Raw genomic sequence first — 56315 nt, 5'->3', positions numbered from 1 at the left:
ATCGGGATGTTCTCCTCCGCCAGCAACGTCACGCCGGAGCAGGTGGCCAGCTCCTTCTTGATCAGCTCGGATTTGTTCCTGGCGAACGGGATCGAGTCATCGGTGAACACGACGACCCCGGCGTGGCCGTGGGAGTGCACGATGATCCAGTCCGCGCTGCTCCTCGCGACGTCCTGGACCCGGGTGGTGACGTTGCTGAAGAGGGCGGGGTTCCTGCTCGGGCCGGGGGAGTCGACGGCGTGCCAGCCGACGAGCGGGATGTGCGCCGCGCCGGCCTTCGCCACCTGCTGCGACGTCAGATGCGGGTCGAAGCCGCCGATGACGATGCCCGAGGGCCGCAGGGCGAGGGCCTGACTGAAGGCCGCCTGGATCCCCGCGGGGGTGCCCTGGCCGTCGATCACCCGGACCTGCCAGCCGATGGCCCGCGCGGCCTCCTGCACGCCGTTGGCGGCGCCCGCGACACCGGGGTTGTTCATGGTCTGCGCGACATAGACGATCCGTTTGCCGGCCACCGCCCGGGGGCCGGTGGTGGGGCCGTCCCACGTGGAGCGGGTCGTCATGGCCCGCTCCACGGTCGTCCGGGCCCTGGCCAGGACGGCAGGGCAACCGGTCCGTGCCGGCCCCGGCGAGAAGGACCCGGCGCCGGTCGAGGTGCCGCGCTCGCAGCCGGCGAGGACGGTGGCCACCACGGCCAGAACGACGGCGCTGCCGAGGGCGGTGGTGCGGTGCGAGGACACGGGCGCTCCCGGCGGAAGGGCACGGTGGTGACGGCCGGCGGTCACGGGGCGGTGTGTGGCACGTCATGGCGGGGCCGGGCGGGTTCCGTCCGTCGCCGACGCAGCTGACGGCGCGCGGCATACCCGGCCATGCCGACGGCGAGGAGCAGCGTCGCGCCGTTGAACAGCGGGGTGACCCAGAACTGGGCGCCGAGCTGACCGATGCCGGCCAGACCGATGGCGAGGATGACGACGGCGACCAGGGTGCCCAGGGCGTTGGGGCGGCCTGGTCTGATCGCGGTGGAGCCGAGCAGCGCACCGACGAAGGCGGGCAGCAGGTAGTCCAGGCCGACGCTGGGGTTGCCGATCCGCTGCTGTGCGGCCAGCAGCACACCGGCGACGCCCACGACCAGGCCCGATCCGGCGAAGGCGGAGATGACATAGCGCCGGATGGGGATGCCCACGAGTTCGGCGGCGCGGGGGTTGGAGCCGATGACGTACAGGTACCGGCCGAGGGGCAGTCGCTCCAGGAGCAGCCACAGCGCGGCGGTGAGGGCGAGGACGTAGAAGGCGGAGACCGGCAGGCCGAGGAACCGGGAGTCGTAGAGGTCGGTGAAGCCGGCCGGCAGGCCCTGCGGGCCGGGGACGATCCGGGCCCCGTTGGTGAGCCATCCGGTGACGGCGTAGAGGATGCTGCCGGTGCCGAGGGTGGCGATAAAGGAGTCGATCTTCGCGAATTCGACGACGACACCGTTGAAGGTGCCGATGACCGCCCCGCCGAGCACCACCACGAGGCAGGCGAGCGGCCAGGGCCACCCTTCTTCGGCGATCAGCCGCATCGTCATGACGTGTGCCAGGCCCAGTCCGTAGCCGATGGACAGGTCGAACTTCGCGGTGACGATGGGGATTGTCGCGCCGAGCGCGAGGATGGCGGGGATCGATTCGTTGGACAGCACCTCGGAGATGTTGTCCAGGGTGGGAAAGGTGTCCGGCAGCGCCAGCGAGAAGGCCAGGAACAGCAGCGCGGTGAGGGCCAGGAGACCGTAGGCGCCGAGGAGATGACCCCACCGGCGGCCCAGCGGGGGACGGGAGAAGGGCGTCATCGTCTCCTCGTCCCGGTGAGCGCGGTCATGGCCGAGGAGGCGCGGGCGAGTCCGGCGGCCGTCAGCGCCTCGCCGCTCAGCTGCACGGTCACCGCCCCGCGGACGAAGACCAGGGCCCGGTGGCACACCTGGGCGACCTCCTCGAAGTCGGTGGACAGGAGCAGCACCGCGAGGCCGTCGGCCAGCGCCTCCTGGAGCAGGCGGTAGAGCGCCGCCTTGGCGCCGATGTCCACTCCGGCGGTCGGCTCTTCGAGGATCAGCAGCCGCCGGTTGCGCCCCAGCCACCGGCCGACCATGACCTTCTGCTGGTTCCCTCCGGAGAGGGTGGCGATCGGTGCCTCGGTGTCCCCGGGCGACACCGAGAACCGCTTGATCAGGGCGGCCGCTTCGGCGCGCTCGCGGCGGGGGCCGATCCAGTGCACGGCCGGTCCGCCGCCCGCCCGGGGGTTGGCCAGGAAGTTCTCCCGCACCGTCAGTTCGGCGGCGCAGCCCTCTTCCTGTCGGTTGCTGGTCACCAGGCCGACGCCGGCGGCGACGGCGGCGGCGACCGTGTCCGGCGCGTAGGGCCGTCCGTCGAGCAGGGCCCGCCCGCCGAGGAGGTGGCCGGCGCCGGCGAGGGCGCGGCCCAGTTCCATGTGCCCGGCGCCGGTGAGGCCCACCATGCCGAGGATCTCGCCCGCGCGCAGTTCCAGGCTGACCGGTGCGGTGTTCGCGGTCCCTACCCGGTCGAGGCAGAGGACGGCCGGGCCCGCGGCGGGTGCGATCCGGTGGCCGGCCGGTGTGTGGCCCACGATGTCGTGCACGAGGCGGCCCGGGTCGTAGCCGGCCAGCGGACCTTCGCTGATCAGGCGGCCGTCGCGCAGCACGGCGAAGTCGTCGGCGACCTTGTACACCTCGTCGATCCGGTGGGTGACGTGGACGATGGCGTGGCCCTGGTCGCGCAGGGTGTGCAGCACGTCGAAGAGCCGGGCGCAGTCCGCTGCCGGGAGGCTGGCGGTCGGCTCGTCGAGGACGAGGAGCGCGGCCTGGCTGGACAGCGCGCGGGCGAGGGCCACCAGGGAGCGTTCGGCGCGCGGGAGGTCGGCCAGGGGCGTGTCCGGGTCCAGATGCGCGGCGACGATGTCCAGCGCCGCGGTGGCCTGCCGGCGGGTTCTCCGCCACGACAGCAGGCCCGCGCGGCGCGGGTACCCGGCGCCCAGGGCGATGTTCTCGGCGACCGTCATCCACTCGACCAGACCCAGGTCCTGATGGATGAAGGACAGGGCGCGGGAGGCCGCTTCGGTGCCGAGCGGGTGCCCGGCGACCGTCACCGTGCCGGCGTCGGCGTGGTGGACGCCCGCGAGCACCTTGATGAGGGTGGATTTCCCCGCGCCGTTGGGCCCGAGCAGGGCGAGGACGCGGCCGGGCCGGATGTCGAGGTCGACGGCGTCCAGGGCGAGCGTGCCGCCGAACCGCTTGCCGATACCGCGGATGCGGACGAGGGGCTCCGGGGCACGGCGCGGGGGAGGGCTGCGGTCAGGAGCGTCATGCACGGACTTCTCCGGGGGTCGGCCTCGTGGTTCTTCCTGGCGGCCCGACGGGCCGGGCCGCGCCGCGGGGTGTTCCGCGGCGGTGCGGGCGGCGCACGGGGCGGTTCCGTGGTGCGCCCTTCATGCCGTTATGTGCACGTTCCGTCATGGTACGGCCCGCTGTGGTGTTGCTGCCGCAGGGGCCGCTAGAGGGCGGGGATGTCGTCGAAAAGGCTCTCGGCGGCGTCGGACTTTCCGCCGGGGGGCTCCAGCGCGCACTCGGCCCAGATGACCTTGCCGCCGACGGTGTAGCGGGTGCCCCACGCCTGGGCGAGCTGGGCGACGAGGAACAGCCCGCGGCCGCCCTCGTCGGTGCTGGCCGCATGGCGCAGATGTGGAGCGGTGCTGCTGGCGTCGGAGACCTCGCAGATCAGCGTGCGGTCGTGGAGCAGCCGGACCTGGATTGGGGCGGTGCCGTAGCGGATGGCATTGGTGACCAGCTCGCTGAGCAGGAGTTCGGTGGCGAAGACGGCCTCCTCCAGTCCCCATGCGGCCAGTTGGCGGGTCACGGCGGCACGGATGCCGGAGACCAGCGACGGGTCGGCGGGCAGGTCCCAGGTGGCGATCCGCCGGGGGTCCAGGGCGTGGGTGCGGGCGACGAGCAGGGCGATGTCGTCGTCGGGGTGCGGCGGCACCACGGTCCGGACCACCGCCTCACAGGTGTCCTCGGGGGAACGGGCCGGGTGGGACAGGGCCCGGCGCAGCCGGTCGAGGGCCGTGTCGACATCGCGGTGGCGGTCGGTGAGGAGCCCGTCGGTGTAGAGGACGAGCGAAGAGCCTTCGGGGAGCGGGAAGGCGGCGGTCTCGAAGGGCAGCCCGCCCAGGCCCAGCGGCGGGCCGGCGGGCAGGTCGGGGAACGTGACGGCGCCGTCGGGGCGGACCAGCGCGGGCGGGGGGTGGCCGGACCGGGCCATCACGCACACCTGCGAGGTGGGGTCGTAAATGGCGTACAGGCAGGTGGCGCCGATGATGCCGGGGCTGTCGGCGGCGGGGTCCTCGGTGCCCTCGTCCCGGTCGAGGCGCCCCACGAGATTGTCGAGCTGGGTGAGGACTTCGTCGGGGGGCAGGTCGAGTTCGGCGAAGTTGCGCGCGGCGGTGCGCAGCCGGCCCATGGTGGCGGCGGCGTGCAGCCCGTGGCCGACGACGTCCCCGACGACGAGGGCGACGCGGGTGCCCGAAAGGGGGATCACGTCGAACCAGTCGCCGCCGACCCCGGATTCGGCCGGCAGGTAGCGGTGGGCGACCTCGACGGCGCTCTGCTCGGGGAAGCGCTGCGGCAGCAGGCTGTGCTGCAGGGCGAGGACCATGGTGTGTTCGCGGGTGAAGCGGCGGGCGTTGTCGATGCAGATGGCGGCGCGGGTGGCGAGCTCCTGGGCCAGCGAACGGTCGTCGTCGCCGAACGGGGCGGGGTCCTGCGAGCGGTAGAAGCTGGCGATGCCCAGCGCGATGCCGCGGGCGAGGAGCGGGACGGCGATCAGGGAGTGGATGCCGTGAGCGAGGATGTGCCGGGCGTGCGCGGCGTCCTGGGCGATCCAGTCCGTGGCGGCCGTCAGATCGGGTTCGAGGACGGACTGACGGCTGGTCAGGCAACGGACCTGAGGCGTCGTCGGCCGGAGGGCGACCGGTTCACCGGCCGGGTAGAAGGGGCAGTCCGCGTGAATGCCGTGGACGACCGTGCGGTGCAGACCGGTCCGCAGGTCGGTCGGCTCCTCGCCGCGCAGCACCGCTTCGGGGAGGTCGATGGTGACGTAGTCGGCCAGCCGCGGGACGGCCATCTCGGCGAGCTCCCGGGCAGTGCGGCTCACGTCCAGGGTGGTGCCGATCCGGGTGCTGGCCTCGGAGAGCAGCTCCAGCCGACGCCGGGCCGCCACGGCGTAGGAGCCCACCCCCGGCTCACCGATCAGCACCACCGGGCCGGCCGCACCGCCGGGGGCCGGTCCGGCGGCGCCGGCCCGGCCCGGCGGGCGGGCCGTCGCGACCGGCCGGCCGGCTGCGGCGTCGTCACCGTGTCCGGGCGGCGGACGGGTGAGGGCGAGGGTCTGCGGCGCCGGGCCGCCGGGCGGGGCGCCCACGCCGGTGAGGACGGCGAGGTGCTCATGCGGTGCGGGCAGGACCGCCTCGATGACGACGCCGTCCACCCCGGCGGGGCTGGTCACCGGGCGGCTCAGCAGGGTGACCCGCCGGCCGCCGGGGAGCAGGACCTCGACGGCGGCGCGCTGGGCCGCGGCGATCAGATCGGCGGCCCGCTCCTTGAGCATCATCTCGTCACGCCAGTCCAGCCCGGTCCCGGCCGGCTCGCCGGGCCGGCCGTTGCCCGTCGTGTCGTCGGCCGCCGCGCGGTGTCTGACATCCAAGTATGCCTGCAGCAGGGCCTGTTCGCGCATTGAACTCTGTGCGAGCAGTCGTCGTTCGATGGCGCCAGCCGCCCGGCTGATCACGGTGTTCAGGCCCGCGTCCGCGTCGGTGGGCGGATAGCCGAAGCACAGCACGCCTTCGATGCGTCCGCTGAGCGGGTCCCGGACGGGAATGGCCGCACAGGCGTTGGTCTGTGAGCGTTCGGCGAAGTGCTCGGCGCCGTAGACAGTGATCAGCTGCCGTTCCGCCAGCGCCAGCCCGATGCCGTTGGTCCCGGCGAACTGCTCGGCGAACACGAAGCCCGGCACGCTCTGGATCGCGGCCAGCTGCCTGACCAGCGAGGCCTCGCCGAAGCGGCGTTGCAGCACCGCCCCGTGTCCGTCGGCAAGGCACACATTCATGTTCCTGCCCGCGAACCTGGCCTGGAGCCGGTCCAGCACCGGCCCGGCGGCACGGACCAGCCGGCCGTCCAGATCGATGTCCTGGCGGAAGGGGAGCTCGCAGCCCTCCGGGGTGAGCCCCAGGGAACGCGAACGCTGCCAGGAATCCAGGATCGGGCCGCGTACCTCCCCCTCGACCCGGCCGCCGTGCAGGAACTGCTCACGGGCGCGTGCGGGGCCGAGGTCGTCTGCCACGAGCCCCATCCCGATCACCTGCCAGATCGATACGTGCCGCCATGGCCACCCGTACGCCGGAGCAGCGGTACCACCGACCCAATTGTAGAGCTTTGTACAGTTATCGGTCACGAGTGCGAGAGGGGGGGAGGGGCCCAGGGGGCGGAGGTCATCGCGGCCGTCACAGCACCGCGAGGGGTGTGACGGGCGAGCCCGTGCCGCCCGGGATGTGCAGCGGAGCCACCACGAAGAGGAACGCGTATCGGCCCTCCGCGGCGCCGGCGGCGGAGAGCGCTTCGAGGTCGAGGTTGTCCAGGAGCGGCACTCCCATCGCGGCGAGGGCGAGCGCGTGCACCGGCGAGTGCAGGCCGTCGACGGGCGAGGGCCGCACATCGCTGTCGCCGTCGCCGCCGAGCAGCGCGATACCGCGCTCGGCCAGCAGCGGCATGGCGTCCACATGCAGCCCCGCGCTCGCCGTGCCGGGGTCCCAGGCGCCCTCCTCCCGGCGGCGGCGCAGGCTGCCGGACCGCAGCAACACCGCGTCACCCTCACCGAGGGTCACCCCGAGTGCCCGCTCGGCGGACGTCAGGTCCTCGGCGTGCACCGCCCGTCCCGGTGCCAGCCACCGGCACCCCAGAACGGCGGGCAGGTCGAGCAGCACGCCCCGGGTCACCAGGGCACCCAGCGCCGACACCGCACCGAAGCGGGCCCCCGCCGCGTCGACGCACTCCCGCGCCGTGCGGCCGTCATAGAGCTGCCCGCGATAGGCCACGTGGGACAGCGCGTCCAGATGGCTGACGGCCTTGCCGTGGTAGTCGACGGCGATGAAGTCCTTGAAGGTGGAGGGCTCGCCGGCCTCCAGGTCGCCGAGGTCGGACATGTAGTGCAAGGCGGGCCGGCTGTTGTCCGGGCCGGGGGAGGTGTCCCACGGGCGCGCCATCGGGATGACCGTTCCGGAGCGGACGAGGGCGGTGGCCCGACGCACCAGCTCCGGGGTCACCCGGCTCCAGGCGCCGCGGTCGGCGGGGGACCAGCGGCCCCACGCACGGACCGCCGCGAACAGCGCGTCGAACTCCGCGCGCGAGACGGCGGGCCCGTTGTCCGCACCGCCGGGCGGGGGCGTCGGCGCATCGCTGGGGTGGCGGGTCATCTGATCGGCGCTCCAAGAGGGACGGGCCGCTCGACGGCGCTACGAGCCGGGGCCGAAGGGCTGGACGCGGGCGATGAGCAGGGCCACGTCATCGGGATCGTCCGGCCGCCGGAGCGCGGCCAGCAGCCGGTCGCAGGTCTCCTCCAGGGAGCGGTCGGGCGCGTCCAGCAGGCGGCGCAGGGTTTCGAGGCGCTCGTCGATGGGGTGGTGGCGGGTCTCGACCAGCCCGTCGGTGTACAGGACCAACTGGTCGCCGGGGGCGAGGCCGAAGGTGACGGTCTCGAAGGGGACGCCGCCGACACCGAGCGGGGTGCCGGTGGGCAGGTCGAGGAGCACGGGGTGGCCGCCACGGCGTACCAGGACCGGCGGCAGATGACCGGCGGTGGCGATGTGGCATTCGGCGCGGTGGGGATCGTAGACCGCGTGGACGCAGGTGGCGATGTAGTGCTCCAGCCCCGAGGTGATCTTGTCGAGGTGCTGGAGGACCTCGGCCGGGTCGAGATCGAGATCGGAGAAGGCACTGGTGGCGGTGCGCAGCCGGCCCATCGTGGCGGCTGCGTCGATACCGCTGCCCATCACGTCACCCACCACGAGCGCCGTCTTGTCGCCCTCCAGCGGGAGGACGTCGTACCAGTCGCCGCCGATCTCGTAGGTGGCCTGCGCGGGCCGGTACCGGGAGGCGATCTGCAGACCGGGAAGGTGCGGCGGATGGTCGGGGAGCAGGCTGCGCTGGAGGGTCTCGGCGGCGTTGCGCACGCTCTGGTGCGAGCGGGCGTTGTCGATGCACACCGCGGCGCGGGAGGCCAGCTCGGCGGCGAGGGCGAGGTCGTCCGCGTCGAAGGGCTGCGGGTTGCCGGCGCGGCTGAGCCCCAGGCAGCCGAGGATGTGGCCGCGGGCGATGAGCGGGGCCAGCAGGTAGGAGTGCACTCCGGCGCCGGCCAGCAAGGTCGCGGCGTGGTCGTCGCGGGCGATGCGCGCCAGGTCGTCGCGGTTCGCGTGGGGGACCAGGATCGGGCGGCCGGTGCGCACACACTGGGTGGCCAGCCGGCCGGCCTCGTAGGCGGCGGTCTGGCCGGGCGGGTCGACCGCCTGGAGGGCCTCGGTGGGGTAGGCGGCCTTCACGGCGAGGGCGCGGAAGAGCGCGGGGCCCTCGCCACGGCTGGGGCGGTGTTCCCCCAGTACGGAGTCGAGCACATCGACCGTGCCCAGGTCGGCGAGCTCGGGAACGGTGACCTCGGCCAGCTCCCGGGCGGTCTGCTCCACCTCCAGGGTGGTGCCGATGCGCGCCGAGCCGTCCGCGATCAGGGCCAGGCGCCGCCGGGCCTCGGCGGCCTCCATGGCCGACTGATAGCGGTCGGTCACATCCACCACCAGGTCGGCCACCCCGAGCACGCGCCCCTGGGGGTCCTCCAGCCGGTACAACGAGATCGACCAGGCGTGCTTGTGCTCCGGGTCGGAGGGTGTGCGGCCGACGACGGTGGCCTCGTCGACCATGGGGACCCCGGTCTCCAGGACCTGCTGCATCGCGGCCTCGGGCACCTCGAACTTCGCGGCGGTCATGATCTCGCGGTAGTGCCGGCCGAGGTGGTCCTTCGCGGGGATGCCGTGCATCCGCTCCATGGCGGGGTTGACGGCCACATAGCGCAGCTCGGTGTCGAGAATCGCCAGCCCGATGGGGGACTGGGAGATCAGCCGGGTGGACAGCGCGACATCGCGCTCCACCTCGCGAAGTGTCGGGGAGTCGGTGGCGAGCCCGAGTGCGTAGAACTCGCCGTGGTCGTCCGTCAGCCGCATGGTGCGCAGCTCCACCAGCCGTGCGGCGCCGTCCTTGTGCCGGACGGGGAAGGTGCCGCCCCAGCTCCTGCCGGTCTCCATGACGTCGGCGAACTTCTTGATCACCAGGTCCCAGTGCTCCGGGTGGATGAGCAGCGGCGCCGCGTACTCCCCGAGCGCCTCCTCGGGGGAGTAGCCGTACAGCTCCTCGGCCTGCGGGCTCCACAGCACGATCCGCCCCTCGCCGTCCACCAGCACCGCGGCGACGGCGAGGAGGTCCATCAGCCCGCTCGGCTGCGACGACCCGCCCTCCGGTCCACCGACGTCAGCGGGAGGCACCTCGGCTGCGCTCACCCCGGCACTCCTTCCGTCTGCCGGACCACGGGGCCCTTCCCGTCCACCGGACCACGGGGCCTTCGTGTCTGCCGGACCACGGGCCCTTCCTCGCTCCGTTCGGTGGCCGGTCCGCGTGTCCGGCTCGTGGCCGGCCCCTGCCCGGTGGCTGCCCCGGCCTCCATGGTCCCCTGGATCGCCCGACCGCACCTCCGTCCGGCCGGGACCAGCGCTTTCGACCCCCGGCGAGTGCCCCGGCCGGCGCCCGGCCGCGACGCGAGGCTTTCCCCGCCGAAAATGCCGCACGATTTCCGGCTGTGCCCCGCGATGCCGCCGGAAATCAAGTTCCTGAACCCTCGGACGCGAAGCCCGGAAAACCCTCGGCGAGCTATCGGCCGGGCGGTAAATGAAAGGCAAATGGTTAATTGGGCAATCTTTGGGCCCGTGGAAACTCCGCCGAGGGGAACCCATGGTCAGACGCCTACTTGTGGTGCCTAGCCTCCCTGTGGGCCTCGGCCCGCGGGACGCCCGGGTGCGTCACCTCAACGGGCGTGCGGATGGATACCGACACGCCTGGAGGCATTTCACGTAACACCCAACGGGGAGGGTCCTTCATGTCGGGATTTCAGGCGCCATCACAGGACGAATTTCATCAGTACGCCGGTCTGACGGCCAAGCAGGGTGGCCATCTCAGCGCCATACAGAGCTACGGCGGCCACCACTGCCACAAGGACGACGACCTGGACGGCCTCCTGCTGCCCCTGCGGCTGCTCGTGCCGGCGACCGCGGAGTTCTTCTCCGGCAAGCTCGCCCAGTGTCACCGGGGCATGGGACGGCCGAACGCCGGGCGGGCCGGGGGCGGTCGGCTGTGATCGAGTCACTCCAGTCCTTCACCGTGAGCGTCGAGTACGCCCGCGCCCACACCACCTTCCTGGTACGGACGGACGGGCAGCGGGAGCCGGTGGCGCGGATGCACAGGGAGGTGCACTACGAGGGCCTGCGCCCCTACACCGTCACCGCCGGACCGGGCCTGACGGAGTGTGCCGGCCAGGTCGACGAGTGGAAGGCGTGGCTGCCCGACCGCACCCTGCTGGGGACCGTCGAGCGCAGCCGCCGCACGAACGGCGCGGACCGCTGGACGTTCGCCCAGCACGACCTGGGGGAACTGGCCGGCGCACCGGCGGGCGCCGGCAGCCGGCTGCGCCACGCCTCACCCTTGCGGATGGCCTTCGACGCCGCGCAGGTCAACAACGTCCTCTCGCACCGCCTGCGGTTCCGCTCGAACGGGTCCGAGGGCTTCGAGCTCTCCCGCCCCACCGGCATCCGTTCCGCCTACGAGGTCACGGTGCACGACCCCCGGGTCAGCCGTCTCCTGGTGCTCTCCTGCGTCGCGCACTTCAACCGGTATGTCGCGTCCGACCCGCGCAAGAACCTCGTCGACCTGGTCTCCAACCCCCTCAAGGAGTAAGCGTGACGGTCGTTCTGACGGCCGGTGAGCCCTCGATGCCACAATCAAGGCAGATGCCCCATACGGTGTATCTGCCGTATCCGGCCGCTGAGGGAGAGGCGCTGAGCCATGGCGACATTCGTCCTCGTGCACGGAGCGATGCACGGTGGCTGGGCCTGGCGTGAGGTGCGTGCGAGACTCCACCGGGCGGGGCACCACGTGTTCACCCCGACCCTCACCGGGCAGGGAGAGCGCCGCCGGTCGCTCACCCCTGACGTCGGAGTCGAGACGCACCTCGCCGATCTCACGGAGCTGCTCTGGTTCGAGGACCTGCGCGAGGTGCATCTCGTGCTGCACAGCTACTCCGGGATCCTCGCCGGCCCACTGGCGCAGCGGGCCGGTGACCGGCTGGCCGGTGTGGTGTTCCTCGGCAGCTTCCTCGCCGGCCCCGGCCAGTCGCTGCTGGACGTCGAACCCGCCGCGACCGCCGCCCGCTATCGCCGGGAGGTGGCCGCCGGGGACGGCTGGCGGCTCCCGGCGAGCCCGGCCTTCCTCGACCTGTGGGGTGTCACCGACCCCGGCCTGCGGGCATGGGCCGGGCCGCGCCTGACCGACTTCCCCTTCCGCTGCCAGACGGACCGGGTCGCCTACGACCCCGGGGCCCTCGACCGGATCCGCAAGGTCTATGTGCGGCACACCGATCCGCCCCTGGCGAGCCTGACGCGCTTCCACGAGCAGGCGCTGGCCGCCGGCTGGGAGACGTACGACCTGCACTGCGGCCACGACATGATGCTCGCCGCACCGGAGGCCACGGCGGACGTTCTGGTGCGCATCGCCGAGGACCGGCCGTCCGGACCCCGCAGTGCCGAGCGGTCGGCCACGTAGGGGCGAAGCCCTCGGGGGAGGGGCTCGGGGGAGGTGCGAGAGCCCGCGGGGACGGGTCGAAGTACCCCAGGGAGGGGTACATGGTCCTGCTCCGCGACCGGGACCGGTCGCCCCCAGGTCAGGCCGATCGGACGTGGTCCTGGACGGCTGGGTGCGTTCTACTGAAAGTGACGAGGAGCACAGCGGCGGCGCGGAGCAGCGGCGAGACCGTGCACCGCGCAGCCGGGGCCCGCGAGGAAGCGGGCAGCCCTCCTCGCCACGTTCAGGCCGTCGTTTCTCGGCGTGAGGGTGCACCGCGCTCCGTCCCCGATGGGGCCGGCGCGCGGCGCCCTCCGGCTCCGGTGCACATGGCTCACCGCCCCTGTGCGCCGACACCGCGGCACGTCCGAGGAGGGGAGAGAGACAGCACGGCCGACACACCGGCGATGCCAGGAGAACCGTCCGGGCACGCCCTGATGCGGAGGTGACCATGAACAGCAGGACCGAAGGGAACGAGTGCATCGTCGTCGGGGTCGACGGCTCGGAATCGTCCAAGGAAGCCCTGCACTGGGCGGTACGCCAGGCGGAGCGGGGACACGCCACGGTCAATGCGGTGATGGCCTGGGAGTACCCGCTGATGTACGGCTCGATCGGCTGGATCGATGCACCCCAGCACCTCGCGACCGACATGAAGGTATGGGCGGGGGAGACGCTGGACGGTGCCGTCAGCGAGGTCGCGAGCGCGTATGACGCCCCGCCGGTCGCCGCCACGGTGGCGTACGGCACGCCGTCCGGAGTGCTCCAAGAGGCGGCGCGGGGCGCGTCGTTGCTGGTGGTGGGCAGCCGGCGGCGCGGAGTCCTCGGCGGGCTCCGCAGCTCCCTGAGTCGGCGCTTCGCCCGGCACGCACCGTGTCCGGTCGTCGTCGTGAGCAAGGAGAGCCGGCGCGGGTGAGGGAGCGGCAGGTGGCCGCCGCGTGCCCCGCCGTCGGCAACCACTGCCCACGGACCGCGGGGTTCCGGATCCGTGGACGGCGGAGCGATAATCGCCGATATGTCTTTCTCGTACCTCTCCGCCGCGTTGTTCGACGTCGATGGTGGGCAGGGGCTGCGCCAATTCACCGAGCTGGCCCTGGCCCTGCTGCTGTCCTCACTGATCGGTCTGGAACGCCAGGCCCGGCAGCAGAGCGCAGGACTGCGGACCCATACGCTCGTGGGGGTGGGCAGCGCGCTGTTCATGGAGGTGTCGATCCATGGCTTCGGATCGGTGCTGGGCACGGACGGTGTGGTGCTCGACCCGTCCCGGGTGGCCGCGCAGGTCGTCTCGGGCATCGGCTTCATCGGCGGCGGCCTGATCTTCGTCAGAAAGGACGCGGTCCGGGGCCTGACGACGGCCGCGACCGTCTGGCTGACCTGTGCCATCGGCATGGCCTGCGGAGGCGGACTGCCGTTGTTGGCGATCGGCGCGACGGCCGTGCACTTCCTGGTCATCCGCGGCTTCTCCAAGATCACGGCGTTGACCTCCCCGCGACCGTCCTTCGCCCGCGTCGAACTGCGCATCAGCTACCTCTCGCGGCACGGAGTGCTCGGGCGGCTGCTGGAGACATGTACCGGCAGCGGTTTCCGGGTCACCAACGTCCAGGTGACGGCCGGCACGGACGCGGACGGCGCCCCGGCCGAGGTAACGCTCCGCCTGGAGGGACCGTCCTCCCCTTACCTGCTGGTCGAGAAGGTGTCCGAGCTGACGGGGGTGCAGGGGGTGGCGCTGGGGCGGCAGGGCGACAGCCCGGAATGAGCGTGCCCGCCGCCGGGGTGCCCCATGGGCGACTCCCGGGAGCGGGCGTCAACTACGGCTACTGGAGCGGAAGTTCCTCCCACGCCCTGCTCGCCGGCCGCCGCGAGGGCCGCTGTCAGTGGGTGCGCCTACAGTGCTCGCATGGCCCCTGAAACACCGCCGGAGAACGTCCCGCGCACACCCCCGGACCACTCCCCACGGCAGCTGCTGGAGAAGTGGATCGGCGATCTGCCGTATCAACTGCTGCTCCTGGAGAAGGTGCTCCTCCCCGAGGACTTCCCTTTCGACTTCACCCCCGAGTCGCTGCACGCTCTGGAGGCATGCCTGCTGGAGCACGACGACGCCGTCCAGGACCCCGCGAAGCGGACGGAGTGCGTGGACGGTGCGACGGCCTATCTCGGCGAGGTCCTGCTCGCCACCGCGGGCGGCGCCTGGGCCTGGCACACCCGGCCGATTGGCGACCGCCCCGGGCAGCCGGTCGTCCGGCCGGACCCGGAGCTGGAACTCTCGCCCGTCGCACCGATGCTCCTGATCTCGTACGCCCTGCGCGTCCGCACCGGGACCGCGTTCGCCGAGGAGATCGAGCGCCTGCGGCAGGCCGTGACGGCGCGCCGGCACACGGCCGCGGAGTGGGAGCCGGTCAAGGAGCACACCCCGCACGTGGACCCCGGCGCACCGCTTCCGGAGCATCCGGCGCTGACGGCGTGGCTGGCCGAGCGGGAGGAGGCGCTCCCCGACTGGGCCCAGGACGCGTTCGACGGAGCGTGGCGGTGGAATTTCCACCCGGACACGCTGGACCGGCTGGAAGCCGTGGTGCGGCGGCGGTTCGCCACCGTGGAGGACTTCGACGCCGCGCGGGACGAGCCGTTCGTGCAGGGCGCCTGCTGGTATATGGGCGAGGTGATCCGGCGGAACAAGGGGGCGGTGTGGCAGTACCTCCCCTTCGATCCGGACGCCGGGCCGGGGCGTCCGGGGTCGCGGGAGAGCGCGTGGACCGGGGTGCCGTTCGTGGATCAGCCGGACAAGCGGCTCGGGGGCGCGGCGGTTCCCCTGGGGTGCCTGCGTGAGCTGTACCTCCAGGAAGCGGCGGACGGAGCGCCGACGGCACGGGAGGAGAGGCTGCGGGACGTGCTGATCTGGTTCCGTTCGTCCTCGTACGCACACGTGGGGGCACTCCTCCAGCGGATGGGCATGGTCTCCCGGCAGAAGGCCGACCGGGTCCTCGCGGAGTACGCCGACTTCGCGCACGTGCAGCTGCCGCCCCACGAAGTACCCGACGCCCTCCAGGCGTTCGGTGTGGCGATATCCGCCCACGGCGACGACGTCGACGATCTGGAGGAGAGTTACGCGTCCCTTCTGACGGAGGCCGCGGCGCTCACCGACGGCGCGGTCACCTTCACCGGCGTCCGACTGCGGGCGGACGAGGAGCACGGCGAGGTCCTGGAGTTCGCCCGCAACGGCGTCCTGGTGACCCAGCCGATGGAGCACCAATCGGACGACTACCTCGACCACCTGGCGATCATGGAGTTCATCGACCACGCCGATCCCGACCCCGGTGACGACGGACGCCGGTTCCACCAGGTCCAGTTCGTGCGCCTCAAAGACAGCAACTACGACAGCTACTTCGCTTTCGTCACGCCCGAGCAGGCGGCCGTACTGCACAAGGAACTCGGCCTGGAGATGCGCTGAACGCAGCGGACCGGCGCGCCGGCCACCACCGCGGCGACGGGGACTGTGGACGCCCGGCCGTCAGGGCTCCGCGCTCTCCGCGCTCTCGGCGCTCTCCTCGGCGGCCACCCGCTTGAGGGTGCGCCCGCTGCGGACCGACCGGGCCCGCCAGGGGTCGGGGGTGCCGCCGCGCCCGGACCGTTCGTCCCGCTCCTTCACCAGCAGCCAGGCCTCCCGTTCCCCGGAGTCCTTGCCGCCGCGGAACCGGGTGAGGGCGTAGCCGCCGCGGAGCTTGCGGCCGTCCAGCCAGAAGGAGGCGTGGCCGTCCTCCAGAGACTGGGCGAACGAGAGGGTGCGGCCCTTCTTCTGCCGGAGCAGCGGCCGGTAGGTGCCCTGGTCCCAGACGATGACGGTGCCCCCGCCGTATTCGCCCTGCGGGATGACGCCCTCGAAGGTGCGGTACTCCAGCGGATGGTCCTCCGTCGGCATCGCGAGCCGTTTGTCGTGGGGGTCGGCGGACGGGCCCTTGGGGACGGACCAGGATTTCAGCACCCCGTCGACCTCCAGCCGGAAGTCGAAGTGCAGGGTGCTCGCCTCGTGGATCTGTACGACGAAGCAGGGGGCGTCGCCGGCGGCCGCCCGCTCGCCCCGCGGCTCGGCCGTGCGGTCGAAGTGCCGTTTGCCGTGGTACGTCGTCAGTCCGTCGTCGCCGCCCATGCGACCGCCCGCCTTTCGTTCGATGGCCACCCTTCTCACTGTGGCCCGCGACGGGCGCGGCCGCATACGCACCGGCCCCACCCGGCGAGCCCTGCCGCGCCACCACTGGACTCGCTCCGGTGACAGCCGCTGCCACCCGTAGGCGTACGGGAGATCGTTCGCTGGGTGCACCAAGAAGCCACGAGGATCAGCCAACAGGCTGATGGCAGCCTCCTGCGGCACTCCTAGTGTCGTTTTCACGCCACCGACCGGCGCCTCGTCCGCAGCGGGGACCTGGCCGGTACCGGTGCCGACGCGCCCCCGGTGGCCGCCCGAATGCCCTTCCGGGAACGGGCAACTGACGGACGCACAGAGCCACGGTGTCCGACCGCCTGCCCAGGCCGGCCGGTCGTCCACACCGCAGGAGGAACACCCCCGTGGACCAAGCAAGAAGTCCCGCCTGCCCCCACCGCCACCCCCCTTCCGGACGGCATCTCGGCAGCGAGCCCCGCGAAGGGGTGCCATGTTCGTCTCGATGCTGATGGCTCTCGTGGTGGTGGCGGCGCTGTTGTCGGTGCCGGTCCTCTGCGCCCTGCTGGTCGCCAAGGTGTTCCGCGTGGTGGTGACCGGGCGGCTGTTCCGCAGGCGGCGGGGCGGGGCCTGGGCCGAGGGCGCCGGGTGGTTCCTGGGCGGTGCGGTCCTCGTCTACGGGCTGGGCATGGCGGCCGTGGTCAGCCACGACGCCCCCGACTGGTGCCCCGTGCAGAGGGCGGCGGACGCCCCCGACCCGTCCGCCAGGTATCCGCATCCCCGGCTGGAGAGCAGCTTGTTCCCTCTGGTCTCCCGGTGTGTGTCGGACCTCCGTCCCCGGATCGACTTGGTGCCCGCGGTGATCAACCCTGCCGTCGTGCTGTGTCTGGCCGGCGCCGTGGTCTGCGCTGCCGTGGCCGCCTGCGTCGCGGGCTCCGACCGCCGCCGGCGGTCGGAGCGGTTGCCGGCCACGGCGGGGGAGCCCGGATGACGGCCGGACGGCGGGCGGCCGCGTGCGGCGGCCCCCGCCGGGAGGGAGGGCCGTGACGGGGCAGGCCGGAGTGAAGACCGCAGGAAAGCGGGGAGAGAGTATGCGGTTGTGGACGGCGCAGCACCGTGACGTCGTCGGGGTGCTGGAACGGACCGGGCGGCTGGTCGGTGACTGGGATCTTGTGCCCTCGTCATGGCGCCCGGCCTACCGGGTGATGGCCGCCGAGATGGGGCGCCGGGGGATCGACTGCGCGGGCCGGCCACCGGTGTGGGCGTGGCCCGAACCGGACACCCGGGACAGCCGGGTGGCGCTGACCGCCCGGCTGCTGCTCAGCGACCTGCAGTTCGCCGCGGGCGTCGTCGTCCTGGATCTGGAGGTGCGGGACGCCTATGTGCTGCGCAGCTCGTACTCCGCCTGGAACGAGCTGTTGTGCGGGTTCCTCGACGGGGCGCGGGCACCGGCCATGGACTGGGCCATCGCGCCGGAGGAGGAGAACGACCCGGACCAGGTCCGCGTGCAGGCGTGTCTACCGCTGCTGCACCGCTCCTGGGTGCGCGGCATCCGTCCGATCGAGCCGCTGTGGCCCCTCGACGAATGAACCGGCGGCGCGCACCGGCCGCGCGCCGGAACCGCGGTCCGCAGGCCGTCATCCCGGCCGGCCGCGCCGGGGTGTCCACCGCAACAGCCGGGCCGCGTTGCCGCCGAGGAGCGCCCGGCAGGCCTGCGCGTCGAGGTGGGCGGTGATCCAGTCCAGGCAGGCGCGGTAGCTGCGCCCCTGTTCGTGGCGGGTCCAGGGCCGGTCGCTGCCCCACAGCAGCCACGCCGTGCCGACCTCGTCGGCCAGGCGGGCGAGCGTGCCCGCGGCCGCACCGCGCGGGGATCGGTACGGCGCGCTGACCTTGACCCAGACATGGTCGCGGGCGGCCGGCGCGCGCACGGCCCGGTCGGCTTCCGCACCCGCCCCCGGCAGCCCCGGGTGATCGATGACCACATCCGACGGCCGGTCGCGGAGCGCGGGCACCAGCGACCGCCACTGCTCCGCCCGCGCCCGCACCTCCAAGTGCTGTGCAAGGGTGGCGAGTTGAGTGGCCACCGCGCGCCACACCGGCGCGGTCAGGTCGGGCGGCCGCCGCCCGATGAGATGGAGGCGTGCCCCGGCCACCGGGACGCGCCCTACGTACTCGGGCGGCGCGCGGTGCCCGGTGCCCGGAGGGCGTCGACGGCGATGCGGGCGGCGGTGCCGATCACCGCGTCGGCCGCGGGGAGGGTGGCGGCGGTGTTGGCGGCCCGGGTGAAGACGGCGACCGCGTAGCGCCCGCCATCGGGGTATTCGACGACGCCGACCTCGTTGCGCAGGGTGGGGAGGCTGCCCGTCTTGCCCGCGACGTGCACATCGTCGAACGGGAAGCCGGAGGCGAGGCGGTGCGGCCAGACCTGGAGGCCGAGGAGCCGGCGGATGGCCGCGCCGTGGTCGGGGGTGCCGGCCTCGTCCCGCCAGATGCGGGCCAGCAGCCGGGTCATGTCCCGCGGGGTGCTGCGGTTGGTGCGGGCGGGGTCGAGCGCGGTGAGCCGGGTGAGGGTGTGCGGATCGCTCAGCGCCCGGGGGCCGCCGGGCCCGGCGTCCTTCTTGAGGGTGTCGAGGAGCTGACGGAAGGTGTGGATGGCCAGGGTGTGGGACAGGCCGAGCTGTGTGGTGGTGCGGTTGACGGCGTCGAGGCCGACGCGTTCCAGGAGGAGATCGGCGGCGATGTTGTCGCTGACGCTCATCATCAGATAGGCGGCATCGCGCAGGGACATCCGCACGGGATCGAGCATGGCACCCAGCCCCGTGAGCCCGAAGGTGCGGCCGGTGGGCGGCACCTCGATCTGCTCGGTGAGGTCGAAGTCGCCCTGTGCGGCGCGTTGGTGGAGGGCGACGAGCAGACAGAGCTTGTGGACGCTGGCCGTGACCACCGGACGGTCGGGGTGCAGGCCGACCTCGGCGCCGGTGTCGATGTCGCAGGCGTGCAGCCAGCCCGTGACGGCCGCGTCCGCGAAGGCGGTTCGGATCTGCTGCTGGGTGCGGGTCATAGCCAGTACTCCGCTGTGGGGCGTAGGTGGAGAGGGGGCAGGGGCTGGTCCGGGCCCACTGTGCCAGTGCCCCCCAGGGCCCGGGCGACCGCTTCGGCGAAGGCGTCGACGGCCGCGTCACGCTGCCCCTGGCGCCAGGCGACCGAGTGCCGCCAGGCCAGCGGGGCGCCGGCCAGATGACGCCAGATGAGCTGCGGGTGCGGCGGCGCGGGCTGGGTGTCCCAGGGACTGAAGGAGACGGCCTGCGAGGAGAGGATCAGGCCGCGGATGAAGCTGGGGCTCCGGCCGTGGCGGACGGCGGGCGGGGTGTAGCCGTTGCGGGCGCAGGTGGTCAGCAGCTCGTCGTGCAGCGCGGGGGCGTCGCCGCGCGGAAAGAGGACCAGGTCATGGCCGGCCAGGGCGGCCAGCGGCACGTCGGTCAGCCGGGCGGCGGGGTGGTCGTGCCGCAGGAGGACGCCGAGTTCGCGCCGCAGCAGCGGGCCGATCTCCAGCCCGGACACATCGCAGGGATGGTGGACGAGCCCCACGTCGAGACGCCCTGCCCCGAAGCGTTCGAGCTGCTGGGCGGTGGTCAGCTCGTGCAGCTCCAGCTCCGTGCCGGCCTGACGCTCACCGAAGTCCGCCAGGAGCGCGGCGATGGTCTCGCCGGAGACGTCGGGCGGGAGTGCGGCGCGCAGCAGTCCGCTCTCCCCGTCGCGAATCCGCCGCGCGGTGGCCAGGAGCGTGTCGGAGCGGCTGAGGATCTCGCGGGCCTCCGACAGCAACAAAGTGCCGCCGTGGGTGATCGTCACCTGCCGGCTGGAGCGCTCGAAGAGCCGGATGCCCAGTTCGCGCTCCAGGCGCTGAATGCGCTGCGACAGCGGCGGCTGGCCCATGCCCAGGCGGGCTGCCGCCCGGCCGAAATGTGACTCTTCAGCAACAGCCACAAAGCAGCGGAGATGCCCGAGGAGGTCCATGAGCAGCAAGAATATCAAAAGCGAATGAATATGTGCATGATCTGCATCTTGGACATGAACGGCTCTTCGGTGCTGTCCTCGGGTACATGTCCGCATCTTCCGATTCGCCCCGGCGCGGGGACCCCGCCACGGCGCAGCCCTCGCCGCCCCGGCGGCCGTGGCCCCGGCGCAGACGTGGCGCGCGACGGCAGCGGCCCGCAGCCCGGCGCCGGCCCACGGCGGTCAAGCCGCGCGCCGGCATGAACAAGCCCCTGCGCCGGGTCGCGGTCTGCTTCCTGGTCCTGGTCCTCGCCGTGATGGGGAGAGCCACCTGGATCCAGTTCTTCCAGGCGGACACCTACGCGTCCGACCCGCACAACCCGCGCGTGGCCATCGCCCGCTACGCCCAGCCGCTGGGCAACATCCTCGTCGACGGCACCCCGGTGACCGGCTCCGCGAAGACCGGCGGGAATCTGGCGTACAAACGCACCTACACCGACGGGCCGCTCTACGCACCGGTCACCGGGTTCTCCTCCCAGATCTACGGGAGCACCCAACTGGAGGGCGTGTACAGCAAGGTCCTGGACGGCAGCGACCCCCGCCTGGCCCGGCCCGCGGACACCCTCATGAAGAAGCAGCCCAAGGCGGGGGACGTCAGCACCACCGTCGACGCCCGGGTGCAGAAGGCCGGATACGCCGCGCTGAAGGGGAAGTCCGGCGCCGCGGTGGCCCTCGACCCCGACACCGGCAAGGTGCTCTCGATGGTCTCGACCCCCTCCTACGACCCCGGGTCCTTCGCCGGCTCGGCCCCCGCCGACCAGGCCGCCTGGAACAAGCTGGCCAAGGACACGAACAAGCCCCACGTCAACCGCGCCATGCGGCAGTCCCTGGCCCCCGGCTCCCCGTTCAAGCTCGTCGTCGCCGCCGCGGCCCTGACCGACGCGCCCGGCACCTACCCCGACATCGACACCCGCACGGACGCGGACAGCCCCTACCCGCTGCCCGGCACCAGCATCTCGCTGCCGAACGAGGACCCCTCGGCCCCGTGCAAGGACGCCACCCTGCGCGTGGCTCTCCAGTACTCCTGCAACAACGTCTTCGGGAAGGTCGCCAACACCGTCGGCCAGGACAAGATCCAGCAGATGGCGGAGAAGTTCGGCTTCAACACCGACAAGCTGGACATCCCCGTGCGCGCCGCGAAGAGCGTCTATCCGACCGGCATGGACCGGGCCGGCGAAGCCATGTCGGGCATCGGGCAGTACGACGACCTGGCCACCCCGCTGCAGATGGCCATGGTCGCCGCCGCCATCGCCAACGACGGGACCCTGATGAAGCCGATGATGGTCGACAAGCTGACCGACGGCAGCGGCAACAGCATCCAGGACTTCCGGCCCACGCAGTACAGCAAGCCTGTCACCCCCACCGTCGCCCGCTCGCTCCAGTCCGCCATGCAAACCGTCGTCAACTCCGGAACGGGCACCGGCGCGCAGATCCCGGGGCTCACGGTCGGCGCGAAGACGGGCACCGCACAAAACGGCGTGAACAACAGCGGCACCCCCTATGCCTGGTTCGTCTCCTGGGCGAAGAACGCCGAGGGCCACAAGGTCGCCGTCGCCTCCATCGTCCAGCAGGCCGACGCGGCGCGCGCGGAGGTCTCCGGCAGCAGCCTGGCCGGCCCCGTCGCCACCGCGATGATGAAGGCGGCGCTCCAGTGACGGGCCACCGGTGGAGGTGCCGGGGTCCACCGGCGCTCCCCGGAAGAGTCCGCCGGCGCCGCACCGTTCTGCGGGAAGCACCGGCCGGCCACCCCGTTCAGGCAGGTTTGTGAACCGAAGTACTTTGATTTCAGGAGGACATGACTGTGCAGGCCACAGGATCGAACACCTCTCGGCGCACCGTGCTCGCACTGGGGGCCGGAGCCGTACTGGCCGTCGCCACGCCCCTGGGCGCCGGTGCCCAGGCGGCGACTCCGCGGACGGACCAGCTCTCGCGCCGCCTGGCGGACCTCGAACGGCGGCACTCCGCCCGCCTGGGGGTGTTCGCCCACGACACCGACACCGGCCGCAGCGTGCTCTACCGCGCCGACGAACGCTTCCCCCTGTGCTCACTGTTCAAGACGCTCGCCGCCGCGGCCGTCCTGCGGGACCTCGATCACCACGGTGAGTTCCTGGCCAAGCGCCTGCGGTACACCGCGAAGGACGTCAGCGACGCGGGCTACACACCGATCACCGGCAAGCCCGAGAACCTCGCGCACGGCATGACGGTCGCGGCCCTGTGCTCCGCCGCCGTCTCCTACAGCGACAACGCGGCCGGCAACCTCCTGCTCCGTGAACTGGGAGGACCGCATGCGATCACCCGGTTCTGCCGCTCGACCGGCGACCGGACCACCCGGCTCGACCGCTACGAGCCCGACCTGAACTCGGCCGAACCGTCCCGCGTCACCGACACCACCAGCCCCCGTGCCATCGGGCAGACCTATCAGCGCCTCACCCTCGGCACCGCGCTGGCCCCCAACGACCGCAAGCGGCTCACCGAGTGGATGCTGGCCACCACCACCGGCGGTGAGAAATTCCGGGCCGGCCTGCCGTCCGACTGGACCGTCGCGGACAAGACGGCGGGCGGGAAGTACGGCACCAACCACGATGCGGGCCTCGCCTGGCCGCCCGGCCGTTCACCGGTCCTCATGGCCGTCCTGACGACGAAACGTGCGCCCGACGCGGCCGCCGACAACCCCCTGATCGCCCAAACGGCCGCGCTGCTGGCCTCGGCACTGACCTGATCCCGGGAGGGCGCACCTCCGCCAACACCCGCCCGTCGAAGCGCTGTTGGCGGGGGAGGTGCCCTCCACCGGCTCCGGTCAGCCCGCGCTCCTCTCGCCTGTGCCGGTCCGCCACGTCCGTCCGATGTCGCGCAGCAGCGCCTGGTACAGCCCCAGGTACCGGAAGGGCTTGATGCCTGCCATGTAGACGCGGCCGAACAGCCCGTTCGGCTTCACCAGGACGGCCATCTGGCCGCGATGGCCACCGGCGCCGTCCGGCACCCACCCGATGTGCCGCACCGCGTGCACGGTCCGGTTGGCGATCTCGGACACCCACTCGTCGTGCGTCTGGTAGACGGAGACGAACGCGGATCCGCTCAGGTCGGGACCCTGCGGACCCTCGCGGAGGTCGGCCGGCAAGCGGTCCCGTAGCGTCCGCACCCGGGCGCCGAGTCCGGCGTCGGAGGTGTCCCAGCCGAACAGCGTCCCGAGCTTCCGGCGGAGGGCGAAGAGCAGGCGCGGTACGGGGGAGGAGGCATGCCCCCCGTCACCGGCCGCCAACTGGCGTACCAGCCGCGGGAGATCGTCGGGGCCGCCCGGTGTCGGCAGCGCCCACACATCCTCGACACGGAAGTCGCCGGCGATCTCGTGAATCCGCCAGGGACGGGAGGTGTGCGCAGTTCTGGGGAGTCTCATGAGCAACGGGCCTCTTTCTATACGATGCCGTATAGATCAAGTCTAGCCTCATCCATACGGCGCCGTATGGATGAGGCCGGCCTCCCCACAGCCGACCAGGACGGTGGCACTCCATGGCAGATCACGACCTGACCGGATTCGACCGCGGCACCTTCACCCATGACGGCACCACCCGCCGCATCCTGCGCCGCGGCACGGGACCCGCCGTGATCGTGATGGCGGAGATACCGGGGATCACCCCCAAGGTGCTGGAGTTCGCGGAGCGTGTGGCCGCCGTCGGCTGCACCGCGGTCCTCCCGGTGCTCTTCGGCACGCCCGGCCGCGATGCCGACCCCGCAGCCCACGGCCGGCTGAACTCCGCGCTCTACACGGCCTCGTCGCTGTGGCAGGTGTGCGTCAGCCGGGAGTTCACCGTGCTGGCCACCGGGCGGACCTCCCCCGTGGTGACCTGGCTGCGGGCCCTGGCCGCGCACGAGCACCAGCGCTGCGGGGGTCCCGGCGTCGGGGCCGTCGGCATGTGTCTGACCGGCGGCTTCGCCCTGGCCATGGCGGCCGACGACCGCCTGCTCGCCCCCGTCCTGTCCCAGCCGTCCCTGCCGCTGGCCCTCACCAAGCGGCGGGCCGCCGTCATCGACATCTCCGCCGAAGACCTCGCCGCCGTCCGGGGCCGCTGCGAGCGGGAGGGGCTTCAGGTCATGGGACTGCGGTTCCGCGGCGACCGGTTGGTGCCGGGCGACCGCTTCGCCTTTCTGCGCCGCGCACTCGGTGCGGCGTTCACCGCCGTCGAACTGGACGACTCCGCCGCCCACCCCGGTGCCGTCCTGCCACCGCACTCCGTGCTGACCGAGCACCTCATCGACGCACCCGGCCAGCCGACCCGCGCGGCGCTGGACGAGGTGCTCGACCTCCTCCGCACCCGCCTGCTCAACCGGCACCACGACACGGCAACGGCGAAGAACGCCTGACGGGGAGGCCGTCACCCTCGTGGGCAACGGGCGGGCCGCTCAACACGTACAAGGGGCCAATCGGAATATTCCGGGGCAGGTGATCCTGGAGTGGCGTGGTGAACGAGGTCCGGAGAGTACGGGACGACGAGGAGGGCGCGGCCCGCCTCCTCGCGTGGTCCGACGGCGTGTTCGCCATCGCGATGACGCTGCTGGCGCTGGACATCAGCCTCCCCGACGGGCTGGACTCCGCCGGTTTCGCGCACGCGCTGAGGGATGTGATGCCCAAGGTGTGGGCGTACGCCCTCAGCCTGCTGGTCATCGCGGCGTTCTGGCGGGGCCAGTACCAGCTCTTCCACTCCGTGCGGGACGTGGACGGGACGGTCATCAGACTCGTGCTGCTGAGCCTGGGGTTGGTCGCACTGATGCCGTTCCCCACCACCCTGCTGGCCGAGTACCCGGACCTGCCGCAGTCCGTGGCCATCTACTCCGGCGCCGTCGCGGCCATGGGAGCCGTGCAGCTCGCCCTGGCCGTGGTGCTGTGGAAACGCCCCTGGCTGGGGACCGCGCCACTGCCCGACGCCCTCGCCCGCAACGATGTGGCCGACCTCGCCTCGACGGTGCTGGTCTTCGCCGCCGCCGTACCGCTCGCCTTCGTCTCGCCCACGGGCGCGAAGTGGTGGTGGCTGGTGCTGGTCCCGGTCAGAACGGTGACCGGCAAGCGGGGCAAGCACCTGCGCGAGGCCGCCCAGCGTTAACAACGCTCGTGATCAATACACCTAGGCGCTGCACCGCGAAGTCCGCCCTGTGCACCCTGCCGCCCTGCACGGCGGGACGTGCCGATCGGGGGAACGGCGGGTGTCGGAGCGAGGGGCCCGGGGCCGCGGCTCGTACGTTCGGGCGGTATGACCTACGCATCGGGTGACCCCTTGTCAGGCCCCACCCGCCGCCGCACGCTTGCCGGGCTCATCGGTGGGGCGGGGGCCGTGCTGGCCACCGGGTGCACCGCGTCCGGCACCTCGCCCGCGCCAGAGCCCAGTCCCACGAGCCGGGCGTGGGCCTCGGCGGCGATGGGCAACCCCACGCCCGGTGTGATGACGCTCTTCAAGGACCCCGGCTTCAACTTCAACGGGCTCCTCGCGCTCGGCTCGGCCGGGTACGGCGCCGGCGAGGTGGGCGAGGTGCTCACCGCCGTGAACACGATCAACAAGGCCGGCCTCTCCGCGCAGACCTACACCGAGACCTTCAAGAACCTCGGCGATCAGCTGAGCGCACCGCCCGCCAACGGCAAGCCCGGGACGCAGACCACACGGTTCCGTGCGCTGCGGGCCGCCCAGTATTACGCCCAGGCCCTGTTCTTCGTCCTCGGCTCCGACACCCCCGGCAGCGAGGAACAGCTGTACCGGGCGGGGCGCGACGCCTGGGACACGTTCTGCCGGCTGTGCGACCCGGCACCGGTCACCGCCCATGTCCCGTACGGCGGGCGGACCCCGCTGCCCGTCTGGTTCTTCCGCCCGGACCACTCCGGCAAGCGCCGCCCCACCGTGATCCTCACGAACGGCAGCGACGGGCAGAACGTCGACATGTGGACCTACGGCGTCCCGGCCGCCCTCCAGCGCGGCTGGAACGCCCTGGTCTACGACGGGCCCGGCCAGGGCCAGCTGCTCTTCGTCAACCAGGTGGTGTTCACACCCCGCTGGGAGACCGTCGTCACCCCGCTCGTCGACTGGCTCTCCGCCCGCTCGGACGTGGACACCGGCAAGATCGCCCTGACCGGCCTGAGCATGGCCGGGGATCTGGCGCCCCGGGCCGCGGCCTTCGAGACCCGGATCGCCGCGCTGGTGGCGATGCCCGGCGTGCTCTCGCCCTGGCTGGGCTTTCCCGCGGAGATCCGGAAGATCCTCACCCCGGACAAGGAGAAGACCAACGCCATCTGGAACAAGGAAGTTGTCCCCGAGCTGCCGCAGCCCGCGGCCGCGACGATGCGGAAGCGCATCGAGCCCTTCTCCGTCCCGGCGATGCTCGCGGCCCGCCAGGGCAAGATGTTCACCGACTTCTACACCCCCGCCACCCTCATCAAGTCGCTGGACATCACCGACGTCGTGAGCCGGATCAAGATGCCCACCCTGGTCCTCGACTACGACGACGAACAGTTCTATCCGGGCCAGCCACGCCAGATGTACGACAAACTCACGGCCCCCAAGGACTACGTAAAGCTCACCGCCGCCACCGGCGCCCAACTCCACTGCTCCCCGATGGCCCCACAGCACCACTGCGAGGTCGTCTTCGACTGGCTCCAGGAGAAACTGCCGGCGGGGTGACTGCGGGGAGGGCTGCCGGCCGGGGGAGGGGGCGGCCGTGGGAAGGGGGCGCCGCGACGGTGGACGGGTTCATCGCCTCCCCCGACTCCGAGCACACGATGTTCGTCGAGGGGGAAGACCACGGTGCATGGGTGCTGGCGCAGATGCCGGAGACGGTTCCGACGGCCTACAGGCACCTCGTCCCGGGACTTGCCGAGACCGAGAACCGGAGGTTCGACACCGTGCTGATGGGCCGCGGTACCTCTGCGGCGGTGGCAAGCTCGCCGCCTCGCTCCGGGACGAGATCGATGAGCTGATCGTCAAGATCAACCCCGTCGTGATCGGCTCGGGTGTCCCGCTCTTCGACTCTGCCTACTCGCCGCAGCGCTACCGCATGGTCGCGGGCCAGGTCTTCGACAGCGGCGTCACGATCACGACCTACACCAAGCGTGACTGACACGGTGGTGCACGGTCAGCCCGCGGACCGCAGGAAGAACCCTGCCCCGTAGATGCTCGCGGGGTGGCGCGTGAGGAGGAGTACGCCCTGCTGCCCCGCAGCGCGATACTTCGTGTGAACCGACGTCCACACACTGGAAGGTGACCGCGTATGCGTGTGCCGAGCCTGCTCGCGGTTTTCGCTCACCCGGACGACGAGTCGCTGTCGGCGGGCGGCGTGCTCGCCCGTCACGCGGCCGCGGGCGCCCGCACCGCGGTGGTCACGGCAACCTGGGCCCAGGACACTCCCCGCGCCGCGGAGTTGGCAGAGGCGTTGCGGATCCTCGGGGCCGGCAAGCCGAGGATGCTCGGCTACGGCGACGCCGGCGCTGCGCAGTCGGCCCCGGGCCGGGCGCGGTTCTGCGAGGCGCCGCTCGATGAGACGGTGCGGCGAGTGGTGGCACATGTCCGGGAGTTTCGCCCGGAGATCATGGTCACGCATGATGCCTACGGCGGGCTGACCGGCCATCCGGACCACGTGCACACGCACCGGGTCACCCTGCTCGCCTTCCAGGCGGCCGGGCTGGAGCGGTTCTCCCCGGACGCCGGTGAGCCCTGGCAGCCCAGTGCCCTGTACCTGGCTGCGCACCCCCACTCGGCGATGCGGGTGTGGGGCGGCTACCTGGCATCTACCGGCAGGGCACTGCACAGCGTTCCGGATGAGCGGATCACCGCGACCGTCGACGTCCGCCCCTGGCTGGAGCAGAAGGTCTCCGCCCTGCTGGCTCACCGTACCGAGGTGGCGCGGGGAGCCGCCCCGGGGCTGATCGCGGGTCTCCCGGCGCCCGGCCGGGAGCAGATGCTCTCCACCGAGTGGTACATCCGCCACGACGCCCTCTCCGCGGCGGCAGCACAAGCGGAATTGACGGTCTGAGGCCGAGGGCCCCTCTGGCGGGCACCGAGTCGGGCGCCGCACCCGGGACGCCGAAAGGCCGTCAGATATGGCCCTCCCGCACCGCATAAGCGACAGCGTGGGCGCGGTTGCGCAGTTGGAGGCGGGTGGTCATGCCGTGCAGGACGTTTTTGACGGTGCGTTCGGAGTACGAGAGTTTGCCGGCGATCTCCGCGGTGTCCAGGCCCTCGGCCACCAGCCGGATGACGTCGATCTCGCGCGGGGCCAGCCCGGCCGGCGATTGGGGCCGCTCGTCGGCGCTGCGCCGCAGTTGTCCGACCTGTTGGAGCAGCCGGGCGAGCAGATCCGCGGGCAGGTCGCCCTCGCCTCGGTAGGCGGCCTGTACGGCCTGGTACAGCCGGCGGGGGGTGGCCTCGTGGCGCCAGAGGATCGCTCCGACGCCGCACTCGATGACGGCGAGCAGCTCGGCCTCCCGGATCCGGTCCGCCACCAGCACGACCCGGGTCCGGTCGATCCGGACGAGCTGGCGCAACTGCGGGATCACGGAGTCGTCCCTCGTCGCGGCGACCACTACGGCCACCGCGGCCGGACGGTCGTCTCCGCTCTCCGTCAGCCTCACCCCCCGGTGCCGGCTGAGCTGGCTGGTCACGCCCGCCAGGGAGATCGGGTCCGGTGCGCGGACCACGACGCGTATCAGCGGCTCGGTCTGAACCTCGGTGGTGTGCATATGGGTTTCCTCGTCTTCTGGAGCCCCCGACTCCGGCCGTGCCCGCCCGTCCGTCCGGCGCGCCGCCACGGCCGGGAGTGCGCGAGCTGCCGGCCGGTCCGCCCCCTTTGCCGCGGGCCGGCCGGAGCGAAGATCCCGCGAGGAGAGGGGCGGTGGCGGCCGGGGCGCGGGCGGATACGGGTGCGGATGCGGTGCATGGTGGTGCGTCTCCCCGTGGGGATCGTGTCGGTTGAGCAGGAGTGGTGGGCGGGAGGGACAGCGCTGCGGATGGCCGGTACCGCGACGGCTATCGCGACGGCTGTCGCGACCGCTACGGCGACCGCTACGGCGAGAACGTCGCCGCTGCGGAAGCGGGTACGGGGTGCGCAGTGCTGCTCCCCCCGGCCCGGCTGTGCCGACAGCTTGCGGGGCGGGGTGGTCGCGCGGCAATGAATCCGGGCCAATCAAGAACGCCGGAATGCCGGGAGGGGTGTTGACCTGCGGAAATGCCGTTGCCTGGAATGCCTGCCTGGAACGGCCCGCCTCAGGGGAGCATCACATGGCCCCACCGGCAGTGGCTTCGTCCTCCTGACGGCGACGGGCCGGAAGCCGGCGTTCAGCCATCGACCACCGCCTGCGCGTCGATCTCGACCAGCATGCTGGCGAGCGGCAGCCCGACCATGACGGTGGTGCGGCACGGCCGTGGTCCGGTGCCGAAGTGGCGGTCGACGAAGCGTCCGTAGGCCTCGTTCATCGTCGCGTAGTGCTGCCGTTCCGTCAGATAGACCCGGAGCATGACGGCGTCCGTGAGGGCGGCGCCGCCGGCGGCCAGTGCGGCGCGGACGTTCTCCAGTGCGCACGTCGTCTGTGCCGCGACGTCTCCGGGGTGCAGGACGGCGCCGGTCGCCGGGTCGAGCGCGCCCTGCCCCGAGACCTGAACGACGGGGCCCCGGCGGGCGAAGGGCGGGAAGGCCGGGGGTGAGGGCGGCGGCACGTCCGTGGTCCGTGCGGCCGGGCCGGGGGAGGATGCCTGGGTCATGACGGTTCTCCTGGGGTGGTGGGGGAGGGGGTGGCGTGGTGCAGGCGCCAGGCGTGGTCGATGTGCATCGTGGCCCGCCGGCCGGCGTCGTAGGGCTGCCAGCCTGGGTCGCCGTGGGTGGCGAAGGCGACCCAGGCGGCGTGCGTGCGGGCCGCGAGGTCCGTGATGTCGCGGCCCGGCAGGCCGGGGCCGAGGAGGGCGTGTGCGCCGTGCAGCGCGGGGAGTTCCGTGCGGTCGAAGACGAAGGGCAGCTCGACGCAGTGGCAGGCGCCGAGCCGGCCGTCGAACGCGGGGGATCGCCAGTCGAAGGCGTAGGCGAAGGTCCGGGTGCCCGGGAGGGCGCTGTGGGCGTCCGCGAGAGCGCGGCTGCCGTCGAGGTACACGTCGGTCATCAGACGGGTCGCCCAGGTGCCCGGACCGGCGCCGGGGAGGAGGGCGCGGTAGTGGGCCAGCAGGGCCTCCGGCCGGGCGGAGCGCCGTGCCGCGGCGGCGGCCAGCGTGTGGGTGGTCATCGCATCGATGGCGCCGCCGGGGACGGTGTAGAGAGCGGCCTCGTCCGCGTTGGTGCCTATCAGGAGTTCTTGTGCCGTCACCGGCCCCGTGCCGTCCTGAGCGGCCGTGCGGAGGGCGAGCGCGGGCTGTCGTTCCAGCAGGACGCCGTCGATCACGGGCTTGAAGGGGCTGTTGCCCAGGGACGGGTCGAGGTGGCCGGAGAGGGCCGGCTCGGCGGGCGGGAGGTCCTGCAGGGCGGCGGCCAGCCGGGTGTCGTCCACACCGTGGAACGCCTCGGCGCGGGGCGGCAGTCCGAGCGTCGCACACACCCGGCGCGTGACCGCGAGGCTGTGCTCGGCCGGGACCGCGCACAGGCCGTTGCCGCTCTGACTGACGGCCCGGCGGAAGAGACCGGCGGCCGGGGGAGCGGCCAGCAGGGCGGCCACGATCATCGCGCCCGCCGACTGGCCCGCCACCGTCACACGCTGCGGATCGCCGCCGAAGGCCGCGGCGTTGTCCGCCACCCAGCGCAGCGCGGCGATCACGTCGAGCAGGCCACGGTTCTCCGGGGCACCCGGCAGGGTGAGCCAACCCGGGATGCCCAGGCGGTGGTTGAGGGTGACCAGGACAACTCCGTCGCGTGCGAACGGTCCCCCGTCGTAGAGGGCTGCCTGACCGGTGCCGGAGAGGAGGCCCCCGCCGTGCACGAAGACCAACACGGGCAGCCCGCCCGCGCCCGGGTCCGGTGTGGTCACCGTGACGGTGAGGTAGGCGTCGCCCGGTATCGGTGGCGGTCCGGTGACCGGGTCGAGGTCCAGGCCGCCGAATCCCCGGCGGACCGGGGCCGGCGCGGTGGGGCCGGGCCGCGTGGCGTCCCGGACGCCGTGCCAGGCGGGGGCGGGGGCCGGAGCGGCGAAGCGGGCCGCCCCGACGGGTGCGGCGGCGTACGGGATCGAGTGGAACACGTGCGCGCCGTCTTGGTGCAGGCCGCGGACCCGCCCGCAGGTCGTGCGCACGACCGGGCCGGGCCGTACGTCGCACCGCCGCGCGGCACTCCCGCGGGGTCCGTCCGGCCGGCGGGTGGGGCGGTGGGCGTCGGTCATGCCGTGGCCTCCAGCGACGTCCAGGAGCTGATGGCGAACCGGCTGCCGGACCGTTCGACCCGCATCGCCGGCCGCTCCCCGCGCAGATGGGCCGGGAAGACGATCCGCCCCGTGTCAGCCGCCTCGCCGAGGATCCGCAGGCGCGAGTCGCGGGCGCCCGCGGGGTCCTCGCAGAAGCAGCTGTTGCAGAGGGGCTCCACCACCTGCACCGGGTTGTGCAGCAGGTCTCCCACGAAGGCGGCGCGGTCCTGGCCGGAGTTGAGGAGCACGACGGCGGAGCCCGGGGTGTGGCCGGGCGCCGGGGCCAGAGTCAGATTCTCGTCGATCACGAACGCGTCCTCCCACAGCGTCGCCAGGCCGGCGCGGACGACCGGCTCGACGCTGTCCTCGAAGACGTTCTGGTTGGCCGCCCCCATACGGCGGGTGTGGTGGTGGGCGGGATTCCAGAAGTCGTAATCGGCCCGTGGGAAGAGGTATTGGGCACGCGGGAAGGTCGGCACCCATTCCTCGTCCACCAGGCGGGTGTTCCAGCCGACGTGATCGGCATGGAGGTGCGTGTTGACCACGACGTCGACGTCCTCGGGCCGTACCCCGGCGGCCGCGAGGCGCGTGAGGAAACCCGTGTTCAGCCGGTGGAAGGCCGGCATGGCGGGGCGTTCCTTGGCGTCGCCCACCCCGGTGTCGATCAGGATCGTCCGGCCGGCGCTGCGCAGTATCCAGGTCTGCACGGACGACCTCAGCAGGCCCGTCCCCACGTCCCAGAAATCGGGTGCCAGCCAGTGCCGGTTGGCCTCCCAGACCTCGCCCGGGACGTCGCCGAACATCTCCTCCGGCGGCCGGGTCGTGCCCTCGTACTCCACCGTGCGCAGCACCGAGACGTCTCCAAGGGTGATCGCATTCATGAACTCTCCTCGCGGGCAGGTGGGGGCAGATGCGGGATGCAGTGGGCGCGGTCGCCGCAGGTGTGGCGGCTCGGGGCGCGGCGGTGTGCCGTTTTCCTGCACGCTGCATGCCGTGTGTGCCGAATTCCTGCACACTAGCACGCAACGTGCTGGATTCAGGCGGCGATATGGCGGAATCGGGCGCGAACCACGCCACCGATGCCGCATCCCCGCGCGAAATGCCCCTCTCGATGCCCGATTCCGTCGGACGCTCGGCTAGGGTCGACAGTCGACGAGAGGCAAGGCGAGAGCCACGGAAAGTGAGGCGGCAGGAGCCATGGAGGACACCGTGATCGACGACATCGATCTCGACTTGATCGCCGCACTGCAGACAGCTCCCCGGGCGTCCTTCGACGTGCTGGCCCGCGTCCTCGACAGCTCGGCCCGCACCGTCGCCCGCCGCTACGCCCGGCTCGTCGACGCGGGGGCGATGCGGGTGATCTGCGAAACCGAGTGGTCGCTGCTGGCCGAAGGACTCCCCGCCACCGTGTGGATCGGCACCGAACCCGGGCGGGCACCCGAGGTGGCACGCGCGCTCGCCGCGCGCGCCGACACCCCCTTCGTGTCGCTCGCGTCCGGAGCCGCGGATGTCTTCTGCATGCTGCACGGCCCCACCCGCGCCGACACGACCCGCGCCCTGACCACCGAACTCCCCGCGGTGCCGGGAGTGCGCACCCTGCGGACCGAGTGGATGCTGCGCCGGCTCACCAGCACGTCGGCCTGGCGCCTGCCGCGCCTGACGTCCAGTCAAATCGCTGGCCTCGCAGGGCAGAACGCGAGCGGGCCCGCCACCCACCCGCGGCACACACCGCTGAGCGGTCTGGAACGCGACACCGCCGCCGTCCTGCGCAACGACGCCCGGATGCCCTTCTCCACCCTCGCCCGCACCCTCGGCATCACCGAGTCCCGCGCCCGCCGCACCGTCGCGGCCCTGCTCGAATCCGGCCTGCTGCGTCCGCGCGTCGAGGTCGACCCACGGGACATCGGCTACGCGGTCGAGGCGGTGCTGAGCATCGGCTGCCGCCCGGGGGCCGTGAAGCGCCTCGCCGCCTCCCTCGCGGGCCATCCCGCGACGCGCTTCCTCGCCCTCACGGCGGCCGCTTCGGTCTTCACCTACGGAGGGGTCTTCCGCGACGAGGATCACCTCGCCGACTTCCTCACCGGCGGCTTCGAGGGCAGCGACGAAGTCACCTCGCTGGAATGCTCACTCCAGCTGGAGGTGCTCAAACGGTACTGGACGGCCCGCCCCTGAGACGGCGCACAGGTCACCCGGAGGGTGTCCACTTTCCCCCATCGCGGGTCAGAAATTCACCTCGTGCGCCGGAGCGCTGCCGACGACTGTGGAGGGGCAGTCGGCGGACACCGGGTCCGCCGCCCCGGCCCTATGGGATGCACCTCTCATGAACAACAAAGATCTGGTCCTCACGGCAGTAGGCGAGCTGTTCGGCGACCGGGACCCCTCCGCGGTGGACCGCTGGGTCTCCCCGACGTTCACGCAGCACAGCGCGCTGGCCGCCGACGGGCCCGAGGGGCTGCGCGCACTGGTCTCCTCGCTGTCCGCCGACTTCCGCTACGAGGGCGCCCGGGCGATCGCCGACGGAGACCTGGTGGCGCTGCACGGCACTTACCACGGCATCGGCCCCGCGCCGATGGTCGCCTTCGACCTCTTCCGCGTCGTGGACGGCAAGCTCGCCGAGCACTGGGACGCGCTGGTGCCGGTGGTCGAGGAGACCGTCAGCGGCCGTTCCCAGACCGACGGCCCCACTCTGATCGGCGACTTGGGGGGTACCGCGGCGAACCGCGAGCTGGTCGCCGAGTACGCGGAAAAGGTCCTCAAGGGCGCCGACTACGCGGCGTCGACCGACTACACCTCGGCCGTCACCCCCCGGCGCCGTACGCACGCACCGAAAACGGACCCTGACACTCCCGGACACTCCCGGACGAATTCCGGCCATTGGCCGGCAGGGCCGTCCCGCACGGTCACGGCCGCGCGGTAGGAAAGGGGCCGGTCCGCGGAACTTCCCCAACGGGTACCGGAGGAAGTGGATGAAGGACAGCACCGGTACGCGTACGTGCACGAGGCCCGGCCGGCCACAGCGGCAGCACGATCGGAGTGCGCTCCCGCCACTGTGCCGGGGCACCGCACCGCGGTCCGCACGGCACCGGCCGGGCTATTCCTGAGCTTCCTCGGCTTCCCGACCTTTCAGGGCCTCCCGAACGAGGCCCTGAATGTCCGCGCAGGTCGCAGCGCCGTCCATGAAGACCTGTGCCGATCCGCGGACTTGGGGACATCCTCCCATCTCACCCCGACATTGACGCGGTCCTCCCGCGTCGTTCGGAAACGGAGATCACCATGCGAAGACACCTCCGTGCCGCAGTGACGGTTGTCGCGACCGCCCTGTGCACACCCCTGCTGACGGCGAGCCCCGCGCCCGCCTCGCCGGCCCGGCACGCCGACGACGCCCGCAAGCCCGCCTGCCGGCCGGCCCTCCAGGTCCTGGCCTCCCTGCCCGGTTCAGGAGACAGCCAGGTCAGGGGACTTGGGCCGAATGCCCTGGCGGTGGGAGGGTCGCACGGCCTTCCCGTGTACTGGACCGGTACCCGGGTGCACCGCGTCCCGTTGCCCGCCGGATTCACCGGCGGCGAGGTCGCCGCGGTCAACGCGAAGGGGCTGATGGTCGGCTCCCTGAACGGCGCCGGCCGGAGCGCCGCCTTCAGTTTCCGTGTCGGGGCCCGCAAGGTGACCCTGCTGCCGGCGGGGGCGCACGCGGCGGACGTCAACGACCGGGGTCTGATCGTCGGCGACGGGGGCACACCGGGTTCCCTCGTCGGCCTCGAATGGGACGGGGCCCGGATCGTCCGCCGGCTCAAGCCGCCGGCCGGCTACTCGCTCACCTCGGTGACCGCCCTCAACAACGCCGGGCAGATCGCCGGTTCCGGCGAGGCCGTCAAGGATGACGAATCGTGGTCGGCGGGCCTCACCTGGCCCACCGGACGAGGCGCCGCGGCCATCCCGCTGCAGCGCTTCTGGCCCGCGGGAGTGCCCTATGACTACTGGTACCCCCGGGACATCGACCGGGCCGGACGGATCGTGGGCACCTACGACTACGTCCACCTGGACACCCTGACCCCCACCCAGTGGCTCCCGCCGTACACCACCGAGAACCAAGTCGGGCACCTCGGCGAACGCACCAGCGGCACCTTCGAGGCGATCAGCCCCACCACCAACGTCAGTGTGGGCACCGCTCGCGACAGCCACATGGACGGCCCGTTCCCGCCGGAGACCGCGCCCCCGATCCAGGCCCAGATCTGGCCGGGCACCGGCCCCCTGCTCGCCTTGCCCCGGCTCTCCCCGGAAGGCACCTCCGAGGCCTTCGCCGTCAGCGACGACCAGCGCGTCGGCGGCACCGCGGCCGACGCCACATCGACGTCCCGCGCCGTCATCTGGACCTGCGCCCTGCGCCAGGCATACCGCCCCTGACCCCGGGCGCGCCCACCATGACGTTCCGGCACCGACCGTGACCTTGCGGCGCCGTACGTGAGACCCGGGAGCACCCCGGCGCTCAGGCCTGGGCCCGGGTGCCCCGGTCCCACGCCCGCCGCGGACTCCGCACGTCGAGCAGCATCTGGTCGCCGTGGCCCGTCGCCGTCGGTCACCCCACCCTGACCCAGAAGGTGTCACCCATGGTTGCGCAACCATGGGTGCGTATCTATATTGGCACCCATGGTTGCGCATTTCTCCGACGGAAGTGGGGCGCCGGCCCTCGGCCCGCAGCTCCTGCGTTCCTGGATCGGGTACCGACGCCGGGTCGAGCAGAAGTTGGCCTCGTCCGGATTCACCGACAGACGTCTGCCCGACGGCATGATCCTGCGGCTGTGTGTGGCGAACGAGGGGCTGACGGTCTCCCGGATCGGCCGCGAGATGCAGATCAGCCGCCAGGGCGCGAGCAAGCTGGTGGCCGACCTGTGCGAGCGCGGCTTCCTGTCGCTGGAGAAGTCGCCCGGCGACGGCCGCGAGAAGATCGTGCGCCCCACCTCGGACGCGATCGCTTTTCTCCAGGCGTTCCGCGAGGCCCGGCGCGAGGTGGACGAGGAGATCCGTGAACAGCTGGGCGTCGAGGCCGTCCGGGCGCTGACGGCCCTGACCGAGCTGCTCGGCGAACCGTCCGGCGAATGGCGCAGCGGGGACATCTGGCGCGAGGTCCGGTCCCGGTCCTCCCTCCTGGACCTCGGCGACCTGTGACGGCCGGGGGCGGCGGCCTCGTTCCGACCCCGCCGCCCCGCCCGCGAGCCGCGAAACGCCGGCTCCGCCCGAGGCGGGAGCCGAGCCGACCAAGCCAAGGAAAGGTGACTCAGTGCAAGAAACGCTCCGACTGGGCCTGTACGCGATACCCGCGTTCCTGCTGCTGATGGCCGTCGAGTTCATCAGCTATCACCGCGAGAAGGAGCCGAAGGCCGACCGGGCCGGGGTCTCCGCCCGCGATGCCGCCACCAGCCTGTCCATCTACGCGATCGGTCAACTCACCAAGCCACTCAACCACTTCATCCAGCTTCCGGTCGTGGTGATCGCGGCGGCGTGCGCGCCACACACGCTCTCCTCCTCGGACTGGCGGGTGTGGGTGGCGGCCCTCGTCCTCGCCGACCTCGCCTATTACGCCCAGCACCGGATGGGCCACCGCATCCGCCTGCTCTGGGCCGGACACAGCGTCCACCACTCCAGCCGGCACTTCAATCTGTCCACGGCGGTGCGTCTACCCTGGCTGATCCCGGGATCGTTCCTCACCGCGGTCGCGGACATCCCGATGGCGCTGATCGGGATCCCCGCCTGGATGATCTTCCTGGCGCACTCCCTCGTGCTGCTCTTCCAGTACCCGATCCACACCGAGCGCATCGACCGCCTTCCCGGGCCGATCGAGTTCGTGTTCAACACCCCGTCGCACCACCGCGTCCATCACGGCGCCAACAACCCTTACCTGGACAAGAATTACGGCGGGATCCTCATCGTGTGGGACCGGATGTTCGGCAGCTATGCGGAGGAGACCGAACCCGTCAGGTACGGCCTGACCACGAACATCGACACCCATAATCCGGTCAAGGCCAACTACCACGAGTTCACCGGGATGCTCCGCGACGTCCGCCGGGCCCGCACCTGGCGCGGCAGGGCCGGCTACCTGTTCGGCCCACCGGGATGGCGCGAGTCCGAAGCCGCGGTACCGCCTGGCCGAACCCCCGCCCCGGCGCCCTCAGTTGTCATCCCGGCATCCGTGCCCGGACCCGATGACGGGAACGGCGGAGCCGTCCCGACCGACCGCGAGAACAAGGAAGCGGTACCGGCCTGACGTCCGACCGCCCCGCCACCCGGACTCCGCAGCGGGGTCCGGGTGGAACTCGTTCCGCAGCGATGATGGTCGGACTGCTGACGACGGGGTGGGGCCGGCTGTTCTTTGACCGGTGATGCTGACGGCAGTGACTTCTGGGGGCATGCCCAAGCGACCACCGGGCTCTTCGGTCGCTGCCCACCACCCGGGAGACGCCCAGCTCCACCGAGTCGATCCCCGCCTCGGTCTGACCGACCGATGGCGACCATGCGGCTCTCGCATCGTGGCTGCGACGGTCGGCCTGACACTCCGCCCTCCGAGCGTGCCCGCCAAGTCCCTTGACTCGACGCCCTGTTGGCCACTCCAGGCTCCGCGGCTTACGGCTTACGGCTTACGGCCTACGCCACCCAGGCGGCCCGGCTGAGGAAAGCCCCTCCAGTCACCCGCCCCCCTCAGACTCCGTCCGCCGCAGTCCTTCGAGAGTGGTGAGCCACTGAGCGACGGTCGTGTCGATGAACTCGTCGGAGACGTGGCTGCGGTCGAGGAAGAGCCGGGCGAGGACGGGCCCGTAGAGCAGGGTGTATTCGGCGCCGTCGATCTGGATGCCGGAGGGTGCCAGCAGTGCGTTCAGGGCCGTGAGCCGGTCCTGGCCAATGCGGGAAAGGGCCTGGGCGCTGTCGGGGTCGTGGTCCGCTTGGGCGGTGACGGCCAGTACGGCGGTGCGGATGGCCGGTTCGCTGATGCCGGCGCGCAGGCTCTTGAGCCACTCGGTGGCCACGGTGCGTACGTCACTGCCCGGCTCGGGGTAATTGCCGAGGTCGGGGCCTTCCAGGATCAGGTCGAAGAGCAGCGCGGCACGGCTGGGCCAGTGGCGGTAGAGGGTCTGGCGGGTGACGTCGGCGCGCTCGGCCAGCAGCGCGTACGTCAGCCCGGTCGGTCCTACCTGGGGCAGCAGTTCGCGTGCGACGGTCAGAACGCGACTGCGGGTGCGCTGGACGCGCGGGTTGCTCGCGGTCGGCGGGCGGCGGTGAAGGGGCTGCTGCATGGACCCCACCCTACCGTTGAATCATACGTGCCGTGTGATTCGAGCCACACATTGAATCATACGGGGTGTGTGATAGAAAGGAATCACACGCACTGGATGATTCACGTCCGTGTGGTCCGTCCCTCCCGTCAGGAGTGTCTGATGTCCACTGTCATTTCGTTCTCCGAGTACGGGGGGCCTGAGGTCCTCACCCTGTCCCAGGTCGCCACCCCCGAACCGGGCCCGGGCCAGGTGCGCATCCGCGTGCGGGCGACCGCCGTCAACCCGATCGACCTGCGGATTCGCGCCGGGGCGATGCAGGGTGCCTTCCCCGTCGCCTTCCCGATGGTCCCGGGCTGGGACGTGGCCGGTGTCGTCGACCAGGCCGGCGAGGGCGCCACCGCCTCGGTCGGCGATGAGGTCTTCGGTGTCGCCTCGGTCGGCGGCTACAGCGAGTACGCGGTGCTCGACCAGCCCTTCGCCAAGCCCGTGGAGGTGTCGTTCGAGACCGCGGCTGCCCTGGTCACGGTCGGCGAGGCCGCCTGCCGGGCGCTCCAGCACCTCGGCGTGCAGCCGGGGCAGACGTTGCTCCTGCACGGCGCCGGCGGCAGCGTGGGCACCATCGCCGTGCAGGTGGCCGCCGCCCGCGGAATCACCGTGGTCGGCACCGTCGCCGAGCAGGACATCGAGCGCGTCAACGGTCTCGGCGCCTTCGCCGTGCCTTACGGCGAGGGCTGGGTGGAGCGGGTCAAGGCCGCCGCCCCGGACGGTGTGGACTTCGTGTTCGACGCCTCGGGCGCGGGTGTACTCGCCGACTCCGTCGCCCTGGTCGGCGATGCGGGCAAGGTCATCACCATCGCCGACCCGTCCTTCGCCCAACACGGCGTGCGGTTCACCGGCATGGACCCGGCAGACCGCTTCCCCGAGGCCCTGCCGCGGCTGGCCGAGCTGATCGCCGCCGGCAAGCTGGACGTCCCCGTGTGGCGCGCCTACCCGCTTGCCGAGGCCGCCCGGGCTCACGCCGACATCGAAGCCCGCCGCAACCAGGGCAAGGTCGTCCTCCTTCCCTGACCCGAGCCGCCGCCTCGCTCGAGCCCGTCGGGCGGCGAGGCGAGCGCGCGACACCGTACAGCGGTCGCCCCCACCGACCCGCCTATCAGCACACCATGAAGGGGAAATTGACATGAAGGCCGTTCAGATCACCGGGTACGGCACACCAGATGTCCTGCGCGTCGACGAGGTTGACCGCCCCGCTCCCGGCGCGGGTGAGGTGCTGGTATCGGTCGAGGCGTCGAGCGTGAACGGACTCGACACGATCGTGCGCTCAGGGGGATTGCGGATCGTGACCGGACGCCGGTTCCCGTTCGGTGTGGGGCTGGACTTCGCCGGTCTCGTCACCGCGACCGGCGCCGATGTGCGTCGGTACCAGGTCGGCGACCGCGTATGGGGCACCGTGCACCCGCTCAAGCGGCACACGCTCGGTGGAGCGTCCGAATACGTCGTGATCCCCGCGGACCGTGTCGGGCCCGCACCGGCGGACCTCTCGCCGGTGGAGGCAGCCTCCCTGGTCGTCGCCGGCACGACAGCGCTGAGCGCACTGCGGGACACGCTGCACCTGGCGAGCGGTGAACGCGTCCTGGTACGTGGCGCCGCCGGCGGAGTCGGCACGGCCGCCGTCCAACTCGCGCACGCGATGGGCGGGCACGTCACCGCGCTGTCCCGCGACCGCCACGCCGGGGCGCTGCGCGAGCTGGGAGCCGACGAGGTCTTCGACTACGGCTCCACCACGGCCGATCAGATCGGACCCTTCGACGTCATCCTGGACACGGTCGGATCGGACCTGCACCGCTTCCGGGGGCGGCTGACCCGCGAAGGCCGGATGGCCACCATCTCCCTGTCGGCCTCGTCCGTGGCCGCGATCGCCGCGTCGAGCGTGCACGGCGCCCGCCGCATCCGCACGTTGAGCTCCAACCCGGACACCGACACGCTGCGTGGCCTGGCCGAGTATGTGACATCTGGCCGACTGCGGCCTGTGGTGGACAGTGTGTACCCGCTGGCAGACATCGCCTCGGCGCACCAGGCATTCGAGCGGGGCGGAGTGGTGGGCAAGCAAGTGGTGGCGGTGGCGGAGACGGGATCAGGGGAGTAACTGCCCGTGCTCTGGCGGGCGTGGGGCTGCTACCCCTTCGGAGACGGCACGTGGTTCACGCGTCGGGACGCTTGCGGCCGCCGGTGACGACGTGACGTGGCGTGGTGAGCGACGAATGGTGGTCGTCGACGGGGCCGCGGGCGGCGGGGCGAAGGTCGGTGCGGAGGCGGAAGCGCTCCAGAACCGTCGGCGTCCCGTCGTGCACGGTGAACTCGGGATCGTCCAGCGCCGCACGCATCTCCTCGCCGTGCCAGAACCGCTCGTGGCCCGCCCGCCACTCGGCCACGCTGGTGTGCCCTTCACCCTCGTCCACCACGTGGCGCCCGCGCCGCTACCGCCTCCGGTCGATGCCTTCCCAGATCTGGCGGGACTCGGCCAGCGGGTACGGAACGTCGGCAGCTGGGAGATCCCACAGTCGGGTGGTCCGGTTTCCGAGGTTGAAGCGCGGCCAGCCGGGGTCGCCGTCGGTGGCGAAGGACGTCCATGCCGCGCGCATGTTCCCGGACAGGGCGACGAACTCTGCGGGTGGTGGAGTGCCGAGGAACCGGGCCGCCAGTGGGGTCCCGGCGTTGCCGAAGACGAGTGGCACATCGAGGATGTGGCCGGCGCCGAGGCGGGGGCTCTGCCAGGTGAGGTCGTACAGCCAGGTACGGCCGCCCGCCTCGGCGTGTGCCTCGGCGACCCGGGTCGTCGGCATCCGGAACAGGGCGTCGGAGAGCATCACCGTGACCAGTTCGGCGTCGGTACTGGTGGGATAGGCGGTGCGGTAGTCGGCGACCACGCTCATCGGGAGCCGAAGTGAGTCCGCCACGGCGGTGAGGGGGATGGCGGACACGTCCATGCCTGCGGTGTACCACCGGGCCTCGTCGTGGGTGAATCCGCAGACCAGGTCCACCTCACGGCCGGCGCCGCGGCGGATCGTCTCCCAGGGCGGGCCGGTGACCAGATCGCCGTCGATGACCGGGCCGAAGGCGCTGAAGCCTGCCCGGGGCCCCTGGAGCGGGGTGTCCTGGACCCGCAGGATCGCTTGGGGCGGCAGAGCGGCGAAGCCCTCCCACGTAGCCGCTACCCCGGCTTCCGCAGCGAGGATGCCGGTCACCCGCTCGGCCTGTGCGGTGGGGAGGAAAGCATCCGGGATGCTCTGTGTGATCGCTCGGCGGAACAGGCCCCGCGCGGCAGGAGAGGTCAGGAGCAGGGCGGCCGAGGCCGCGCCCGCGGACTGGCCGAAGACCGTCACGTGGGCGGGATCGCCGCCAAAGGCGCCGATGTTGCGCTGCACCCACTCCAGTGCCGCGATCTGGTCGCGCAGCCCGCGGTTGTCCGGGACTCCGGGCAGATGGCCGAAGCCCTCGAAGCCGAAACGGTAGTTGAAGGTGACCACCACCACTCCGGCGGCCGCCAGGTGCGTGGCGTCGAAGTCCGGTCTGCCGGAGGAGCCGTGCTTGAATCCGCCACCGTAGATCCACACCATGACCGGCAGGCCGGCCCCGCCGAGGTCGGGGGTCCAGACGTTCAGCGTCAGACAGTCCAGCCCGTCACCGGCCTGCCAGGCCGGGGCGGCCCCCGGCGCCGGCGGCAACTGTGGTGGCGCGGTACCGAACGCGGTGGCGTCCCGCACCCCGTCCCAACGGGCCGCAGGCGCGGGTGGCCGGAAGCGCCGCGGTCCCTCCGGCGCCGCGGCGAACGGAATGCCGCGGAAGCCGGCGATGCCGGATACGGACGCGCCCCGGACGGCCCCCTCCGAAGTCACTGCCACTGCATCCATCTGCTTCTCGATTCTCGCCCTCAACGCCCCGCACGGTCGGCTTCGAGCCTACGGCCCGATCACCACCGCGCGGGGGGAGCGCCACCTGTGGCATCCGTACGGGAGGGAGCCGTCAGGCGTCTTCCGCGGGGCGGCGGCCCCATGCGGAGAGGGTGATCTGGGGGATGTCGATGAACGCGGGGTCCTTCAGAATGATGGCGAACTCCGCCAGGTCGGCTTCCGAGACGAGACCGTCGGCGACAAGGGCGGGCGCCGCCTGGGTGATGAGGGGGAGCCAGCGGTCCTTGTCGAGTCCGCCCATGAGGCCGAGGTTTCCGGCGAAGGCCACCTCCTTGAGTGCGTGGCGGGCCAGGAGCGCCGGCAGACCGCGGGCCCAGGTCATGTCGGCGCCGTGCTGGTGGTACATGCGCTGATACCCGTCGAGGATGCGCCGGATCACGGGGAAGGGGGACGTGTCGGCCGGCAGGTGGTAGGGCTCCTCGACGAGGAGCCAGCCGCCGGGGGAGAGCCAGCGGGCCGCCCGGGCGATCATCTCGTCGCGTTCGGCGAGGTGGCAGAAGAGGTAGCGGGCGTGGATGAGGTCGAAGCTGCCGGGCGCGTAGTCCTCGTGAGTGATGTCCGCTTCCTGGACTTCCAGGTTCGCCGCGCGGCCCGCATCGAGGTGGCGGGTGTCGAGGTCGACGGCGACCACGCGCCCGTCGGGGCAGCGTCCGGCGAGCCAGTAGGCGATGGAGCCGGCGCCGGCGCCCAGTTCCAGACAGTTCCAGGAGGCTTCGATGGGGAGGCCGTCGAGGAGGCCGGTGGTGAACCCGTCGACGTTGCGCTGGATGGACTCCAGGCGGGCGCTCTCGTCAGCGGCGTCATTGCTCAGCATGCCGCTGTTGTACGGGGTGGTGGTGGGGTGTTGCGTCATGGGTGCGCCTATCTCGTGTGAGGAGCCGGGGTGTTCCGGTCGCGTCCGTCCGGCGTGGCAGGGCTGGAGGTTTCCGGCAGGAAGGTGAACGCACGCGCGGTGGGGAGCGTGCGGGCCCGGCGGACGGCGAGCAGGAACTCGGTTTCGCTGCGGAGGCCGTCGTGGGTGGGGCTTCCGGGGGCGAGCTGGTTCGGTTGGGGGGTGGCCGCGGTCTTCTCGGCCTGGAGGGCGACGCGCAGCCAACATGCGGTGAACGCCGGCTCGATCTGCTCTTCGGGCAGGTTCCGGGCCGTGACGTGGTGACGGGCGGCTTCCGTCGCCTCGGGAGTCACATAGTCCTGCAGGACGAGCAGGACATCGCGGATTTCGATGACCTGGCGGTAGAGCCGGAGGTGGATCGCGCGCGGTCCGCCGAGCACCGCGCGGAACCGGCTGAGCGGCTCGTCCAGGGTGACATGCGGAACGGCTTCGGTGAGGTCGCGCCACAACGGGTGCAAGCGCCACAGCGCGATCGCGTCGCGGGCCGTGTGGCGGGCAGCGAGAGCGAGCGGCAGACAGACCCCGGCGGTCATCAGCCAGGCCGTGACGGCGATGTTGAGGGGGAACAACGCGCCCAGCCAGGCGGGACGGGCCAGAAGGAAGGCCAGGACGACGCACCAGAAAGTGGAGGACGAGGTGAAGCCGGCGGCGAGCAGGAGGAGCCCGGTGCGCAGAGGACGGTCGTCGTGGGCCTGGCGGCCGTAGCGCACACACAGCACGGCGCACGGGACGGTGCCGATGAGGTGGGCCGCGACAAGCAGCCACCAGAACGGGCTGTACCAGGGGACGACTTCAGAGGTGACGCAGCCGGCGTGCGGCGCGATGGTGAAGTTGAGCACGATCAGAGCGGCGATCGTGATGACCATCGGACCGTAGATGAGCCAGGGGCGGCGCCGGGACATGGCGGCGAGGACGAAGTCGAGGATGAGGGCCGAGCTGAGGACGCCCCAGGTGTTCATGAACAGGCCGCAACTCTGGGCGAAGGTGAAGGTGCGGTTCAGCGCCGCGGTGACGGGGTCGAGATAGACCGTGATCGACCCGGCGATCCCGATGACGGCGATCAGCAGCATCTTCTGCTGGCGGGACCGGCGGGCTGACGGCAACCGGAGGATGATCACCACCCACAGTGCCAGCGCGCCCAGGAGCTCGGCACGGTTACCCAGTTCATTCAGCGAACGTATGCTCATGGTTTCTACCTGCGGATTCCGAGCGCGATTTCGAGTGCGCCGCGCACCCCTGTGGACGACGAAGGGGGAAGCATCCCGGCGGCGGAGTGGATGAGACTGGCGACGAGTTCGGCTTCCTGCTCCTGCTCGGTGGTGTAGTTGTTGCGGGCCAGCAGCCGGCTGATCATGTGGGGGCTGATGCTCGGCAGCAGTGTGGTGAGCGCGCTCTGGGTCTCCTCATCGGAGATGCCGTGATCCCACAGGATGTGCCCGATCTCGTGGAGAACGATGTGCTCCTGATGGAACTTGGTGGTCTTCTCCTCGACATAGATGTTGTCGACGGTGTCGGTGGCGATCCACAGTCCGCAGGCGTTGAGGGCGGAGCCGATGGGCAAGGTGTGGATCCGGATGGGCCGGCCTCGCCGCACCGACAACTCGCGGACCAGAGCGTCGACGGAGAAGGGACTGGGGAGATCAAGCTCGCTGACGAGCGTCTGGCACCGTTTGCGGACCTGCCGTGTGGTCATGGTGTCACCTTGCTGGTCGGTCGGACACCGGTAGAAGCCGACGTCGTGTGCGTAGCGCATCGCCCCACCTTTGGCTGTGTGCTGAACTGCTCCGGGGCGCGGCCGCCGTACGCTGCCCCGCCGTCCCGTGCCCGGACGGAGCGGAGGATGCGGCATCGGCGTCACTCGGTGGTGGCGGCGGGTCGGGGACCGGAAACGTGCTGCTGCTCACCGGCTGTCGGTGGCGCACCACGCAGTGAGTCGCGCGCCTGTGCCGCAGCGTCGATGATGCCCGTGAGGAGCTTCGACAGCTGGCCGGTGGACACGGCCGCGGAGTGCGAGGCGCGCAGGGCAACGGATTGCACCCTGCGGCGGCGCAGTTCCTTGATGGTCTCCAGCTCCGCATTGACCTGCTGGAAGACCTCTTCGTCGAGGAGGTAGGCCCAGCGCGCGATGCCCAGACTGTGCGTCACCTTCACCAGGGTCTCGATGGTGAGGTTGGTTCCCTCGGCGGATTCGGCCGATGCCAGGGTGCGCTTCGAGACGCCGGCCCGTTCCGCCAGCTTGGCCAGGCTGAACGGCCCCTCCGGGTGATGCTGTCTGATGTGACGCAGCCGCACGGCGATCGCTGTCTTCGCGGCATGCACTTCCGCATCAAGACTGTGTCGCCACATCGGGCCGTCAGGCGCCTCGAGTTGGCCGGACATCGCTCCCCACCTTCCTGGTGCAATACGGTGCCCCATCGGCGCACCATGGTGCAACGAAGTGTGATGGGGGCCATCGTCCTCGGTATGGGAAGGGACCTCAAGGGGCGGTCCCACGCGACAGATTGAGGTCGGGTTCAGCCACGCGGCGGCAGCGAGGTCGTCCCGCACAGGAACGTGGCGGAGGCCAGGACCTCGGCGGAGAGCCGCCCGCCCGTCAGGCGCTCGGCCGGCGCGCACATGGCCTCGGTGGGCAGCTCGTAGCTCCGGTCCTCGCCGGCACCGAGGTCGAAGCCGGCACCGCATCTCCTCGACAAGACTGTGCGGGGCGCTGCCGTGCCGGTGGTTCGCGAACGGGGGCGAGCCCTCGCACCGAGGTGCGGCCGTACGCCTCGGTGCGATCGGGAAACGCCTCGTCGAGCCAGGCATGGTCCGGCCCGTCCTGCGCCCTTCTGCCATCATCATCAGATGGCTGAGCACGAGACCGACAGCGGCTACCTGCTGGACAACCGACAGTCGGAGGCGGGTGTCCGCTTCGGTGCCCTCGCCGAGCTGTTCGACCCGGTGACGTTCCGGCACGTCGACCGGCTCGGAATCGGTGTCGGCATGCGGTGCTGGGAGGTCGGCGCCGGCGGACCCTCCGTGCCCCTCGGGCTGGCCCAACGGGTCGCCCCGACAGGCACGGTGCTCGCCACCGACCTCGACGTGTCCTGGACCCGGGACATCGCCGGCGGCGCGATCGAGGTGCTGTCCCACGACGTGGCGGCCGATCCGCCGCCGCCCGGTGGTTTCGACCTTGTGCACGCCCGGCTGGTCCTGGTGCATGTCGCGGACCGGGCCGAGGCCCTGCGCCGGATGGTGCAGGCGCTGCGGCCGGGCGGCTGGCTGCTCCTGGAGGACGCCGACCCCCTGTTGCAGCCGCTGCTGTGCCCGGACGAGTCGGGTCCCGAACAGCGGCTCGCCAATCGGCTGCGGTCCGGCTTCCGGGCGCTGATGGCGGCGCGCGGCGCGGACCTCGCGTACGGGCGGACCCTGCCCAGGGTGCTGCGCGAAGCCGGTCTTGCGGAGGTGCAGGCCGACGCGTACTTCCCGATCACCTCGCCGGCGTGTGCCGTGCTCGAGGACGCGACGGTGCGGCAGATCCGCCACCACCTGATCGAGCAGGGGCTTGCCACCGACGAGGAGATCGACCGTCACTTGGCGAACGTCGCCGCCGGGCGGCTCGACCTGGCCACCGCTCCGATGATCTCCGCGTGGGGGCGCCGCCCGTAGCCCTGCCCGACCGTCTCCCGGGCGGCTCCGGGCGGCTCGGGCGGCTCCAGGGGTCCCACCGGCACCGGCTGCCCCTGGTTTCCGGTGCGTGTCCTGGATCACAGGGCGGTTGCCCGGAGGGACGGAATGCCATCGGCGCCGCGGAGTGTTGACGCCAGCACGCATTCAGTGCGTGTACACATACCGACTGGTACCTCCGAGGAGCACCCCCGTGACCGTCACTGCGTCCCCCGCCTCCCGCGCGGCCGAGATCCTCTCCCGGCCCGTCGCGCTGAACGGCCTGACCGTCCCGAACCGCATCGCGATGGCACCGATGACGCGCATGTTCTCCCCGGGCGGCATCCCCGGTGAGGACGTGCGGTCGTACTACGCCCGCCGCGCCGCCGCGGGGGTGGGCCTGATCGTCACCGAGGGGACCTACGTCGGCCACGATTCGGCCGGACAGAGTGACCGTGTGCCGCGGTTCCACGGCGAGGAGCAGCTGGCGGGCTGGGCGAAGGTCGCCGAGGCCGTGCACGAGGCGGGCGGCACGATCGTGCCGCAGCTGTGGCACATCGGCATGGTGCGCAAGCAGGGCGAGCCGCCCTTCGCCGACGCCCCCGCCGTCGGCCCCTCCGGCATCCGCGTCGACGGCACCGAGGGCACCGGCAAGGCGATGACCCGGCGCGACCTGGACGATGTCATCGGCGCCTTCGCCGAGGCCGCCGCGGCCGCCGAGCGCATCGGCTTCGACGGCGTCGAACTGCACGGCGCCCACGGCTACCTCCTCGACCAGTTCCTGTGGGCGGGGACGAACCGCCGCACCGACGCCTACGGCGGCGACTCCGTGGCCCGTGTGAAGTTCGCTGCCGAGATCGTGGCCGCGGTCCGCGAGACCGTCTCGCCCGACTTCCCGGTGATCTTCCGCTACTCGCAGTGGAAGCAGGAGGCCTACGACGCGAGGCTCGCCGAGACCCCGGAGGAGCTGGACGCGATACTGGCCCCGCTGGCCGCGGCCGGTGTCGACGCCTTCCACGCCTCCACCCGCCGCTACTGGCTCCCGGAGTTCGAGGGCTCGGACCTGAACCTGGCGGGCTGGACCAAGAAGCTCACCGGCCGGCCCACGATCACCGTCGGTTCGGTCGGCCTCGACGGCGACTTCCTCCGCGGCTTCATGGGCGAGGGGGCCCCGGTCCGGGGCATCGACAACCTTCTCGACCGCCTGGAGCGCGACGAGTTCGACATGGTCGCCGTCGGCCGCGCCCTGCTCCAGGACCCGGAGTGGGCGGCAAAGGTCCTGGGGGACCGGTTCGAGGAGCTGACGCCGTACGACGCGGCGGCGCTGAAGACGCTGCACTAGGCGGTTTCGTTCGGCTCGGCCGTTCATCGGCGCGAGACCCCTCCGGGCGCCGGTGCGCACTCTGCCGGCGCCCGGCTTTCGTGGCCCTGGCCCGCCCGCGCGTCCCCGCCGGCGCGGGCGGGCCTTGCGGCAGGCCGATGTACTCCGACGCCGCGCGTCACCTCACGCGGCGAGCGCGCACAGGTGAGGTAGAACTATGGGCGACATGACCGTTTCGTTCCTGCGGATGGGCATTTCCTCATGTGTACGCGGATTCTGTGGAACACCAACGGCCTCGCGGTTCTGGTCGGCCGGACGATGGACTGGCCCGAATCGACCGAGCCTGTCCTGACCGTTTTCCCGCAAGGGCTGAAGCGCGACGGCGGAAAGCTCGCCGGCCATACCGTGGCCGGCGACAATCCCCTCAAGTGGACGAGCCAGTTCGGCAGTCTCGTGACGACCGTCTACGGCGGCGGCACGGTGGACGGGCTCAACGAGCGCGGTCTCGGGGCTCACATGCTGTATCTGGACGGCACCGACCTCGGCCCCGGCGACCCGGACAAACCGGGTCTGCAGATCGCTTTGTGGATCCAGTATCTGCTGGACAGCGCCGAGACCGTGGAGGAGGCCCTGAATCTCCTCGACACCTTCCAGCTGGTGATGGTCGAGATGCGAGGATTCCAGGCCACGGTGCATGTGGCGCTGGAGGATGCGTCCGGCGACTCGGCGATCATTGAATACGTCGAGGGTGAACGGCGGGTGCATCACCACCGCAGGTACACGGTCATGACGAACGAACCTGCCTTTGACGAGCAACTCCGCCTGCTCGAGCAGCAGGTGCAGAAAGTACGGGACCTCGGCCACGACGAGCCCAGCAGCGAGGTTCCGCTGCCGGGAAACGTCAACGCGGTCGACCGCTTCCAGCGCGCCGCCTACTTCAGTGCGCTGTTGCCGAAGCCGGCGGACGAACGACAGGCTGTCGCCGGAATCCTGGCCGTCACCCGAAATGCCTCCGTGCCCTTCGGTGCGCCGTATCGCTCCGGCAGATTCGAGATCTACCACACCGAATACCGCACCGTCTGCGACCTCACCGACAAGCGGTATTACTTCGAACTGGCCACCAGCCCGAATCTCCTGTGGGCCGAGATCGACCGCTTCGACCTGTCACCCGGCGCCCCGGTCATGACCCTGAACCCCGACTCGCTCGATCTGGCCGGGGACGTTTCCGGGCAGTTCGCACAGGCCCCCGCACCCTTCTGATCCGGGCCTCGGCCACCGCTGGGCCTGTCCCCCGGCTCGACCGTCGCCGCTGACGGTGCCCCGGATTCAGGTCGAGCCGCGAGGCCGTTCGCTGCGCGGGCGGGCCGGTCTCCTGCGCTGTGCGGTGCTCACGCCGACGCCGTGGCCCCTTGACAAAGGGGCCACTTCGGTAGTTTCCTGACTGACTAGTTAGTCAGGCTCTGAGGGGTGTGCGGCGCCTTGTTGTGCACGGGTCGCCAGGAGTGGAGAGTGCAAGTGAGTGCGTTGCCGGCAACTTTGCCTGGTCCCGACTATCACGATCCCGCGGTCTACTCGCTCGACCGGGAAGCGATATTTTTCCGGTCGTGGATATGCGTCGGACGTACGGAAGATGTGCAGGAAGCGGGGCAATGGATCACCGCTGATGTCGCGGGGGAGGGCGTTCTGGTGACGCGCGACGAACAGGATTCGCTGCGCGCCTTCTACAACGTGTGCCGGCACCGGGGATCGAGGCTGTGCGACGGGGATTCCGGTCGGGTGAAGTCCGCTTTCAGGTGCCCTTATCACGCCTGGACCTACACGCTGGACGGCAAGCTCCGGGGGACTCCGCACGTCGGCCGTGAGGAAGTCTCTCGCGAAGAACACGGGCTCTGGGCCGTCTCCGTTGAGGAATGGCAGGGGTTTGTCTTCGTCAACCTTCAGCGCGACGATCCGCCCGCGCTGCGTGACGCTCTGGCGGAGAGCGAGGGGGTTTTGGACCTCGAACGATTCGATCTCAGCGGACTGCGGCGGGGATTTCGGTCCGTCCACGAGGTGCAGGCCAACTGGAAGGTCATAGTCGCCAACTACAACGAATGCCTCCACTGTCCGACCGTGCATCCCGAACTCGTTGACATCGTGCCGGCGTTCCGGTCGGGCGTGGTGTTCGAAGACGGCAGGTCCGATGGGGGAGTGTCCCTGGCGGAGGGGAGGATGAGCGTCGCGGGGGAGCGTGAGTCGCGCAATCTGCTCATACCGGGAATGGCGGGGGAGGAGGCAAGTTCCTACTTCGGGTCCCTGCTTTTCCCTGCGATGTTCCTCGATGTCAGTGGGTGCGAGGTAATCGCCACCCTGGTGCAGCCGACCGGTCCGACCAGCTGCAGACTCGTCACCGACTACCTCTTCCACCCCGACAGCGTGGCCCGTGCCGACTTCGATCCCAGCGCGGTGGTCGAATTCAACGAGCGGGTGGCGGAGCAGGACAACACGGTGTGTGAGCGCGCCCAGAAGGGCGTGATGTCGAGAGCGTTCACGCACGGGGTCTACCCGGAGAAGGACGCGGAGGTCTACAAGTTCGACCTTCGCTACACAAGGCTGCGCGACGATTTCCGGGCTCGTTCACAGGAGGCCGAACAAGCTCGTCGTGGTGGGTGAAGGTGCTGCGCGGAACGTTCCCTCTTCGACCCGCCTCACGGGGGTCGGGTGACGAGAGGCGACGCAGGTCACCTCCGTCCCTGTCACAGGGCGTCGGGCTACCTCGTCTCAGGGGTGTAGCCACTGACGACCACCCAGGAGCGGACCATGGACGCCCGACTGAACTACTTCGCCGGCCCGACCGCCGGCAAGGCCCTCAAGCACCTCATGTCGGCGGGCAAGACGATCAAGGACTCGCCGCTGCCGGCCGCGACGCAGGAGCTGGTGGCGCTGCGCGTGAGCCAGATCAACAGCTGCGCCGTCTGCATCGACATGCACACCAAGGAGGCTGCCGCGGCCGGTGAGGCCCCGGTGCGGCTGAACCTGGTGGCGGCATGGCGGGAGGCCACAGTCTTCACCGAGGCCGAGCGTGCCGCACTGGAGCTGGCGGAGCAGGGGACCCGGATCGCGGATGCGGCCGGCGGCGTCAGCGACGAGGCGTGGGCGGCCGCCGCCAAGCACTACGACGAGGAGCAGCTCACCGCCTTGGTGATCCTGGTCTGCTTCATGAACATGGTGAACCGGGCGAACGTCATCACCCAGCAGCCGGCCGGCGACTACGAACCCGGGCAGCTTCACTGAGCGGCGGCGTCAGCGACCGGCCTCGAGCGGGACGCCGAGGGACAACTCCCGGGCGACCGGGGCGAGCGAGCGGTTCCGCTGCTGCTCGTAGAGGGCGAAGGGGGCCAGGACGGTGCGGCCGATGGCGCCGGAGAGTCATTCGCCGTCGTCAGCACCGGTGAGCGGGTGCGGAGCCGCTGGGCGCCACCGCGACCTGCTCGAAATCGTCCACGCCGCCGAACTCGAACCAGCAGCCCAGGACCCGGCCAGCGGCTCGCCGGTCAGCAGGGCCTCACTCCAGGCCGGCCTCGCCAACGCCCAAGCCCGCAACACCCGCCTGACCGCCCGCATTCAGCAGTTGGGAAGCGACTGTCGCAGGCCCTGGGAGCTCAGGCGTGGCAGGAGTCCGGGCTCGGAGCCCCAGCGGACATCGACGAGCTCCAGTGGAAGATCACGAGGCTGGAGCAGCAAAACGTCGAACGGACCTCCGCGTTGGAGGAGGCCCGATCCGATCTCGATGCCGCGAGGGGGCCAACCGGGACCTGACCAGAGTTCTCAACCAGCGCGGCTGAGACGCTCTGCCGGCACCGCCTCCTGGATACGACCTGCCCGAGGGATGAGGCCACGAGCACCGACAGCAAGCGCCCAGAACAGGAGAGGAAAAGCGGCGACCCGTTCCATACCTCCCATCCCGAGACCGAGGTAGTGGTGGGAGAAAAGGAGCCCGAAAGCCGTGATCGCTGTGACTCCCAGCAGGCTGGTGCCCCACCGCATGCGGGCCGGAACTTGTACTGCCAGGCCGAACCCCGCCACGACGAGACCGATGTTGCCCGCTGCCATGATGAAGACGGCACCCAGAACATGCTGGTTCTCGTTGACGTCCGCAGGAGCCAGCCCGGCCAGCACGAATCCCACGCCGGCACCGGCGAGCAGCAGACGGGCCACGGCAGCGGTCCGGCCTCTCCGCCACAGGGCACCACCGGTCAGCGCGGCGCCGACAGCGAGCAGCACTCCCAGGGCGACGAACGAAACATTCATCAGACCGTGCTCGGGGGAACAGATATAGCGCGGCTCAGGCTCTGACTGCAGAGCGCAGTGAGCGTTACCTAAGTCGCTGATGTTGTTCCGTGCCCAGCTATACGGTCTGGCCCAAGCCGACTCGGCAATCCAGTGGATGACGAAGAACTGCACCACGCCCACGATCCATGCCGAGTACCCGATCCGGACTCTCACCTGTCCACCTTCCGCCACGCGAATCCCGTGCGGACAGCCGATCATGCGGTGCCGGACTCAGGCACTCCGACAAGCCCCCTGGAACACGGTGGGGCAGACCCTACTGCTGCGGCCGGGCACAGGAGTTCACCGAACGAGGCTCACGACTCCACGAACCGAGTCCCCTCACACGTAGCACCACTCGTGGCCACAGGCGTGTATGACGCCCGCTGTCGTGGAGGCGGAGGACAGGCCGGTGCGGGCTCGGCCACCGGCAAGGCATCCATGTCGGCCCGGAGCAGCACAGCCGGTCCGGGCCACGCAGCACGGCGGTGACGGAGGACGACCGGCTACCCGGCCGGACGGACAAGGCGAATGGCGCTGCTTCCCGTTTCCTTCTCCGTGGGGGAGACGCGGTATTCCCAGGAGCACGGAGTTGTGTGGCGATCCCGGAGGCTGGGGGTTGCCTTTACACGATCTCTGGCGGGGGATTAGGGCCGGTGATGGGTCGCCATGAACTACCCGGTGGAGGAACGCTGGGCCCACTCCTACTCGGAGGACTCGGTGCCGCTCAAGAGGCCATCTCCCGTGCCGAATCCGCGGAGGCGCGGTACCGGCGAGAGGAGGATGGGTGCTGCCGCGGAGAGGAAGAGCAGGCCGGCTGTCCAGAGGAGGGTGCGGGGGCCGGCGAGGGTGCCGAGCCAGGCGGTGATCAGGCCGCCGAGGGAGATGCCTCCGAATACGAGGGCTCGGTAGCCTGCCACGACTCGGCCCATGAGCCTGTCGGGCGTGATGGTCTGCCGCAGGGTCGCGGTGAGGACGCTGAAGACCGCGAGGCCGCCGTTCATGAGGACCAGAAGGGCGGTGTCGACGAGGGCGAGCGAGGTCCGGTGGCCCACGACGGCGGGGATGAGCAGGGCGGGGACGGAGATGGCAGTGGCGGCCGCGAGGTAGGTGAGGCCGACGGGGAGGTGCCGGGTGAGCCAGGGGGCGCACGCGGCTCCGGCCAGGCCACCGGCCGCTCCCACCGCGAGGACGATGCCGACGTTGAATCCGAGAATGTGGTTCATGTGGACGAGGAACGCGGTCTGGAAGATGGCCCACGCCAGGTTGTAGAGGCTCCCGGCGAGCGTCACCGCCCGCATCAGGCGTGAACGGGTGAGGAAGCCCAGCCCGTCGCGGAGGTCCTGCCAGGGGGTGGCGGCCACTCGGGTCGGGGCGGGCTCCGGTCGCTTGACGAGCACCAGGGAAACGACGGACGCGAGGTAGGAAACGGCGTTGAGAGCCAGGCAGAGGGGTGCGGAGAGCACATGGATGAGCAAGCCGAACAGGCCCGGCCCCGCGACCTCCGCCGCCGCTTGGCTCATCGATACGCGACCGTTGGCCGACAGCAGGTCCTCGGAGGCGACGAACTTCGGCAGGTAGGCCGGGAGGCACAGGTCGAACAGCACGGTGAACGTGCCGATGCCCGTGGCGAGGACCACCAGCCAGGGCATGGTCAGCCACCCGAGTGCCGCGAGCACCGGGATCGCCCCGACGAGCAGGGCACGGGCGGAGTTGGCGAGCACCAGCAGGGGGTGGCGCCTTCTCCGGTCGACGAGCACTCCCAAGGGCAGAGCCAGGGCGAGGAAGGGAAGGTATTCGGCGAAGCGCAACAGGCCCAAGTCGGCTGCGTCGGCACCGAGTACGACGAGGGCGGTGAAGGGCAGCGCGAGAAGACTGACCTCGGCGCCGAACAGTGAGATCGTCTCGCCGGCCCAGAAGATGTGGAAGTCACGGTTGCGTCGCAGCCCTCCTCGCGGTGGGGCCTGCGTCGTCGACGGCATCATCGCGATACCCGCTGTTCTGAAGTACCCGTCAGTGATGCGTTCGGTTCCACGTGATTGCTACCTACCTGCCAGGTGTCTGTGACGGGGTGTCAGTTGACGTCGACGGTGTGTCATATCGATGCCTTGCCGGTCACATCACCTGCCTCCACAGGCTGTTGTGAGGCCGGCCGAGGCCACCGTCAGGCGGCGGAGCCGGTCGAAGGCCGCGTCAAGGATCTCAGGGACCGCGCCGAACGACAGACGTATCCGATCGTCGGTTCCCTGCCAGAATCCGGTGCCGGGCATCAGCCGCACGCCGGTCTCCGCCAGTGCCCGGTCGCAGAACTGCTGGGCGCCGGCGTTCGGATCGGCCAGCTTCAGCCAGAGGAACAGGCCGCCCGCCGGGGGTGCCGCCGCCTCGAAGATGTCGAGTGTGGAAAGTGCCTCCAGGGCGATGGCCCGGCGCTCGGCGAGCAACTCCAGGTTTCCGTCCACCGGCTGTTCCAGCAGGCCTGTCGCCGCCTGCTGAGCCGCCAGTGACGGGCCCATGCGCAGGCGCTCGGCCACACCGGTGAGCAGGTCGGCGACTGCGGGGGCGGTGGTGATCCAGCCGATGCGGAGGCCAGGGCAACCGAAGGATTTGGACAGGGAGTTCACCTTGACCACGTGGCCGGTGTCGAGCAGGGCCTGGTCCTCGCGGGGACGCGTGCCCCCGACGATCAGCTCGTCGTACACCTGGTCCAGGACGAGCAGCGCACCGTCGGCGCGGGCCGCCGCGGCATGCACGGACAGGGCGCCCTCGGCGAGGACGAGACCGTCGGGATTCGAGGGGCTGTGCAGCAACCGCATCCGTGCCGGACGGGCGCTGTCGGGCTCCGCGTTCAGCGGGACGAGCCCGGCCCCGAGGTTTTCGAGGATCTCCCGGTAGAAAAGGAAACTCGGCGCCTGTACGGCGACCCGGTCACCGGGGTCCAAGAAGGTGTGCGCGAGCAGGAACAGCGCCTCGGTCGCGCCATGCGTCACCACGATGTGGTCCTCGGTCACCGACAGGCCGTATTTCTCGTTCTCCCGGGCCGCGATCCGGCGTCGGAGTTCCCGCTCTCCTTGTGGATCGGGATAGGTCTCGGCACGGAACTCGACCCGGCCTGTCGACGTCGGGAGACCGCGCAACAGGGCCTCCGAGAGATCCCAGGTGGGCTGTCCGCCGTGCTGCGCCGCACGTGCCTGCCGCTCGATCAAGGACAGCTGGTGCCACGGACGACACGTCGAAATCATGGGCACTCCTCGGGGAGGGAAGTTCTGCGGCTCGGGTGCCGAGCCGGCTTGGGTCCGCGCCGATGCCCGCGGGACGACCGCGGGCATCGGCGGTCATTCAGGTCATGACCGGGTCGGGTGCGACGAGCCCGCACATGGCCGGGTCCCGGCGGGACGTTGCGG

Annotated in this window: 52 protein-coding genes and 1 pseudogene (1 of these 53 cut by a window edge); 27 read left to right on the top strand and 26 right to left on the bottom strand. The window is 71.3% G+C overall.

The genetic code is table 11. The annotated features are described in order from the left end of the window. The 6 genes from OIU81_RS03835 to OIU81_RS03810 all read right to left on the bottom strand — a co-directional run. A protein-coding gene (locus tag OIU81_RS03835; protein ID WP_329143818.1) for a substrate-binding domain-containing protein crosses the window boundary here: on the bottom strand, nt 1–737 show its 5' portion. Its footprint begins 415 nt before the window's first position; only the first 737 of its 1152 coding nucleotides appear in the window; the start codon lies at nt 735–737; the stop codon falls past the left edge of the window. A 41-nt stretch (nt 738–778) separates the two neighbouring features. Then, entirely contained in the window at nt 779–1819 is a 1041-nt protein-coding gene (locus OIU81_RS03830; RefSeq protein WP_329143816.1) for an ABC transporter permease, read from the bottom strand. Further along, nucleotides 1816–3351, bottom strand: coding sequence for a sugar ABC transporter ATP-binding protein (locus tag OIU81_RS03825; RefSeq protein ID WP_329143813.1), 1536 nt, complete (start codon nt 3349–3351; stop codon nt 1816–1818). The genes OIU81_RS03830 and OIU81_RS03825 overlap by 4 nt, the downstream gene beginning before the upstream one ends. A 182-nt stretch (nt 3352–3533) precedes the next feature. Then, nucleotides 3534–6386: a SpoIIE family protein phosphatase gene (locus OIU81_RS03820; protein ID WP_329143811.1), complete on the bottom strand. Its 2853-nt coding sequence runs from the start codon at nt 6384–6386 to the stop codon at nt 3534–3536. 151 nt (nt 6387–6537) lie between these two features. Then, nucleotides 6538–7506 carry a cyclase family protein gene (locus OIU81_RS03815; RefSeq protein ID WP_329143809.1) on the bottom strand — a complete coding sequence of 323 codons (969 nt, stop codon included), beginning with the start codon at nt 7504–7506 and terminating at the stop codon, nt 6538–6540. 39 nt (nt 7507–7545) lie between these two features. Continuing rightward, entirely contained in the window at nt 7546–9561 is a 2016-nt protein-coding gene (locus OIU81_RS03810) for a SpoIIE family protein phosphatase (protein WP_329154872.1), read from the bottom strand. A gap of 665 nt (nt 9562–10226) precedes the next feature. Between OIU81_RS03810 and OIU81_RS03805 the strand changes: the two genes are divergently transcribed. From OIU81_RS03805 to OIU81_RS03780, 6 genes are all read left to right on the top strand, one after another. Continuing rightward, complete coding sequence (locus OIU81_RS03805) at nt 10227–10484, top strand: hypothetical protein (RefSeq protein ID WP_329143807.1); 258 nt, start codon at nt 10227–10229, stop codon at nt 10482–10484. Then, nucleotides 10481–11080 carry a hypothetical protein gene (locus OIU81_RS03800; protein WP_329143805.1) on the top strand — a complete coding sequence of 200 codons (600 nt, stop codon included), beginning with the start codon at nt 10481–10483 and terminating at the stop codon, nt 11078–11080. The genes OIU81_RS03805 and OIU81_RS03800 overlap by 4 nt, the downstream gene beginning before the upstream one ends. Nucleotides 11081–11188: 108 nt before the next feature. Further along, nucleotides 11189–11944, top strand: a complete 756-nt coding sequence (locus OIU81_RS03795) for an alpha/beta fold hydrolase (protein WP_329143803.1) — start codon at nt 11189–11191, stop codon at nt 11942–11944. Between the two features lie 469 nt (nt 11945–12413). Then, nucleotides 12414–12875 carry a universal stress protein gene (locus OIU81_RS03790; protein ID WP_329143801.1) on the top strand — a complete coding sequence of 154 codons (462 nt, stop codon included), beginning with the start codon at nt 12414–12416 and terminating at the stop codon, nt 12873–12875. 99 nt (nt 12876–12974) lie between these two features. After that, nucleotides 12975–13715 (top strand): MgtC/SapB family protein, encoded by a 741-nt coding sequence (locus tag OIU81_RS03785; RefSeq protein WP_329143799.1) that lies wholly within the window; start codon nt 12975–12977, stop codon nt 13713–13715. 141 nt (nt 13716–13856) lie between these two features. Next, nucleotides 13857–15404: a hypothetical protein gene (locus OIU81_RS03780; protein WP_329143797.1), complete on the top strand. Its 1548-nt coding sequence runs from the start codon at nt 13857–13859 to the stop codon at nt 15402–15404. A 60-nt stretch (nt 15405–15464) separates the two neighbouring features. On the opposite strand, the gene OIU81_RS03775 is transcribed toward OIU81_RS03780, so the two are convergent. After that, nucleotides 15465–16100, bottom strand: a complete 636-nt coding sequence (locus OIU81_RS03775; RefSeq protein ID WP_329154871.1) for a DNA polymerase ligase N-terminal domain-containing protein — start codon at nt 16098–16100, stop codon at nt 15465–15467. A gap of 502 nt (nt 16101–16602) precedes the next feature. Between OIU81_RS03775 and OIU81_RS03770 the strand changes: the two genes are divergently transcribed. Together OIU81_RS03770 and OIU81_RS03765 are read left to right on the top strand one after the other, a co-directional pair. Further along, nucleotides 16603–17100 (top strand): hypothetical protein, encoded by a 498-nt coding sequence (locus OIU81_RS03770; RefSeq protein WP_329143794.1) that lies wholly within the window; start codon nt 16603–16605, stop codon nt 17098–17100. Between the two features lie 100 nt (nt 17101–17200). After that, the gene (locus OIU81_RS03765) at nt 17201–17698 is read left to right on the top strand and encodes a hypothetical protein (protein WP_329143792.1); all 498 of its coding nucleotides are present in this window, start codon (nt 17201–17203) and stop codon (nt 17696–17698) included. Between the two features lie 48 nt (nt 17699–17746). Here the strand turns inward: OIU81_RS03765 and OIU81_RS03760 are convergent, their stop codons facing one another. From OIU81_RS03760 to OIU81_RS03750, 3 genes are read right to left on the bottom strand one after another with little or no spacing between them, the layout of a single operon-like run. Further along, on the bottom strand, nt 17747–18262 hold the full coding sequence (locus tag OIU81_RS03760) for an amidohydrolase family protein (protein WP_329143790.1): 516 nt from the start codon (nt 18260–18262) through the stop codon (nt 17747–17749). 11 nt (nt 18263–18273) lie between these two features. Further along, nucleotides 18274–19170 carry a serine hydrolase gene (locus OIU81_RS03755; protein WP_329143788.1) on the bottom strand — a complete coding sequence of 299 codons (897 nt, stop codon included), beginning with the start codon at nt 19168–19170 and terminating at the stop codon, nt 18274–18276. After that, nucleotides 19167–20126 (bottom strand): LysR family transcriptional regulator, encoded by a 960-nt coding sequence (locus OIU81_RS03750; protein ID WP_329143785.1) that lies wholly within the window; start codon nt 20124–20126, stop codon nt 19167–19169. The genes OIU81_RS03755 and OIU81_RS03750 overlap by 4 nt, the downstream gene beginning before the upstream one ends. A 239-nt stretch (nt 20127–20365) precedes the next feature. Between OIU81_RS03750 and OIU81_RS03745 the strand changes: the two genes are divergently transcribed. After that, nucleotides 20366–21820: a penicillin-binding transpeptidase domain-containing protein gene (locus OIU81_RS03745; RefSeq protein ID WP_329143783.1), complete on the top strand. Its 1455-nt coding sequence runs from the start codon at nt 20366–20368 to the stop codon at nt 21818–21820. 140 nt (nt 21821–21960) lie between these two features. Continuing rightward, entirely contained in the window at nt 21961–22884 is a 924-nt protein-coding gene (gene bla, locus OIU81_RS03740) for a class A beta-lactamase (protein WP_329143781.1), read from the top strand. 78 nt (nt 22885–22962) lie between these two features. On the opposite strand, the gene OIU81_RS03735 is transcribed toward bla, so the two are convergent. Beyond that, entirely contained in the window at nt 22963–23559 is a 597-nt protein-coding gene (locus tag OIU81_RS03735) for a DUF2867 domain-containing protein (protein ID WP_329143779.1), read from the bottom strand. Between the two features lie 113 nt (nt 23560–23672). On the opposite strand from OIU81_RS03735, the gene OIU81_RS03730 reads away from it, so the two are divergent. From OIU81_RS03730 to OIU81_RS03710, 5 genes are all read left to right on the top strand, one after another. After that, complete coding sequence (locus OIU81_RS03730; RefSeq protein ID WP_329143778.1) at nt 23673–24524, top strand: dienelactone hydrolase family protein; 852 nt, start codon at nt 23673–23675, stop codon at nt 24522–24524. Nucleotides 24525–24619: 95 nt separating this feature from the next. Beyond that, entirely contained in the window at nt 24620–25261 is a 642-nt protein-coding gene (locus tag OIU81_RS03725) for a TMEM175 family protein (RefSeq protein ID WP_329143776.1), read from the top strand. A 147-nt stretch (nt 25262–25408) separates the two neighbouring features. After that, complete coding sequence (locus tag OIU81_RS03720; RefSeq protein WP_329143774.1) at nt 25409–26824, top strand: alpha/beta hydrolase family protein; 1416 nt, start codon at nt 25409–25411, stop codon at nt 26822–26824. 59 nt (nt 26825–26883) lie between these two features. After that, nucleotides 26884–27120 (top strand): hypothetical protein, encoded by a 237-nt coding sequence (locus OIU81_RS03715; RefSeq protein ID WP_329143772.1) that lies wholly within the window; start codon nt 26884–26886, stop codon nt 27118–27120. 290 nt (nt 27121–27410) lie between these two features. After that, complete coding sequence (locus OIU81_RS03710; protein ID WP_329143770.1) at nt 27411–28172, top strand: PIG-L family deacetylase; 762 nt, start codon at nt 27411–27413, stop codon at nt 28170–28172. Between the two features lie 61 nt (nt 28173–28233). On the opposite strand, the gene OIU81_RS03705 is transcribed toward OIU81_RS03710, so the two are convergent. The 4 genes from OIU81_RS03705 to OIU81_RS03690 all read right to left on the bottom strand — a co-directional run bounded on the left by OIU81_RS03705 (nt 28234) and on the right by OIU81_RS03690 (nt 32393). Beyond that, complete coding sequence (locus OIU81_RS03705) at nt 28234–28878, bottom strand: helix-turn-helix transcriptional regulator (RefSeq protein WP_329143769.1); 645 nt, start codon at nt 28876–28878, stop codon at nt 28234–28236. A gap of 595 nt (nt 28879–29473) precedes the next feature. Then, complete coding sequence (locus OIU81_RS03700; protein WP_329143768.1) at nt 29474–29896, bottom strand: RidA family protein; 423 nt, start codon at nt 29894–29896, stop codon at nt 29474–29476. After that, the gene (locus OIU81_RS03695; protein WP_329143766.1) at nt 29893–31491 is read right to left on the bottom strand and encodes a carboxylesterase/lipase family protein; all 1599 of its coding nucleotides are present in this window, start codon (nt 31489–31491) and stop codon (nt 29893–29895) included. Before OIU81_RS03695 ends, OIU81_RS03700 begins: the two co-directional genes overlap by 4 nt. Then, nucleotides 31488–32393, bottom strand: coding sequence for an MBL fold metallo-hydrolase (locus OIU81_RS03690; protein WP_329143764.1), 906 nt, complete (start codon nt 32391–32393; stop codon nt 31488–31490). The genes OIU81_RS03695 and OIU81_RS03690 overlap by 4 nt, the downstream gene beginning before the upstream one ends. A 316-nt stretch (nt 32394–32709) precedes the next feature. On the opposite strand from OIU81_RS03690, the gene OIU81_RS03685 reads away from it, so the two are divergent. The 5 genes from OIU81_RS03685 to OIU81_RS03665 all read left to right on the top strand — a co-directional run bounded on the left by OIU81_RS03685 (nt 32710) and on the right by OIU81_RS03665 (nt 37771). After that, nucleotides 32710–33684: an Lrp/AsnC family transcriptional regulator gene (locus OIU81_RS03685; RefSeq protein ID WP_329143762.1), complete on the top strand. Its 975-nt coding sequence runs from the start codon at nt 32710–32712 to the stop codon at nt 33682–33684. 148 nt (nt 33685–33832) lie between these two features. Next, the gene (locus OIU81_RS03680) at nt 33833–34429 is read left to right on the top strand and encodes a nuclear transport factor 2 family protein (RefSeq protein WP_329143760.1); all 597 of its coding nucleotides are present in this window, start codon (nt 33833–33835) and stop codon (nt 34427–34429) included. Nucleotides 34430–34785: 356 nt separating this feature from the next. Beyond that, entirely contained in the window at nt 34786–35913 is a 1128-nt protein-coding gene (locus OIU81_RS03675; RefSeq protein ID WP_329143758.1) for a hypothetical protein, read from the top strand. A 243-nt stretch (nt 35914–36156) separates the two neighbouring features. Then, the gene (locus OIU81_RS03670) at nt 36157–36675 is read left to right on the top strand and encodes a MarR family winged helix-turn-helix transcriptional regulator (RefSeq protein ID WP_329143756.1); all 519 of its coding nucleotides are present in this window, start codon (nt 36157–36159) and stop codon (nt 36673–36675) included. 112 nt (nt 36676–36787) lie between these two features. Beyond that, on the top strand, nt 36788–37771 hold the full coding sequence (locus OIU81_RS03665) for a sterol desaturase family protein (protein ID WP_329143754.1): 984 nt from the start codon (nt 36788–36790) through the stop codon (nt 37769–37771). Nucleotides 37772–38189: 418 nt separating this feature from the next. Here OIU81_RS03665 and OIU81_RS03660 read toward each other — a convergent pair whose 3' ends face one another. After that, complete coding sequence (locus OIU81_RS03660) at nt 38190–38795, bottom strand: TetR/AcrR family transcriptional regulator (RefSeq protein WP_329143752.1); 606 nt, start codon at nt 38793–38795, stop codon at nt 38190–38192. Nucleotides 38796–38936: 141 nt separating this feature from the next. On the opposite strand from OIU81_RS03660, the gene OIU81_RS03655 reads away from it, so the two are divergent. Both OIU81_RS03655 and OIU81_RS03650 read left to right on the top strand, forming a co-directional pair. Then, nucleotides 38937–39845 carry an NADP-dependent oxidoreductase gene (locus tag OIU81_RS03655; protein ID WP_329143750.1) on the top strand — a complete coding sequence of 303 codons (909 nt, stop codon included), beginning with the start codon at nt 38937–38939 and terminating at the stop codon, nt 39843–39845. Nucleotides 39846–39957: 112 nt separating this feature from the next. Then, a complete protein-coding gene (locus tag OIU81_RS03650) occupies nt 39958–40923 on the top strand; it encodes an NAD(P)-dependent alcohol dehydrogenase (protein ID WP_329143748.1) in 966 nt (321 codons plus the stop codon). Between the two features lie 133 nt (nt 40924–41056). Here the strand turns inward: OIU81_RS03650 and OIU81_RS03645 are convergent. From OIU81_RS03645 to OIU81_RS03615, 7 genes and pseudogenes are all read right to left on the bottom strand, one after another. Next, nucleotides 41057–41242, bottom strand: a pseudogene (locus OIU81_RS03645) (ASCH domain-containing protein); the annotation flags it as partial. Between the two features lie 12 nt (nt 41243–41254). After that, nucleotides 41255–42688, bottom strand: coding sequence for a carboxylesterase/lipase family protein (locus OIU81_RS03640; protein WP_443073922.1), 1434 nt, complete (start codon nt 42686–42688; stop codon nt 41255–41257). 112 nt (nt 42689–42800) lie between these two features. Continuing rightward, the gene (locus OIU81_RS03635) at nt 42801–43601 is read right to left on the bottom strand and encodes a class I SAM-dependent methyltransferase (protein ID WP_329143744.1); all 801 of its coding nucleotides are present in this window, start codon (nt 43599–43601) and stop codon (nt 42801–42803) included. 8 nt (nt 43602–43609) lie between these two features. Beyond that, a complete protein-coding gene (locus tag OIU81_RS03630) occupies nt 43610–44827 on the bottom strand; it encodes an MAB_1171c family putative transporter (protein WP_329143742.1) in 1218 nt (405 codons plus the stop codon). 5 nt (nt 44828–44832) lie between these two features. After that, on the bottom strand, nt 44833–45393 hold the full coding sequence (locus OIU81_RS03625) for a hypothetical protein (RefSeq protein WP_329143740.1): 561 nt from the start codon (nt 45391–45393) through the stop codon (nt 44833–44835). A 101-nt stretch (nt 45394–45494) separates the two neighbouring features. Beyond that, nucleotides 45495–46019, bottom strand: a complete 525-nt coding sequence (locus OIU81_RS03620) for a helix-turn-helix domain-containing protein (RefSeq protein WP_329143738.1) — start codon at nt 46017–46019, stop codon at nt 45495–45497. Between the two features lie 134 nt (nt 46020–46153). Continuing rightward, nucleotides 46154–46441 carry a DUF6461 domain-containing protein gene (locus OIU81_RS03615; protein ID WP_329154870.1) on the bottom strand — a complete coding sequence of 96 codons (288 nt, stop codon included), beginning with the start codon at nt 46439–46441 and terminating at the stop codon, nt 46154–46156. Nucleotides 46442–46484: 43 nt separating this feature from the next. Here OIU81_RS03615 and OIU81_RS03610 point away from each other — a divergent pair, with 43 nt between their 5' ends. The 5 genes from OIU81_RS03610 to OIU81_RS03590 all read left to right on the top strand — a co-directional run bounded on the left by OIU81_RS03610 (nt 46485) and on the right by OIU81_RS03590 (nt 51879). After that, nucleotides 46485–47288 carry a class I SAM-dependent methyltransferase gene (locus OIU81_RS03610; protein ID WP_329143736.1) on the top strand — a complete coding sequence of 268 codons (804 nt, stop codon included), beginning with the start codon at nt 46485–46487 and terminating at the stop codon, nt 47286–47288. A 211-nt stretch (nt 47289–47499) separates the two neighbouring features. Next, a complete protein-coding gene (locus tag OIU81_RS03605) occupies nt 47500–48627 on the top strand; it encodes an NADH:flavin oxidoreductase (RefSeq protein WP_329143734.1) in 1128 nt (375 codons plus the stop codon). 240 nt (nt 48628–48867) lie between these two features. Continuing rightward, nucleotides 48868–49866, top strand: a complete 999-nt coding sequence (locus tag OIU81_RS03600; RefSeq protein ID WP_329143733.1) for a linear amide C-N hydrolase — start codon at nt 48868–48870, stop codon at nt 49864–49866. Between the two features lie 255 nt (nt 49867–50121). Then, the gene (locus OIU81_RS03595) at nt 50122–51258 is read left to right on the top strand and encodes an aromatic ring-hydroxylating oxygenase subunit alpha (protein WP_329143731.1); all 1137 of its coding nucleotides are present in this window, start codon (nt 50122–50124) and stop codon (nt 51256–51258) included. A 147-nt stretch (nt 51259–51405) separates the two neighbouring features. Further along, nucleotides 51406–51879, top strand: a complete 474-nt coding sequence (locus tag OIU81_RS03590; RefSeq protein WP_329143729.1) for a carboxymuconolactone decarboxylase family protein — start codon at nt 51406–51408, stop codon at nt 51877–51879. A gap of 534 nt (nt 51880–52413) precedes the next feature. Here OIU81_RS03590 and OIU81_RS03585 read toward each other — a convergent pair. From OIU81_RS03585 to OIU81_RS03575, 3 genes are all read right to left on the bottom strand, one after another. After that, nucleotides 52414–53052, bottom strand: coding sequence for a DUF998 domain-containing protein (locus OIU81_RS03585; protein WP_329143727.1), 639 nt, complete (start codon nt 53050–53052; stop codon nt 52414–52416). Between the two features lie 566 nt (nt 53053–53618). Then, entirely contained in the window at nt 53619–54899 is a 1281-nt protein-coding gene (locus tag OIU81_RS03580) for an MFS transporter (protein ID WP_329143725.1), read from the bottom strand. A gap of 135 nt (nt 54900–55034) precedes the next feature. After that, on the bottom strand, nt 55035–56153 hold the full coding sequence (locus tag OIU81_RS03575) for a pyridoxal phosphate-dependent aminotransferase (protein ID WP_329143724.1): 1119 nt from the start codon (nt 56151–56153) through the stop codon (nt 55035–55037). Between the last annotated feature and the right edge of the window lie 162 nt (nt 56154–56315).

The sequence above is a fragment of the Streptomyces sp. NBC_01454 genome, from assembly GCF_036227565.1.
Classification (GTDB): Bacteria; Actinomycetota; Actinomycetes; order Streptomycetales; family Streptomycetaceae; genus Streptomyces.
Note: the sequence above shows the minus strand (reverse complement) of the source record. Positions and strands in the feature narration are given on the sequence as shown.

Bases quoted from the DNA above. Each gene is read 5' to 3' on its own strand.
- OIU81_RS03830 (WP_329143816.1), bottom strand. From the start codon at position 1,819: ATGACGCCCTTCTCCCGTCCCCCGCTGGGCCGCCGGTGGGGTCATCTC.
- OIU81_RS03820 (WP_329143811.1), bottom strand. From the start codon at position 6,386: ATGGGGCTCGTGGCAGACGACCTCGGCCCCGCACGCGCCCGTGAGCAG.
- OIU81_RS03815 (WP_329143809.1), bottom strand. From the start codon at position 7,506: ATGACCCGCCACCCCAGCGATGCGCCGACGCCCCCGCCCGGCGGTGCG.
- OIU81_RS03810 (WP_329154872.1), bottom strand. From the start codon at position 9,561: ATGGACCTCCTCGCCGTCGCCGCGGTGCTGGTGGACGGCGAGGGGCGG.
- OIU81_RS03805 (WP_329143807.1), top strand. From the start codon at position 10,227: ATGTCGGGATTTCAGGCGCCATCACAGGACGAATTTCATCAGTACGCC.
- OIU81_RS03795 (WP_329143803.1), top strand. From the start codon at position 11,189: ATGGCGACATTCGTCCTCGTGCACGGAGCGATGCACGGTGGCTGGGCC.
- OIU81_RS03790 (WP_329143801.1), top strand. From the start codon at position 12,414: ATGAACAGCAGGACCGAAGGGAACGAGTGCATCGTCGTCGGGGTCGAC.
- OIU81_RS03785 (WP_329143799.1), top strand. From the start codon at position 12,975: ATGTCTTTCTCGTACCTCTCCGCCGCGTTGTTCGACGTCGATGGTGGG.
- OIU81_RS03780 (WP_329143797.1), top strand. From the start codon at position 13,857: ATGGCCCCTGAAACACCGCCGGAGAACGTCCCGCGCACACCCCCGGAC.
- OIU81_RS03775 (WP_329154871.1), bottom strand. From the start codon at position 16,100: ATGGGCGGCGACGACGGACTGACGACGTACCACGGCAAACGGCACTTC.
- OIU81_RS03770 (WP_329143794.1), top strand. From the start codon at position 16,603: ATGTTCGTCTCGATGCTGATGGCTCTCGTGGTGGTGGCGGCGCTGTTG.
- OIU81_RS03765 (WP_329143792.1), top strand. From the start codon at position 17,201: ATGCGGTTGTGGACGGCGCAGCACCGTGACGTCGTCGGGGTGCTGGAA.
- OIU81_RS03755 (WP_329143788.1), bottom strand. From the start codon at position 19,170: ATGACCCGCACCCAGCAGCAGATCCGAACCGCCTTCGCGGACGCGGCC.
- OIU81_RS03750 (WP_329143785.1), bottom strand. From the start codon at position 20,126: ATGGACCTCCTCGGGCATCTCCGCTGCTTTGTGGCTGTTGCTGAAGAG.
- OIU81_RS03745 (WP_329143783.1), top strand. From the start codon at position 20,366: ATGAACAAGCCCCTGCGCCGGGTCGCGGTCTGCTTCCTGGTCCTGGTC.
- bla (WP_329143781.1), top strand. From the start codon at position 21,961: ATGACTGTGCAGGCCACAGGATCGAACACCTCTCGGCGCACCGTGCTC.
- OIU81_RS03735 (WP_329143779.1), bottom strand. From the start codon at position 23,559: ATGAGACTCCCCAGAACTGCGCACACCTCCCGTCCCTGGCGGATTCAC.
- OIU81_RS03730 (WP_329143778.1), top strand. From the start codon at position 23,673: ATGGCAGATCACGACCTGACCGGATTCGACCGCGGCACCTTCACCCAT.
- OIU81_RS03720 (WP_329143774.1), top strand. From the start codon at position 25,409: ATGACCTACGCATCGGGTGACCCCTTGTCAGGCCCCACCCGCCGCCGC.
- OIU81_RS03710 (WP_329143770.1), top strand. From the start codon at position 27,411: ATGCGTGTGCCGAGCCTGCTCGCGGTTTTCGCTCACCCGGACGACGAG.
- OIU81_RS03705 (WP_329143769.1), bottom strand. From the start codon at position 28,878: ATGCACACCACCGAGGTTCAGACCGAGCCGCTGATACGCGTCGTGGTC.
- OIU81_RS03700 (WP_329143768.1), bottom strand. From the start codon at position 29,896: ATGACCCAGGCATCCTCCCCCGGCCCGGCCGCACGGACCACGGACGTG.
- OIU81_RS03695 (WP_329143766.1), bottom strand. From the start codon at position 31,491: ATGACCGACGCCCACCGCCCCACCCGCCGGCCGGACGGACCCCGCGGG.
- OIU81_RS03690 (WP_329143764.1), bottom strand. From the start codon at position 32,393: ATGAATGCGATCACCCTTGGAGACGTCTCGGTGCTGCGCACGGTGGAG.
- OIU81_RS03685 (WP_329143762.1), top strand. From the start codon at position 32,710: ATGGAGGACACCGTGATCGACGACATCGATCTCGACTTGATCGCCGCA.
- OIU81_RS03680 (WP_329143760.1), top strand. From the start codon at position 33,833: ATGAACAACAAAGATCTGGTCCTCACGGCAGTAGGCGAGCTGTTCGGC.
- OIU81_RS03675 (WP_329143758.1), top strand. From the start codon at position 34,786: ATGCGAAGACACCTCCGTGCCGCAGTGACGGTTGTCGCGACCGCCCTG.
- OIU81_RS03670 (WP_329143756.1), top strand. From the start codon at position 36,157: ATGGTTGCGCATTTCTCCGACGGAAGTGGGGCGCCGGCCCTCGGCCCG.
- OIU81_RS03660 (WP_329143752.1), bottom strand. From the start codon at position 38,795: ATGCAGCAGCCCCTTCACCGCCGCCCGCCGACCGCGAGCAACCCGCGC.
- OIU81_RS03655 (WP_329143750.1), top strand. From the start codon at position 38,937: ATGTCCACTGTCATTTCGTTCTCCGAGTACGGGGGGCCTGAGGTCCTC.
- OIU81_RS03650 (WP_329143748.1), top strand. From the start codon at position 39,958: ATGAAGGCCGTTCAGATCACCGGGTACGGCACACCAGATGTCCTGCGC.
- OIU81_RS03640 (WP_443073922.1), bottom strand. From the start codon at position 42,688: ATGGATGCAGTGGCAGTGACTTCGGAGGGGGCCGTCCGGGGCGCGTCC.
- OIU81_RS03635 (WP_329143744.1), bottom strand. From the start codon at position 43,601: ATGACGCAACACCCCACCACCACCCCGTACAACAGCGGCATGCTGAGC.
- OIU81_RS03630 (WP_329143742.1), bottom strand. From the start codon at position 44,827: ATGAGCATACGTTCGCTGAATGAACTGGGTAACCGTGCCGAGCTCCTG.
- OIU81_RS03625 (WP_329143740.1), bottom strand. From the start codon at position 45,393: ATGCGCTACGCACACGACGTCGGCTTCTACCGGTGTCCGACCGACCAG.
- OIU81_RS03620 (WP_329143738.1), bottom strand. From the start codon at position 46,019: ATGTCCGGCCAACTCGAGGCGCCTGACGGCCCGATGTGGCGACACAGT.
- OIU81_RS03610 (WP_329143736.1), top strand. From the start codon at position 46,485: ATGGCTGAGCACGAGACCGACAGCGGCTACCTGCTGGACAACCGACAG.
- OIU81_RS03600 (WP_329143733.1), top strand. From the start codon at position 48,868: ATGTGTACGCGGATTCTGTGGAACACCAACGGCCTCGCGGTTCTGGTC.
- OIU81_RS03590 (WP_329143729.1), top strand. From the start codon at position 51,406: ATGGACGCCCGACTGAACTACTTCGCCGGCCCGACCGCCGGCAAGGCC.
- OIU81_RS03580 (WP_329143725.1), bottom strand. From the start codon at position 54,899: ATGATGCCGTCGACGACGCAGGCCCCACCGCGAGGAGGGCTGCGACGC.
- OIU81_RS03575 (WP_329143724.1), bottom strand. From the start codon at position 56,153: ATGATTTCGACGTGTCGTCCGTGGCACCAGCTGTCCTTGATCGAGCGG.